This window comes from Catenulispora sp. GAS73 (assembly GCF_041262085.1).
Taxonomy (GTDB): domain Bacteria; phylum Actinomycetota; class Actinomycetes; order Streptomycetales; family Catenulisporaceae; genus Catenulispora.
In genome coordinates this window covers 1-57671 of sequence record NZ_JBGCCM010000009.1, presented here as the reverse complement: position 1 = coordinate 57671, position 57671 = coordinate 1, and the positions used below count along the sequence as shown (strand labels likewise).

General features: G+C 70.1%; 47 protein-coding genes. 24 read left to right on the top strand and 23 right to left on the bottom strand.

What is annotated here, in order from left to right; all coding sequences use genetic code 11:
* Nucleotides 1-26 precede the first annotated feature (26 nt).
* A complete protein-coding gene (locus ABH935_RS15395; RefSeq protein ID WP_370378560.1) occupies nt 27-383 on the top strand; it encodes a glyoxalase in 357 nt (118 codons plus the stop codon).
* A 6-nt stretch (nt 384-389) separates the two neighbouring features.
* On the opposite strand, the gene ABH935_RS15390 is transcribed toward ABH935_RS15395, so the two are convergent.
* Complete coding sequence (locus ABH935_RS15390) at nt 390-893, bottom strand: DUF1003 domain-containing protein (protein WP_370378559.1); 504 nt, start codon at nt 891-893, stop codon at nt 390-392.
* Complete coding sequence (locus ABH935_RS15385) at nt 894-2255, bottom strand: magnesium transporter MgtE N-terminal domain-containing protein (protein ID WP_370378558.1); 1362 nt, start codon at nt 2253-2255, stop codon at nt 894-896. It abuts the gene before it with no gap.
* A gap of 208 nt (nt 2256-2463) precedes the next feature.
* Here ABH935_RS15385 and ABH935_RS15380 point away from each other — a divergent pair, with 208 nt between their 5' ends.
* On the top strand, nt 2464-3270 hold the full coding sequence (locus ABH935_RS15380) for a hypothetical protein (protein ID WP_370378557.1): 807 nt from the start codon (nt 2464-2466) through the stop codon (nt 3268-3270).
* A gap of 11 nt (nt 3271-3281) precedes the next feature.
* On the opposite strand, the gene ABH935_RS15375 is transcribed toward ABH935_RS15380, so the two are convergent.
* Both ABH935_RS15375 and ABH935_RS15370 read right to left on the bottom strand, forming a co-directional pair.
* Complete coding sequence (locus ABH935_RS15375) at nt 3282-4121, bottom strand: alkaline phosphatase family protein (protein ID WP_370378556.1); 840 nt, start codon at nt 4119-4121, stop codon at nt 3282-3284.
* A 23-nt stretch (nt 4122-4144) separates the two neighbouring features.
* A complete protein-coding gene (locus ABH935_RS15370; protein ID WP_370378555.1) occupies nt 4145-5167 on the bottom strand; it encodes a hydroxyacid dehydrogenase in 1023 nt (340 codons plus the stop codon).
* 218 nt (nt 5168-5385) lie between these two features.
* Here ABH935_RS15370 and ABH935_RS15365 point away from each other — a divergent pair, with 218 nt between their 5' ends.
* The 6 genes from ABH935_RS15365 to ABH935_RS15340 are packed head-to-tail and all read left to right on the top strand — an operon-like array spanning nt 5386 to nt 13310.
* The gene (locus tag ABH935_RS15365) at nt 5386-6345 is read left to right on the top strand and encodes an ABC transporter permease (RefSeq protein WP_370378554.1); all 960 of its coding nucleotides are present in this window, start codon (nt 5386-5388) and stop codon (nt 6343-6345) included.
* Nucleotides 6342-7241 (top strand): carbohydrate ABC transporter permease, encoded by a 900-nt coding sequence (locus ABH935_RS15360; protein ID WP_370378553.1) that lies wholly within the window; start codon nt 6342-6344, stop codon nt 7239-7241. The genes ABH935_RS15365 and ABH935_RS15360 overlap by 4 nt, the downstream gene beginning before the upstream one ends.
* Before the next feature lie 14 nt (nt 7242-7255).
* Entirely contained in the window at nt 7256-8926 is a 1671-nt protein-coding gene (locus ABH935_RS15355) for an extracellular solute-binding protein (RefSeq protein ID WP_370378552.1), read from the top strand.
* A gap of 15 nt (nt 8927-8941) precedes the next feature.
* Nucleotides 8942-10642 carry a heparinase II/III family protein gene (locus ABH935_RS15350; protein WP_370378551.1) on the top strand — a complete coding sequence of 567 codons (1701 nt, stop codon included), beginning with the start codon at nt 8942-8944 and terminating at the stop codon, nt 10640-10642.
* Nucleotides 10642-12540: a DUF2264 domain-containing protein gene (locus tag ABH935_RS15345; protein WP_370378550.1), complete on the top strand. Its 1899-nt coding sequence runs from the start codon at nt 10642-10644 to the stop codon at nt 12538-12540. Before ABH935_RS15350 ends, ABH935_RS15345 begins: the two co-directional genes overlap by 1 nt.
* 8 nt (nt 12541-12548) lie before the next feature.
* On the top strand, nt 12549-13310 hold the full coding sequence (locus ABH935_RS15340) for a sugar phosphate isomerase/epimerase family protein (protein ID WP_370378549.1): 762 nt from the start codon (nt 12549-12551) through the stop codon (nt 13308-13310).
* A gap of 30 nt (nt 13311-13340) precedes the next feature.
* On the opposite strand, the gene ABH935_RS15335 is transcribed toward ABH935_RS15340, so the two are convergent.
* Nucleotides 13341-14423, bottom strand: a complete 1083-nt coding sequence (locus tag ABH935_RS15335; RefSeq protein ID WP_370378548.1) for a LacI family DNA-binding transcriptional regulator — start codon at nt 14421-14423, stop codon at nt 13341-13343.
* 32 nt (nt 14424-14455) lie between these two features.
* The gene (locus ABH935_RS15330; protein WP_370378547.1) at nt 14456-17956 is read right to left on the bottom strand and encodes a LuxR C-terminal-related transcriptional regulator; all 3501 of its coding nucleotides are present in this window, start codon (nt 17954-17956) and stop codon (nt 14456-14458) included.
* Between the two features lie 256 nt (nt 17957-18212).
* On the opposite strand from ABH935_RS15330, the gene ABH935_RS15325 reads away from it, so the two are divergent.
* Entirely contained in the window at nt 18213-20090 is a 1878-nt protein-coding gene (locus ABH935_RS15325; protein ID WP_370378546.1) for a putative Ig domain-containing protein, read from the top strand.
* 77 nt (nt 20091-20167) lie between these two features.
* On the opposite strand, the gene ABH935_RS15320 is transcribed toward ABH935_RS15325, so the two are convergent.
* The 3 genes from ABH935_RS15320 to ABH935_RS15310 are packed head-to-tail and all read right to left on the bottom strand — an operon-like array spanning nt 20168 to nt 23240.
* Entirely contained in the window at nt 20168-20998 is an 831-nt protein-coding gene (locus ABH935_RS15320; RefSeq protein ID WP_370378545.1) for a sugar phosphate isomerase/epimerase family protein, read from the bottom strand.
* A complete protein-coding gene (locus ABH935_RS15315; protein ID WP_370378544.1) occupies nt 20995-22071 on the bottom strand; it encodes a dihydrodipicolinate synthase family protein in 1077 nt (358 codons plus the stop codon). The genes ABH935_RS15320 and ABH935_RS15315 overlap by 4 nt, the downstream gene beginning before the upstream one ends.
* Nucleotides 22072-22079: 8 nt before the next feature.
* Nucleotides 22080-23240, bottom strand: coding sequence for a Gfo/Idh/MocA family protein (locus ABH935_RS15310; protein ID WP_370378543.1), 1161 nt, complete (start codon nt 23238-23240; stop codon nt 22080-22082).
* A gap of 93 nt (nt 23241-23333) precedes the next feature.
* Between ABH935_RS15310 and ABH935_RS15305 the strand changes: the two genes are divergently transcribed.
* The 5 genes from ABH935_RS15305 to ABH935_RS15285 all read left to right on the top strand — a co-directional run bounded on the left by ABH935_RS15305 (nt 23334) and on the right by ABH935_RS15285 (nt 28789).
* Nucleotides 23334-24407, top strand: a complete 1074-nt coding sequence (locus tag ABH935_RS15305) for a LacI family DNA-binding transcriptional regulator (RefSeq protein ID WP_370378542.1) — start codon at nt 23334-23336, stop codon at nt 24405-24407.
* 44 nt (nt 24408-24451) lie between these two features.
* Nucleotides 24452-25372: an EamA family transporter gene (locus ABH935_RS15300; protein ID WP_370378541.1), complete on the top strand. Its 921-nt coding sequence runs from the start codon at nt 24452-24454 to the stop codon at nt 25370-25372.
* 102 nt (nt 25373-25474) lie between these two features.
* On the top strand, nt 25475-27169 hold the full coding sequence (locus tag ABH935_RS15295; RefSeq protein ID WP_370378540.1) for a hypothetical protein: 1695 nt from the start codon (nt 25475-25477) through the stop codon (nt 27167-27169).
* 16 nt (nt 27170-27185) lie between these two features.
* The gene (locus ABH935_RS15290) at nt 27186-28100 is read left to right on the top strand and encodes a hypothetical protein (protein WP_370378539.1); all 915 of its coding nucleotides are present in this window, start codon (nt 27186-27188) and stop codon (nt 28098-28100) included.
* A complete protein-coding gene (locus ABH935_RS15285; RefSeq protein ID WP_370378538.1) occupies nt 28097-28789 on the top strand; it encodes a hypothetical protein in 693 nt (230 codons plus the stop codon). The genes ABH935_RS15290 and ABH935_RS15285 overlap by 4 nt, the downstream gene beginning before the upstream one ends.
* A gap of 9 nt (nt 28790-28798) precedes the next feature.
* Here the strand turns inward: ABH935_RS15285 and ABH935_RS15280 are convergent, their stop codons facing one another.
* Nucleotides 28799-29419, bottom strand: a complete 621-nt coding sequence (locus tag ABH935_RS15280; protein ID WP_370346132.1) for a two-component system response regulator — start codon at nt 29417-29419, stop codon at nt 28799-28801.
* The gene (locus ABH935_RS15275) at nt 29416-32775 is read right to left on the bottom strand and encodes a HAMP domain-containing protein (RefSeq protein ID WP_370378537.1); all 3360 of its coding nucleotides are present in this window, start codon (nt 32773-32775) and stop codon (nt 29416-29418) included. The genes ABH935_RS15280 and ABH935_RS15275 overlap by 4 nt, the downstream gene beginning before the upstream one ends.
* Nucleotides 32776-32982: 207 nt before the next feature.
* On the opposite strand from ABH935_RS15275, the gene ABH935_RS15270 reads away from it, so the two are divergent.
* Nucleotides 32983-34266 (top strand): PP2C family protein-serine/threonine phosphatase, encoded by a 1284-nt coding sequence (locus tag ABH935_RS15270; RefSeq protein WP_370378536.1) that lies wholly within the window; start codon nt 32983-32985, stop codon nt 34264-34266.
* 193 nt (nt 34267-34459) lie between these two features.
* On the opposite strand, the gene ABH935_RS15265 is transcribed toward ABH935_RS15270, so the two are convergent.
* From ABH935_RS15265 to ABH935_RS15225, 9 genes are all read right to left on the bottom strand, one after another.
* Nucleotides 34460-35578: a hypothetical protein gene (locus ABH935_RS15265; protein WP_370378535.1), complete on the bottom strand. Its 1119-nt coding sequence runs from the start codon at nt 35576-35578 to the stop codon at nt 34460-34462.
* Between the two features lie 21 nt (nt 35579-35599).
* The gene (locus ABH935_RS15260; RefSeq protein ID WP_370378534.1) at nt 35600-36112 is read right to left on the bottom strand and encodes a SigE family RNA polymerase sigma factor; all 513 of its coding nucleotides are present in this window, start codon (nt 36110-36112) and stop codon (nt 35600-35602) included.
* 69 nt (nt 36113-36181) lie between these two features.
* A complete protein-coding gene (locus tag ABH935_RS15255) occupies nt 36182-37453 on the bottom strand; it encodes a class I SAM-dependent methyltransferase (protein WP_370378533.1) in 1272 nt (423 codons plus the stop codon).
* Nucleotides 37454-37517: 64 nt separating this feature from the next.
* Entirely contained in the window at nt 37518-38282 is a 765-nt protein-coding gene (locus ABH935_RS15250; protein ID WP_370378532.1) for an alpha/beta hydrolase, read from the bottom strand.
* A 182-nt stretch (nt 38283-38464) separates the two neighbouring features.
* Nucleotides 38465-39802, bottom strand: coding sequence for an NAD(P)/FAD-dependent oxidoreductase (locus ABH935_RS15245; protein ID WP_370378531.1), 1338 nt, complete (start codon nt 39800-39802; stop codon nt 38465-38467).
* Between the two features lie 337 nt (nt 39803-40139).
* Nucleotides 40140-41141, bottom strand: a complete 1002-nt coding sequence (locus tag ABH935_RS15240; protein ID WP_370378530.1) for a hypothetical protein — start codon at nt 41139-41141, stop codon at nt 40140-40142.
* A 42-nt stretch (nt 41142-41183) separates the two neighbouring features.
* Nucleotides 41184-41684, bottom strand: coding sequence for a SigE family RNA polymerase sigma factor (locus ABH935_RS15235; protein ID WP_370378529.1), 501 nt, complete (start codon nt 41682-41684; stop codon nt 41184-41186).
* A 135-nt stretch (nt 41685-41819) separates the two neighbouring features.
* The gene (locus tag ABH935_RS15230; protein ID WP_370378528.1) at nt 41820-42776 is read right to left on the bottom strand and encodes an exopolyphosphatase; all 957 of its coding nucleotides are present in this window, start codon (nt 42774-42776) and stop codon (nt 41820-41822) included.
* A gap of 15 nt (nt 42777-42791) precedes the next feature.
* Nucleotides 42792-43334, bottom strand: a complete 543-nt coding sequence (locus ABH935_RS15225) for a DUF501 domain-containing protein (RefSeq protein ID WP_370378527.1) — start codon at nt 43332-43334, stop codon at nt 42792-42794.
* Nucleotides 43335-43482: 148 nt separating this feature from the next.
* On the opposite strand from ABH935_RS15225, the gene ABH935_RS15220 reads away from it, so the two are divergent.
* On the top strand, nt 43483-43896 hold the full coding sequence (locus ABH935_RS15220; protein WP_370378526.1) for a hypothetical protein: 414 nt from the start codon (nt 43483-43485) through the stop codon (nt 43894-43896).
* Nucleotides 43893-45479 (top strand): multicopper oxidase family protein, encoded by a 1587-nt coding sequence (locus ABH935_RS15215; protein ID WP_370378525.1) that lies wholly within the window; start codon nt 43893-43895, stop codon nt 45477-45479. The genes ABH935_RS15220 and ABH935_RS15215 overlap by 4 nt, the downstream gene beginning before the upstream one ends.
* A gap of 212 nt (nt 45480-45691) precedes the next feature.
* On the opposite strand, the gene ABH935_RS15210 is transcribed toward ABH935_RS15215, so the two are convergent.
* From ABH935_RS15210 to hisC, 3 genes are all read right to left on the bottom strand, one after another.
* Complete coding sequence (locus ABH935_RS15210; protein ID WP_370378524.1) at nt 45692-46225, bottom strand: hypothetical protein; 534 nt, start codon at nt 46223-46225, stop codon at nt 45692-45694.
* Between the two features lie 111 nt (nt 46226-46336).
* On the bottom strand, nt 46337-47542 hold the full coding sequence (locus ABH935_RS15205) for a GAF domain-containing protein (RefSeq protein ID WP_370378523.1): 1206 nt from the start codon (nt 47540-47542) through the stop codon (nt 46337-46339).
* Nucleotides 47543-47641: 99 nt separating this feature from the next.
* Nucleotides 47642-48712, bottom strand: coding sequence for a histidinol-phosphate transaminase (gene hisC, locus ABH935_RS15200; RefSeq protein WP_370378522.1), 1071 nt, complete (start codon nt 48710-48712; stop codon nt 47642-47644).
* A 42-nt stretch (nt 48713-48754) separates the two neighbouring features.
* On the opposite strand from hisC, the gene ABH935_RS15195 reads away from it, so the two are divergent.
* From ABH935_RS15195 to ABH935_RS15165, 7 genes are all read left to right on the top strand, one after another.
* Nucleotides 48755-49924, top strand: coding sequence for a hypothetical protein (locus ABH935_RS15195; RefSeq protein WP_370378521.1), 1170 nt, complete (start codon nt 48755-48757; stop codon nt 49922-49924).
* A 112-nt stretch (nt 49925-50036) separates the two neighbouring features.
* Nucleotides 50037-51059: a GlxA family transcriptional regulator gene (locus tag ABH935_RS15190; protein ID WP_370378520.1), complete on the top strand. Its 1023-nt coding sequence runs from the start codon at nt 50037-50039 to the stop codon at nt 51057-51059.
* Nucleotides 51060-51089: 30 nt separating this feature from the next.
* Entirely contained in the window at nt 51090-51734 is a 645-nt protein-coding gene (locus ABH935_RS15185) for a DJ-1/PfpI family protein (RefSeq protein WP_370378519.1), read from the top strand.
* A gap of 172 nt (nt 51735-51906) precedes the next feature.
* The gene (locus ABH935_RS15180) at nt 51907-52710 is read left to right on the top strand and encodes an SDR family NAD(P)-dependent oxidoreductase (RefSeq protein ID WP_370378518.1); all 804 of its coding nucleotides are present in this window, start codon (nt 51907-51909) and stop codon (nt 52708-52710) included.
* A gap of 79 nt (nt 52711-52789) precedes the next feature.
* Entirely contained in the window at nt 52790-54382 is a 1593-nt protein-coding gene (locus tag ABH935_RS15175) for an acyl-CoA carboxylase subunit beta (protein WP_370378517.1), read from the top strand.
* 56 nt (nt 54383-54438) lie between these two features.
* Nucleotides 54439-56427 carry a biotin carboxylase N-terminal domain-containing protein gene (locus tag ABH935_RS15170; protein WP_370378516.1) on the top strand — a complete coding sequence of 663 codons (1989 nt, stop codon included), beginning with the start codon at nt 54439-54441 and terminating at the stop codon, nt 56425-56427.
* A gap of 76 nt (nt 56428-56503) precedes the next feature.
* Nucleotides 56504-57265, top strand: coding sequence for an AMP-binding protein (locus tag ABH935_RS15165; protein ID WP_370378515.1), 762 nt, complete (start codon nt 56504-56506; stop codon nt 57263-57265).
* The last annotated feature ends 406 nt before the right edge of the window (nt 57266-57671 follow it).

The window sequence follows — 57671 nt, the reverse complement described above, 5'->3', positions numbered from 1 at the left end:
AGAGTGATTCCGAGGGGAGAACGACGATGCTCGCTGCACTCCATCACGCCCAGGTGGCCGTCCCGAAGGGCGCCGAGGACATCTCACGGGCCTACTACGTCGGCGTCCTGGGGATGACCGAGCTGCCCAAGCCGCCGGTCCTGGCGGCGCGCGGCGGCTGCTGGTTCGCGGCCGGCGGCCTGGAGATCCACACCGGGGTCGAGGAGCCGTTCGTCCCGGCTCGCAAGGCGCATCCGGCGATCCTGGTCACCGACATCGACGAGCTGGTCGCCGCGCTCACCGCGGCCGGCTACGAGTACACCTGGGACGAGACCGTCCCCGACCGGCGCCGGCTGCACACCCACGACCCGCACGGCAACCGGCTGGAGTTCATCCAGCAGTAGGGTCTCTTAGTCCCGGGGGATGTCCCGCGCCCGCTCTTCCAACTCCTTGAGCAGAGCCTGCAGTTCGCCGCGCACATAGTCGCGGGTGGCGACCTCGCCGACCGCCATCCGCAGCGAGGCGATCTCCCGGGTCAGGTACTCCATCGTCGCGATCGACATCTCCTCGCGGTTCCGGTCCTCGGCGATCTGCACCTTGTCCCGCTCGGCCTGCCGGTTCTGCGCCAGCAGGATCAGCGGCGCGGCGTAAGCGGCCTGCGTCGAGAACGCCAGGTTCAGCAGGATGAACGGATACGGGTCCCAGCGGATCGCCCTGGTGATCACCAGGATGTTCAGCCCGATCCAGACGATGACGAGCACGGTCTGGATCACCAGGTACCGCGCCGTACCGAAGAACCGTGCGATGGTCTCCGACACCCGGCCGAAGGCGTCCGGGTCGAACGACGGCTTCAACGAGACCTGACGCCGTCCCCGGGGCTGGTCCAGCCGCGGCGGGATGTACTCGCGCGCCACTTATCGCTCCCCTGCCTCGGTGCCGGCCCGGCTCCGGCCGGCTGTCGTGCCGTCCGCGCCGTCCTGTTCCTCCAGCAGCTCCACGACCTCACGGGCCTCCGGCGGCAGCTCGTCGTGCGGATGGCCGCCCGGCCGCATCCGCCAGTCGTCGGGCAGCAGGTGGTCCAGCACGTCGTCCACGGTCACCGCGCCCAGCAGCCGGTCGTCGGCGTCCACCACCGGCGCCGCGACCAGGTTGTACGTGGCCATGTACGCCGTGACCTCGTTCAGCGGCGCGTCCGGGGCCAGCGGCTCCAGCTCGACGTCCACCACCGCCGACACCAGCGCCATCGGGGGCTCGCGCAGCAGCCGCTGGATGTGCACGGCGCCCAGGTAGCGGCCGGTCGGCGTCTCCGTCGGCGCGCGGGTGACGAACACCAGCGAGGCGTTCGCCGGCGTCCGCTCCTCGTCGCGCACCAGCGCCAGTGCCTCGGCCACGGTCGCGTTCGGCAGCAGGATGATCGGATCGGAGTTCATCAACCCGCCGGCGGTGTCCTCGCGGTAGGACAGCAGCCGCCGCACCGGGTTCGCGTCCTGCGGCTCCATCAGGGCCAGCAGCCGTTCGGCCTCGTCCGTGCTCAGCTCGCCGAGCAGGTCCGCGGCGTCGTCGGGGTCCATCGCCTCCAGCACGTCGGCGGCGCGCTCCGACTCCAGCTCGCCCAGGATCTCCACCTGGTCGTCCTCGGGCAGCTCCTCCATGACGTCGGCCAGCCGGTCGTCGTCCAGCGCCGCGGCCACCTCGCCGCGCCGCTTGGGCGACAGCTCGTGCATGACCTGCGCCAGGTCCGCGGCGTGCAGCTTGTCCAGCGCCGCGACCAGTTCGGCGGCACCCTGTTCGCCGGAGACCTCCAGACCCTGGACCGCGTCCCAGTCCACGGTCAGCGTCTCGCCGCGGCGCCGCAGTCCGCCCTTGGCCGCCTTCTGCACGAACAGCTTGGTGACCGCCATCTCCTTGCCGGCGCGCTCGGGCTCCAGGGCCACGTCCCGCACGGTCGCGGTCTCGCCGGTGGCCTTCAGCGTCACCCGGCGGTCCAGCAGCTCGCCCAGCACCAGGGTCTCTCCGGGCCGCTGCTGGAAATGCCGCATGTTCACCAGGCCGCTGGAGACCACCTGCTGGTTCTCGATCGAGGTGACCCGGCCGATCGGCAGGAACACCCGCCGCCGGCCGTGCATCTCCAGCACCAGGCCGAGCACGCGCGGCGCGCTGTCGCCGGCGCCCATGCTGACCACGATGTCGCGGATCCGGCCGACCGGCTCGCCGTCGGCGTCGAACACGGAGCGTCCCGCAAGGTGGGAGACGTAAACGCGGGACAGGGCCCTCAAGTCAACCTCCGCATCCGGTCGACGTCGCCGGCGGTGGGGGCGCCGACTACCGGTGGTCATGGTGAATGTGCTGCCACACGGGCTCACTGAAACGCCGCCGACCGTGCGACCTCCCAGGTCCGATGATGTGATCAGGCTACCGGTTCCGGGACCGGCGTGGCCGACTCCGCTACTCCTTCTCCGTCGGGTCGGCCGACCGTCTAGTCTCGTGGCGACACCGATTGACTGGAGCATCGTGCGCACGTCCCGAGGAACCGCCGTCAGAGTAGGCGCCGCGCTGGTCGCGGCAGTGGCGGCGCTGGCCGGATGCGGATCCACCGGCACCAACGGCGTGGCCAAGAAGGGCGCCGGATCCATCGTCGCCACGGCCGAGGACGCGGTGCTGAACGCCAGCAGCGTGCACATCCAGGGCCAGTTCACCTCCGGCGCTCAGCAGGTCGCGCTGGACCTGCGGCTGGAGAAGGACAAGGGCGCCTCCGGCACCGTCACCATCGGCACCGAGGTGATCGAGCTGCTGCGGGTCGGGCCGGACGTCTACGTCAAGGGCGACCAGGCGTTCTACCGCTCCGTGCTGTCGCGGCTCGGCGACACCTCGCCTGCGCCGAGCGCGTCCGGGTCCCCCTCGACCTCAGCGGGCAGCCCGAGTTCGAGCTCGTCGGACAACAGCATCGCGGTGACCGCTATGCAGATCAACTACCTGCACATCGGCCCGGCCGACGCGCAGTACCAGACGTTTGCCTCGCTGACCGATCCCCGCCAGCTGCTCTCCCAGATCATGCAGGGCATCGGGTCGCTGGGCAAGGACGGGCAGAAGGACATCCGGGGCACCAAGTCGATCGTGCTGTCCGGGGCGAAGGACACCCGGGTGTACGTGGCCATCGACGGCGAGCCCTACCTGGAGCGGGTGCTGCCGCCCGGTGGCGGGACGCTGGAGTTCATGGACTACGGCACGCCGGTGACGCTGAACCCGCCGCCGCCTGGACAAGTCGTCGACATAGCGAAGATCGCGAAGTAGTAGCGATCCCCTCACACCACCGAGGCGAAAGCCTTGCCGTCCAGCACGATCTCCGGCTCGACCCCCAGCGCCGCGTACACATGCGCCGCGACGTCGACATGCCGCAGCGTCCCGTAGTCCGCGCCGCCCTCGATGCCCGGACCGCACGCCGCGATCCACGCCGTCCGCTCGGCCTCGCTGCCGCCGCCGTGGCCGCCTTCGAGCACCTGGCCGTGGTCCGTCACCAGGATGAAGGTCCAGTTCTCCGCGGCCCGCTCCGGTCGCGACGCCACCGCGGCCAGCAACCGCCCGACCCGCGCGTCGGTGCGGCGGATCGCGGCTCGGTACAGATCCCCGCAGCCCTGGTCGTGGCCGGTGGCATCGTTCACGCCGAGGTAGACGAACGCCGCCGCGACGTCCTCGGCGGCCAGCACGCGCTCGGCGTCCCCGGTGATCGCCTCGTCGCCGCGGTCGCAGCCCGGGGCCGACTGCCCGAACGTGGCGAAGCTCAGGCGCGAGGGCGCGGCGAACATCGGGCCGTGGTCGGCGGTGGTGGCCAGGGGCGGCCAGGCGCCGATCGCCAGATAGGTGTGCAGGCCGAAGTCGCGCGTCAGCACGGTCAGGAAGTCCGGGTGCTCGGTGAGCCGGTGCCCGGCGAAGTCGTTGCTCCTGATGTTGTGCCGGTCGATCGTGGTTCCGGTGACGGCGGTGGCCCAGCAGGGACCTGACACCGTCGGCGTGCCGTCCTCGATCCACACCGGGGCCAGGAAGCCCTCGCCGATGATCCGGTCGATGTTCGGCGTCGGCTCGGCCTCCAGGAAGTCCAGGCGGGTGCCGTCGATCCCGATGACCAGTACGCGTGAAGTGCTCATCTCTCCCCTGGGTTGTGAGTCGGCTAAGCGATCCGCGCGAGATCATCCTCACGGACCGCGCCGAGCAGCGGAAGCCCCGCGACGTACCGCTCGACGTCGGCCACCGCGTACGCGCCGAGCAGCGCCACCTCGGTCCCCATCGCCCCGGCCAGGTGCGGCGTCACGACCACGTTCGGCAACAGGAACAACGGATGCGTCGGCGGCAGCGGTTCGTCCGGGTCGGTGACGTCCAGGAACGCGTCGATCCGGCCGGCCGCGCAGTGCCGCACCAGCGCCTCGGTGTCGATCAGGGCGCCGCGGGCGGTGTTGACGAGCACCGATCCGTCGCGCATCAGCGCCAACCTCCGATCGTCGAGCAGATGATGCGTCTCCGGCAGGGACGGCGCGTGCAGGGTCACCACATCGCTGCGGCGCAGCAGCTCGTCGAGCTCGACGAGCTCGACCGACCACGGCGCGGGCACCAGAGCCGCAGCCTCGGCGGCGCTCAGCGTCGGATCGGCGAGCAGCACCTCGAAGCTCTCGCGCGCCAGCATCGGCAGCACCAGCCGGCCGATCCGCGACGCGCCGACCACCCCGACCGTGCGGCCGGCGTTGCCGAACCGGGGCGAGGTCGCGGACGACTTGTAGCGGCCCCGGGCGTACTGCCGGGCCATCGCGAAGGTCCGTTTGCCGGCCAGCAGAATCACGCTCAGCGTGAACTGCGCGACCGGATAGGCGTTGGCGTCCGCGGCCGAGGACGCGAGGATGCCGCGCGCCCAGAAGTCCGGGCCCAGATGGTGCTTCACCGAGCCCGCCGCGTGGATCACCGCGCGCAGGTTCGGCGCCGCGTCCAGCACGTCGGCGTCCAGCATCGGGCAGCCCCAGCCGGTGAGCAGGACCTCCGCGCCGGCCAGCGCCCGCCGGGCGCGCGGTTCGGCGAAGTCGGTCACGACCAGGTCGTGGTCGATCTCGACGACGGCGTCGAGCCGGGCGCGCAGCGCGGCGGGGAACGCCGCGTCGGCGACGTCCGGGCGCAGGGCGAAGAACGCGGCGGCGCGGTCGGCCATCGAGTCTCCTTCTCAGTTCATGTAACCGTTTTCGTAGCTCCGGACTGTAGGTCGCTGACGTGATGGGGTCAAGAAGGAGCACGTAGAGGTCATACCGGATCACGAGTCGGCCACGCTGACGTCGAAGGCTTGACGCGGGACAGTAACCGTTTTAGGTTCGCGTCCCATCGCACCAAACGCTCCACAGACCGAACGCTCCAGAGGTTGGGAGGTACCGCATGGCCGCAACGGCCGCCGCAGCCGCCGCGTCATCCGCGGCCAAGCCCCGTGACCGGACCCGCTGGGCCCGCTTCCGGCGGGACAAGGTCCTGCTGCTGATGATGCTCCCGGGCGTGCTGTACTTCGGCGTCTTCCAGTACGCGGCGCAGCTCGGCAACATCATCGCCTTCAAGGACTACGTGCCCTTCGTCGGCATCAAGGACAGCGCCTGGGTCGGCTTCCAGCAGTTCTCGACGCTGTTCGCCGACCCGGACTTCTGGCACGCGGTCCGCAACACCTTCGAGCTGGCGCTGATCCAGCTGGTCTTCTTCTTCCCGGTACCGCTGGCGCTGGCGATGTTCCTGTTCAGCCTGACCCGGAACTGGGTGCGCAAGCTGGTGGTCAGCTTCGTCTACCTGCCGCACTTCATCTCGTGGGTCGTTGTGGTCGGGCTGTTCGTGCAGGTGCTCGGACCCTCCGGGATGGTGAACAGCTTCCTTACTCACGACAGCCACCACGTCGTGGTCAACGTCTTCCGCGACCCCTCCTGGTTCAAGCCGATGATGCTGATCGAGCTGATCTGGAAGGACTGCGGCTGGGGCACGATCATCTTCCTGGCCGCGCTGTACCAAGTGGACGACTCGCTCTACGAGGCCGCCTCGCTCGACGGCGCCGGCTGGGCCCGCCGTACCTGGCACGTGACCCTGCCCTCGATCCGGCCGGTCATCGTGCTGCTGCTGATCCTGCGGGTCGGCGACATCCTGTCGGTCGGCTTCGACCAGGTGATGCAGCAACGCGACACGTTCACGCCGGCCGCGGCGGAGGTGATCGACACCTACGTCTACAACCACGGCGTCGGCAGCGGCCAGTTCTCCGTCGCGGCGGTCGCCGGCCTGCTCAAGGGGCTGGTGGCGATGGTCCTGGTGATCGGCGCCAACAAGGTCGCGCACAAGCTCGGTGAGCAGGGGGTCTACCAGTGAGCGTCGAGAGCTCGAATCTGCGCCCCGTCTGGATGGGTCGGCCCAAACCAGCCGTCAGCGCCCTGAAGGCGGCCACGGTCGTGGTGATCCTGGCGCTGATCGCCGTGCCGTTCTGGCTGGTGCTCGCCACCTCGGTGTCCTCCGACGCCAAGGTGAATGCCAACGGCGGCTGGTCGCTGTGGCCGGACGAGCTGGACTTCTCCGCCTACACCAACGTCTTCAAGGGCGGGACCATCGGCCACGCGCTGTGGGTCTCGGTCCTGGTGACCGCGCTCGGCACCGCGCTGAGCCTGGCCTCGACGACGTTCCTGGCCTACGCGCTGTCCCGGCCGAACGTGCTGGCCGGCAAGCCGGTCCTGCTGGCCGTCCTGTTCACGTTCCTGTTCCCGGCCGGAATGATCCCGAGCTTCCTGGTGGTCACCGACCTGCACCTGTTCGACCACCTGGCCGCGCTCTTCGTCCCGGTGATGATCAACGTCTTCAACCTGGTCATCATGCGCGGCTTTTTCCAGGGCATCCCGGAGGAGCTGTACGAGGCGGCGCGGCTCGACGGCGCGGGCGATCTCAGGACCCTGTTCCGGATCGTGCTGCCGCTGTCCAAGGCGATCATCGCGGTGGTCGGCCTGTACTACGCCGTCGGCTACTGGAACGACTACTTCCGGGCGATGCTCTACACCAACGGCGGCTCGCTGAACCCGCTGTCCACGGTGCTGCGCGGCTTCGTCATCGCCGGCAACAACCCCAACGCCGAGGCCGGCGTGGACATCACCGGCATCGCCCCGATGAAGGCGATCTCGGCCCTGGTGGTCATCGCGATCGTGCCGATCGCCGCCGCCTTTCCCTTCCTGCAGCGCTACTTCACCAAGGGCGTCATGACCGGCGCCGTCAAGAGCTAAGGAGCCACACTGTCATGCCGCAGCAGATCTCCCGCAGGACCGTCCTGCGCACCACCGGTGCCGCCGCCGTCGCGGCCGCCGCCGCTCCCGCCCTGGCGGCCTGCGGCGGGTCCAAGACCTCCTGGGGCGCCGCGCAGTCCAACATCGACAAGAAGCTGATGGCCTGGCCGACGTACACGCCGGTCGCCGGCCTGCACCCGGACCTGCCGGGTACCGCGGCCGGGGTGCAGGACACCTTCCTGCATTACCCGGCGAACCTGGTCCAGTCGGTGCCGACCAAGCCCGGCGACGGCTCGAAGGTGCGGGCCCTGATCGTCACCTACGGCACGCAGCCCAAGGGCCCTGACCAGAACCAGCTGTGGAAGGCCGTCAACGACGCCACCGGGGTGGACCTGGAGCTCACGATGGTCACCGACGCCGACTGGCAGACCAAGCTCGGCGCCATGATGGCGGCCTCGGACCTGCCGGACATCATCATGCTGGGCCTGTACCAGCTGCCGAACGAGGCACAGTTCCTGCAGGCCAAGTGCGAGCCGCTGGGTCAGTACCTGTCCGGGGACGCGGGGGCGAAGGCCTACCCGAACCTGGCCGCGATCCCGCCGTACAGCTGGGACTCGGTGGGCCGCGTCGGCGGCGACTTCTACGCGATCCCGATCCACCGGCCGCGGCTGGGCAACTCGTTCTTCGCCAACTCCGACCTGTTCCAGCAGGCCGGGATCTGGAACCCGACGCCGGGCGGCCTGACGAAGGCCGAGCTGACCGCAGGGCTGCGGAAGCTGAACACGCAGGGCCACTTCGCGCTCGGGACCAACAAGGTCGCCTCGTTCGGGTACCTGACGCACTCCGGTGTACACGGCACGCCGAACCTGTGGTCGCTGGCGAACGGCCAGTTCACGACCGCGTACGGCACCGACGCCATGAAGTCGTCGCTGGCGACCATGGCCGACTGGTACGGCAAGGGTTTCTACGACCCGGCGGCGCTGACGGTGTCGAGCACGCAGTGCAAGACGGACTTCCAGAACGGGACCTACGTCACGACCACCGACGGGTTCGGCGGCTTCGGCGGCTACGCGACCGCCGTCAACGAGAAGTGGAAGGTGGACTTCGTCCGGCCCTTCGACGCCGGCACCGGCGCCAAGGCGACGCCGTGGCTGACCCCGGGCTACTTCGGTTACACAGCCTTGAAGAAGGCGTCGCCGGAGCGGATCAAAATGCTGCTCGGCGTCCTGAACTTCCTCGCGGCGCCGTTCGGCTCCAAGGAGTGGGAGCTGATCAACTACGGCATCGAGGGCGTGCACTTCACCCGCGGCGCCGACGGCGGTCCGTCCAAGCCCACCGATCTGGGCAAGATCGAGAACTCGGTGAACGTGCCGTTCAAGTACGTCATGGCCGCCCCCCTGGTGAACTACCTCGCCGGCGAACCGGAGGCGGCCAAGCGCTGTTACCAGGCGCAGGTGGACATCGTGCCGCTCGGCGTGCCGGATCCGAGCCTGGGTATCCAGTCGGCGACCCGGAACAAGCAGTGGCCGACGCTGTTGCAGCAGATCCAGGACGGGATGAACCAGATCATCACCGGGAAGGCGCAGCTGTCGTCCTGGGACGACGTGATCAAGAAGTGGAAGAGCAGCGGCGGCGACCAGATCGCCGCGGAGCTCGGCGCTGAATACAGCAAGACTCATAGCTGAGGCATGATCGGGCGCATGAGCTACCTGGCCGCTTTGGAAGACGAGGTCCGCGACGTCGTGGCGAAGGCGGCCGGGTCCGCCGCGCCCGAGCTGACCTACACGCTGTACCGGCAGTTCGGCGACACCGGCCACCGCTACGGCTACGAGCATCCCTATTTCGAACGGCGTGGCCGGCTGGTCGCGGCCGGCGCGGCGGCGATGTTCGACGTGCGCGCCGACGGTGTCGTCGGCGCCGAGGTCCTGAGCGTCCTCGCCGACGAGCTGTGGCGGGTGTGCGACGAGTACACCTGGGCCCTGCCCGCGCACGCCTACCACGCCCGCGACGCGGACATGCGGCGCTGCGTCGACCTGTTCGCGGCCGAGACCGCGCACACCGTCGCCGAGCTGATCGGGCGTTTCGGGAAGCAGCTGCCCGAGGACGTGACGATGCGCTGCCGCGAGGAGTTGCTGGACCGGGTCTTCATCCCGTTCGCCGACGACCAGCGGCCGATGGCCTTCGAGAAGATGACCAACAACTGGCTCGCGGTGGTCGCGGGCGGCGTCGGGATGGCCGCGCTGGCCTTCTTCCCGGACGACGCCAAGCGGCTGGCGATGATTCTGAAGCGCTCGCAGAAGTCGTTGCGCCGCTTCATCGAGCACTATCCGGACGACGGCGGCTGCTCCGAGGGCATGGACTACTGGGTCTACGGCTTCGGGTACTTCGCCTACTTCGCCGAGGCGTGGCGCGAACGCGGCGGGCCGGATCTGTTGCTGGACAAGAAGATCCGCGAGATCGCGGCGTTCCCTTCCCGCGTAGGATTCGGCGACGGCCGGTTCCCGAGCTTCTCCGACGGCTCGGAGACCGCGGAGATCCCGACCGGGTTGATGTCGCGGCTGGTCGAACGGCTCGGGGTGCCGGTGCCGTATCTGACGGCCGTGCCGAGCTTCGCGTCGGACTTCTGTCATCGCTGGCCGCACGTCGCCAAGAACATCGAGTGGACCAGTGAGCGCGTCCTGGACCAGCCGACCGCGCCGGGCGTCGCGTATCTGCCGGATCTGGCGTGGGTCGTGGACCGCGGCGGCGAGGCGGAGTTCGCGGCCAAGGGCGGGCACAACGACGAGTTCCACAACCATCTGGACGTCGGCCAGTTCATCCTGCGCGGCCACGGCGAGACGCTGCTCACAGACCTCGGCGCCGGCGAGTACAACGCCACCTACTTCGGGCCCGACCGGTATAAGGACGTTCATACAGCGGCCGAGGGGCACTCGATCCCGCTGATCGACGGCCGCGGGCAGCTGCCGGGTGCGGAGTACGCCGCGAAGGTCGAGCGCTTCGCCGAGACCGGCCAGGGCGCGATCCTGACCCTGGACCTGACTTCGGCATACGAAGTCCCCGGGCTGCTCGCCGTCGGTCGCCGGTTCACCTGGCAGCGACACGGCAGCCTGGTCGTGGTCGACCGGGTCGAGACCGATCGCCCGATGCCTTTCGAGGAGATCTTCATCAGCCGGATCCGGCCGAGGGTCGAGGCCGACCGCGTGGTGTGGGAAGGCGAGAAGGCGCGCTGCGCCCTGACGTGGAGCGGTCCGGTCGCGATGGCTCCCGAGGTGGAGACCGTCGAGACCACCGGTCATCGCGGAGAGCTGGAAAGCGTTTTCCGGCTTCGGCTACGATGCTTCCTTGAGGCTGGTGGCAGCCGGCTGGAGTCCGTGTTCACCGTCGCGAGCAAGGAGCGTTGATGGCCGGCGCGTTGGATGTCCCCGAGGACCGGAATCTGTCCGAGTACACCGGCTGGACGCGGGCCCACTGGCTCGCGCAGGCCGACTACCTGCTCGACTCCTTGAAACCGTTCGCGTCGCCGAGTTCGGCGCGCTTCGAGCTGCCGGGCCGGCCCAGCTTCTCGGGCTTCGACTCGGACGCCTTGGAGGGCTTCGCCCGCACCTTCCTGCTCGCGGCGTGGCGGATCGTCGCCGACCGGGGCCGGGGGCCGGTCGCCGAGGACCTGATCGCCCGGTACTCCTCGGGCCTCGCCGCCGGTGCGGATGCCTCGCATCCCGAGGCCTGGCCTCGGATCCCGCAGGGCCGGCCGGGGCAGCCGATGGTGGAGGCGGCCTCGATCGCGCTGGGGCTGCACTACACGCGCGAATGGCTGTGGGACCGGCTGGACGCGCGGGCCCAGGGGCTCGTCGCCGACTGGCTCGGCGAGTTCATCGGCAATCCGACCTGGCCGAACAACTGGATGCTGTTCCAGACCGTGACCGAGGAGTTCCTGTCCTCGATCGGCGCGCGGTATGAGGAGTCTGAGATCCTTCGCGGTCTTGACGCGACCGAGGAATGGTACGTCGGCGACGGTTGGTACACCGACGGCGCCGGCCGGAACTTCGATTACTACATCGGCTGGGCGATGCACCTGTATCCGCTGGTGTGGACGCAGATGGCCGAGGGTGGGGCACGGAGTGAGAGGGCGCTCGCGGCTCGTGAGGTCTACCGGGACCGGCTGCGCCAGTTCCTGGAGCGCTACTTCGACTTCTTCGGCTCCGACGGCGCGCCGATCCACCAGGGCCGGTCGCTGACGTACCGGTTCGCGGCCGCCGCGCCGATCTGGGTCGGGGAGATGTTCGACTGTTCCCCTTACGACGCCGGGCTTTCGCGGCGCGCGGCCAGCGGCGTGCTGAAGCACTTCGCCGAGCACGGGGCGCCGGATGCGCGCGGCCTGCTGACCCTGGGGTGGCACGAGCCGTTCCTGCCGATGGTGCAGAACTATTCGGGCCCTGCTTCGCCCTACTGGGCCTCGAAGGGCTTCATGGGCTTGATGCTCCCGGCCGACCACAGGGTGTGGACGGCGCCGGAGTCTCCGCTGCCGGTGGAGGTCGGGAACTTCGACTCGGCCATCGCGCCGGTCGGCTGGGTGCTGAGCGGGACCAAGGACGACGGCGTGGTCCGGCTGCTGAACCACGGCAGCGACAAGGCCTGGCACCACACGCCGCCGTTCGCCCCGCACACCGACGTGTTCTACTCGCCGCTGGCGTTCTCGACGGTGACCGCGCCGGACACCGCGCCGGAGGCGTGGGCCAAGCGGGTCGGGAACCACGTCGCGCTGATCGCGCCGGACGGCCGGGTGTCCTCGCGGGCCGTGATCGAGCCGGGTACGGCGGCCGACGGGTACGTCTCGTCGGAGCACGTCCCCGGCTTCGAGACCGAGCCGGGCGGCGCGGTGCTGCCGATCGAGGGCGCACGGATCTCGACCAGGGTGTCGGTGAAGGACGGCGTCGAGACCCGGGAGCACTCCGTGACGGCGCCGGCCGGCTGGACGGTGCGCGAGGGCGGGTATCCGGTCGCGGGCCCCGAAGAGCCGGTGCGCGGCGAGAACGAGAAGCTGCCCGGGGCGTTCGCGGTCAACGATCTCGGGGTGATGTCGCGGATCGAGGGCCTCGGCACGTGGACCGCGGCCGGTGTGGACACCGAGCTCGGTGCCAACGCGCTGGGGGCTTTCTCGGCGACGCCGTATCTGACCGCCGAGCATCCGGGCGGCACGGTGAGCTATCTGTCGAAGGTCATGGTGTATCGGCTTCCTGATGACGGCGCCGACGACGATGTCGATGGCGGAGCTGATGGCGGAGACGGGGTCGCGGAATGAGTTGGCCGTTGGCGTTTTCCACTTTGGGCTGCTCCGGGATGCCGTTGGCGGACGTGATCGAGTTGGCGCGGTCCACAGGGTGGCTCGGGCTGGAGTTGCGCGCTGCCGATGACGAGCCTGTGCATTCCGGGTTGTCTGTGGATGAGCGGGCTGCCGCGCGGGAGTTGTTGGAGTCCGGCGGCGTCACGGTGTTGGCGGTTGCTTCATATGTCAAAGTTGCCAGCGGCGTGGTCGGCGACGATGAGTGCGTCGCGGATGCGTTGGCGCACGCGGAGCTCGCTCGGGATCTGGGGGCGCCTTTCGTGCGCGTCTTCCCTGGCGCGGAGGAGCCCGGGGCGGAGGCGGACTCGCGTGCCGTGCGTCGGTTGAACGCGATTGCAGAGCAATTGCCCGAGGGTGTCGCGATTCTGTTGGAGACTCACGACAGTCATCCACAGGGTGTGGATATCGCGCGTGTGCTGTCACAGGTTTCCGGTGATGTCGGGACGATCTGGGACGTCATGCATCCGTGGCGGACCGGCGAGCCGATCTCCGTCACGAAGGAGGTGCTGGCGCCGTATCTGCGACACGTGCAGGTGAAGGACGTGTTGTCGCCGGAGGAGCGGACGCCGTTGCCGCTCGGCGAGGGCACGATCCCGCTGCCCGAGTTCTACGCCGCGTTGCGGGAGCTGGGGTATGAGGGCTGGGTGTCGTTGGAGTGGGAGTCCAAGTGGCACCCCGAGGCGGTGGCGCTGGCCGAGGCGTTGAAGGTGAAGCCGGTCTTCGACTGAGGCCGGTCTTGGATCGAGGTCGTCGCCGGCTCAGACGTTGATCCGCGGCCGTACCGAATCCCGCAGCACGATGTGGGTGCCCAGCATGACGTGCTGGTTCGGGGCGGCCGCTTCGTCGCGGTGCAGGGCCAGGCGGACGGCTTCGCGGCCGAGTTCCATGTGCGGGATCGAGACGGTGGTCAGCGCCGGATAGAGGTCCTGTGCCTCTTGCTCGTCGTTGTATCCGATCACTGATACGTCGTCCGGAACGGAGACCCCGGCCTCCCGGAACGCGACGAGCGCGCGGGCCGCGATGTGGTCGTCCCAGGCGAAGACCGCCGTGAAGTCCGGCGGGCCCGCGGCCAGCCGCTTTTTGAGCTCGGCGTAGGCGAACGGCGGGAGCTGGTTGCCGACGATCACCAGGCTCGGGTCCTCGGCGATGCCGTAGGCGCCGATGGCGCGGCGGTAGCCGTCGAGGCGGTCGCGGGTCGTGGTGTTCTGCGGGTCGCCGCCGATGAACAGGACCCTGCGATGGCCCTGGGACAGCAGGTGGCTGGTCGCGGCGAAGGCGCCGCCGGCGTTGTCGTACTCGACCACCGTCACCGGCAGGTTCTCGCCGGGCGAGGGGCGGCCGCAGACCACGAGGCGCGAGCCCGCGCTGTCCAGCAGCCGGGCCAGGCGCGCCATGTGCTCGCGGTACTCGGGGCCGTCGATGACGCCGCCGACCAGGACCACCGCGTCGACGCTCTGCTCGCGAAGCGTCTCGACCAGTTTCACCTCGCGCTCCGGGTCGCCGCCGGTGGTGCTCACCATGCACAGCCGGTCCTCGGCCACCGCCTGTTGTTCCACGCCGGAGGCGACGCGGTTGTAGAAGGGGGAGGTGAGGTTGGAGAGCAGGACCGCGATGATCTTGGAGCGGTTGCCGGCCAGCGCGCGGGCGTGGGCGTTGACGACGTAGTCCAGCTCGCGGACCGCGCGCAGGACCCTGGTGCGGGTGGTGGCGGCGACCGGGTAGTTGCCGGTGAGGACCCGGGAGACGGTCGCGACCGAGACCCCGGCGCGGGTGGCCACGTCGCGGATGGTCGCCGGGCGGCCGTTGGGGGAACCGGCGTCGCTGTCAGGTCGTCTCGCCACGGGGAAAGAATACGTTTTCTAAAGCGTTTCCCCTAATCATCGCGCAGGAGAACAGCCAGCTGAGTGCGCGATCGGACGCCGAGCTTTCGGTAAACGCCGGTCAGGACGGATTCCACGGTCTTCACCGACAGGAACAGGTTCGCGGCGATCTCGCGGTTCGGCAGGCCCTCGGTGACCAGCGCGACGATGCGCTGTTCGGCGGCTGTCAGATACAGATCCGGAGCCGGCGCCTCGGCGGCCACCTCGGCCGGTTCCCACAACGGCGCCTGCGCGCGTCGGAAGACCGCCTCGGCCTGGTCGTGGAAGTGCCGCGCGGAGGCCGCACGCCGCCGCCGCTTGTCGAGGAACGAGCGGGTCAGCAGCACCCGGCCGCGTTCCAGCGGGAGGCCGAGCGCGCGGAAGGTGTGGTCGGCGCGGTGCAGGAGTGCTTCGGCGCGCGCGTGATCCCCTTGCGCCGCCTTGAGAACCGCGTCGGCCCGGTCCAGCGTCGCCAGCACCCCGCGCCGTTGCAGCCGCTCAGCCGCGCGCCGCGTCTCGGCGATGATCGCCGCCGCCTCGTCGGCCTGCCCGGTCGCGACCAGCACCTCGGCGAGGTCGGCGTGGAAGCGCACGGCGGCGGGATCGGCGATGCCCTGCTCGTCGACCAGGGTCCTGACCCGCTGCAGATCGTCGGCGGCACCGGCGGTGTCGCGCAGCAGCAGACGCACCTCCCCGGACAGCGCGAGGCAGCGGGTCATGAAGATCTGGTCCTGCTCCTGCGCCGACGCGGCGGTCCCCCGCTCGGCCAGCCGCAGCGCCTCCTCCAACGTGCCCCCGGCCACCTGCGCCAGCGCGGAGGTGAACAACACCGGCCCGGGCGAAGCACGCTCGGCACCCGGCAGCTCTTCGAGCCGCCGCGCACCGCGGATGGCGGCGGCCCCGTGCCCGGCGCGAGCCTCGATCTCCACGGCGCCGCGCAACAGCAGCGCCCGATCGCCGTGGCTCCCACTGCGCTCGGCGTATGAGGTGAGCTGCCGGAGGTGGTAGCGCGCCTCGTCGAGCTGGTCGGCGAAGAGGGCGAACCGCACGGACAGCCAGCGCGCGGAGTTGATCAGCGAACCGGGCGCCGGATCCGGACTGTGCACGAGCGCACGGCGCAGGACGCGCGGGTAGGAGGCCTCCCCGAGCAGCTGCTCGATCCGCGCGAGCATGACCAGCGCGGCCGCCTGCGACTCAGCATTCTGCGACAACTCGGCGGCCCGAACCGCGGCACGCGCCGCATCATGAGCCCGCCGATTGTCGCCGAGCGCCAGATGCGCGTGCCACGCGACCCGCAGGTGCACTTCGGAGAGCAGGGCCGGATCAGCCGCCGCCTCGGCATCAGCCAAGGCACGACCGAGAATGTCATCAAGCCCCCCGACCGCCTGCCCGGCCGCATCGACAACGGCAAGCCGCGCCCGAGCCCGCGCCGCATGATCGGACTCGGTGCGATCCAACCGCGCGACCGCCGTACGCGCGAGGTGCTGGCGCCCCGCCGCCGCGGCATCAGTGGCAGCGGCGAGGAGGAGGGCCGCGATGGCGGTGGGGCGGCGGGTGGGCGGCGGAGGGGATGCCGGATGCGGCGCGCGATCGGCGGCGAGGCCGGCTGAAACGGCTACGGGATCGGCGGTGTGCGGCGGTGAACCGGCGAGACGCGGCTGGTGCTCGGCCGGTTGCCAGGGCCGCGGCTCTGCGCGACGAGTGGCGGAGTCTGTGGTGTGCGGCGGCGAACCGGCGAGACGCGGCTGGTGCTGGGCCGCTTGCGAGGGCTGCGGCTCGGCGTCGCGAGTGGCGGGGTCTGTGGTGTGTGGCGGTGAACCGGCGAGACGCGGCTGGTGTTCGGCTGCTTGCGGGGGCTGCGGCTCGGCGCCGGGAGCGGCGGAGTCTGTGGTGTGCGGGGGCGAATCGGCGAGACGCGGCTGGTGCCCAGCTGCTTGCGAGGGCTGCGGCTCGGCGCGACGAGCGGCGGATTCTGTGGTGAGCGGGGGCGAACTGGCGAGATGTGGCTGGTGCTGGGCTGCTTGCGAGGGCTGCGGCTCGGCGCCGGGAGCGGCGGGGTCTGTGGTGTGCGGTGGCGAATCGGCGAGACGTGGCTGGCGCTCGGCTGTCTGCGAGGGCTGCGGCGCAGCACCGGGAGCGGCGGGGTCTGCGTCGGGCGCGGCTAATCTCGCTGTCTGGTCAGCGGTGCGCGGCGAATCGGCGAGATGTGGCTGGTGGTGGGCTGCCTGCGAGGTGTCGAAAGCGGCGGAGCCCGCGGCTGTCTCCTGGTCGTCAGCGCGATGCCCAGCCTGAGCCGTCCCACTGACCGGAGCCGGTAGCGGCGCGAGCGAGCCGTTCGCCGCTTCGTGCGCGTCCGCCTCCGCTGCCGGCACCTCCGCCTCGCGCAGCGGCATCATCTCCGCCGCCAGCAGCCACAACTCAGCCGCGCGCCCCGGATCCCCGCGCCGTCGCGCCGCTCGGGCGGCGATGGCCAGGTCCGTGGCCATCTCCAGGTCCGGGCGGTCGCGGGCGGCGGAGGCCCGGTGCCACAGGCGTGCCGTCGGGTCCGTCGTGGTTTCGGCGAGGAGCAGGTGTGCGGTGCGCAGTGTCTCCTGCGATGCGTCGGCGAGCACTGTGTCGCGGACCGCCGTGGCCGGGAAACTGACCGCCCCGTGCACGTCCACCGCGATCAGCCCGGCCTGCTCCGCGCAGGAAAGGGCCTCCAGCGTGTCCGGGCCGGCGGTGCGGCGCAGGGTCGTTATAGAGGGGTCGGCGGCTAATGCGGCGATCAGGAGAGTGCGCCAGACCCCGTCCGGAGTCGGTAGTTCGTCGATCCAGCCGCGGACGCAGCGCCGTGCCGCCGGCGGCGTCGTCACCACCTCCAGCGCGCCCGATGACGCGTCCAGCCCTCGCGCGATCTCGATCGTCAGCCGCGCGTTTCCGCCTGCCGCCGCGTGGACGCGGGCCGCGACCCGGAAGCCGATCCCGCGCTGCTGTAACAGCGTCGCGGTCTGCTCCGCCGTCAGCGGGGGGACCGTCATCTCCACCGCGTCGCGGCCCAGCAGGTCCACCGGGCCGCCGGGGCGCGTGGCCGCGACCACCGGGATGCCGTGCCGGGCGAGGTACGCCACCACGTCGAGGCTCTCCGCGTCCCACCACTGCATGTCATCGACCAGCAGCAGGATGCGTTTGTCCGGTGGTGCCGCGTTGTCTATGCAGGCCCGTGCGGCTAAGCGGATCGCCACGCGGTCGGGCGTCCCGGGTATTCGGCGCAGGGCTTGGCGTACCGCCGCGAGCCAGGGCTCGGGCATATCGGGCGCCTCGGACAGTAAGTCGGCTAATGCGGCGAAGGGGACATTGCGGTCGGCCGGTGCCGCCGTCAGCCACATCACATGATCGTCGCGGCTGATCCAGGGCTCTGCGAGCGAGTCCAGGAGGGCCGACTTGCCGCGGCCGGGCGGGGCGGCCAGGAGGGTCGGCAGGCCCTCGGCGGCGCGCGCGACCAGGGCGGCGACGAGCTCCCCATGCCCGATCATGTCAAGTCCTTGGCGGTCGCGGTGCCGGTGACGGCTGCGGGTCCCGAACCCGGTGGGGCGTGGGGGCCGCTCGGGGAAGGTTACGCCGTGCATGCCCGCGGTCACAAGAGTTCTCGCTGTGTTCCGGGCCACGACGCCCTGAGTAAAGAGCTGGTCATGCCGGAGCTGTTCAAGGGTTTCCCCCGATGCGGTCGGACCGGGCCTTCAGCAAATTCTTAGCTCGCCACCTTTCCCCTCTACCCCACAGAAGGCGGAGATGAAAAACACGTACACGCGGCGACGAGCCGCGGCGGCCGGAGCGGCTGTCGCCACCATGGCGGCCGGCTTCGGTCTCATGGCGGCCTCGGCGCAGACCGCGCAGGCCTGGGACATCAACCCGGCGTCCTGCAGGCACGCCCCGCACCACCAGCACAGCCACGGCGTGCAGCTTACGGCGACACAGACTCTGTGCGACCGTATAAACGCCGCCGGAACGCAGGCCGCGACCGGCTCCGAGACGCTGTCCTACGGCGGCGGCGTGGACGGCATCGGCGTGCTCGACGGACACGCCAAGGTGTACCTGGTGTTCTACGGAACCCAGTGGGGTACCCAGAGCACCGACTCCAACGGGCTCGCGAACTTCTCCGGCGACCCGGACGCCGCGGCTCCGGTCGTGCAGAAGATGTTCAAGGACATCGGCACCGGCGGCGAGACCTGGTCGGCCGACCTCACCCAGTGGTGCGACGGCCCCAACGTGGCCAGCGGCGCGACCAGCTGCCCGAGCAACGCCAGCTTCGTGCCCTACCAGACCGGCGGCGTGCTCTCCGGCGTCTGGTACGACAACTCGGCGGCCTCCCCCTCGGCGGCGACCGGCCACCAGCTGGGCGTGGAGGCGGTGAACGCGGCCGGGCACTTCGGCAACACCACCGCGGCGGCGAACCGCGACGCGTACTACGTGATCCTGTCCCCGCACGGCACCGACCCGGACGGCTACCAGGACCCCAACACCGGCTACTGCGCCTGGCACGACTGGAACGGCGACACCTCGCTGAACGGCGGCGCGGTCACCAGCAACTACGGCGACATCGCGTTCTCCAACCAGCCGTACAACATGGACGTGGGCCAGACCTGCGGCACCAACTTCATCAACTCCGGCGGCAACGGCGTCCTCGACGGCTACACGATGACCCTCGGCCACGAGTGGCACGAGATGATGTCGGACCAGAACCCGGCCGGCGGCTGGACCAACCACGTGTCCGGTTCGTCCTACAACGGCCAGGAGAACTCCGACGAGTGCGCGTGGCTGCAGCCGGGCACGACCGGTGGCGCCGCGAACGTGACCCTCGGCTCGGACAGCTTCGCCGAGCAGGCCAGCTGGTCGAACGACACCAACGCGTGCGCGATCTCGCACCAGATCCTGACGCACGGCAACGGCGGCTCCGACACGGTGTCCGTCACGCAGCCGGCCGCGCAGACCTCGACCGTCGGCACCGCGGTGTCGCTGCAGGTCCAGGCGTCCGACTCGGACTCGACGCAGACCCTGACCTACTCGGCCACCGGGCTGCCCGCGGGCGTCACCATCGACAGTGGCAGCGGCCTGATCTCCGGCACCCCGACCACCGCGGGCAGCTCGTCGGTGACGGTCACGGCCACTGACGGCACCGGGGCCTCGGGCTCGGCGTCCTTCGGCTGGACTGTGAACTCCACCACCGGCGGCGGCAACGTCATCGTCAACGGCGGCTTCGAGAACGGCTCGCTGTCCGGCTGGACCGCCTCCGGCGTCACCGCCGCGACCACCTCCGGACCGCACGCCGGCAGCTACGCGGCCGAGCTCGGCAACACCAACCCGAGCAGCACTTCCAGCATCGCTCAGACCTTCAAGGCGGGCTCGGGCAACAGCAAGCTGGCCTTCTGGTACAACGTGACCTGCCCGGACACCGTCACCTACGACTGGGCCACGGCCACGCTGAAGGACAACACCTCCGGCACCACCAAGACCGTCCTGGCCAAGACCTGCGTCTCCAGCTCCGGCTGGACCCAGGTGACCTCGTCGATCACCGCCGGCCACAGCTACACGCTGACGCTGACGAGCCACGACGACAACTACGCCGGCGACCCGACGTACACGCTGTACGACGACGTCACGGTGTCGTAAGTCGATCAGTTCCCTGTGAAACACCGGCGGATCCGGCCCCTCGGGGGCCGGATCCGCTCTCGTGTGCGGGGACTGACTCAGAACCCCGAAGCGGCGCTGACCGCCTCGTGGCGGGCCCGGACGGTGGCGATGGTCCGGTCGCCGTCCGTGTCCCAGATCTCCTGGTTGAAGATCTCCACCTCGGCGTGGCCCTTCCACCCCGCGGCGGTCACCAGAGCGCGCATGCGCGCGAAGTCGATGTGGCCGTCGCCGACGTGCCCGCGGCCCAACAGCATGTCGGCCGGCAGCGGCACGACCCAGTCACACTCCTGGTAGGACAGAATCCGATTCCCCGTGCCGGCGCGCGCGATCGACGCAGCCAGCTGCGGGTCCCACCACACGTGGTAGGTGTCGACGACGACGCCGACCTGCTCGGCCGGGAACGCCTCGGCGATGTCGAGGGCCTGCCCGAGCGTGGAGACTACGGCGCGGTCCGCGCAGAACATCGGGTGCAGCGGCTCGATCGCGAGCTTCACACCGTGCTCGGCGGCGAACGGCGCGAGATCGGCGATGCTTTCGGCGACAGTGGCGCGGGCGGCCGGCAGGTCTTTGGAGCCGGCGGGCAGCCCGCCGACGACGAGGACGAGCACGTCGGTGCCGACGCCGGCGGCTTCCAGGACCGCCTGCTTGTTGTCGGCGAGCGCGGCGGCGCGTTCCTCGGGGAGGGGCGCGGTCATGAAGCCGCCCCGGCACAGGCTGGTGACTTCGAGCCCTGACGCGCGCACGATTCTGGCGGCGGCCTCTATGCCGATCTCCTGGACGCGGTCGCGCCACAGGCCGATGGCCGGCACGCCGGCGCGCACGCAGCCGTCGACGGCCTCGGCGAGGGTGAGGCGCTTGACGGTGGCCTGGTTCAGGGAGAGCTTCACGCGACGACCGCCGCGAACCGGGCAGCGGCCAGCTCCGGATCGTCGATGACTCCGGCGATCTCGGCGAGCCGCAGCAGCTCGGTCAGGTGCGCGGCGCCGCGCGCCGTTTCCAGACCGCCGACCATCTTGAAGTGGTCCTGGTGGCCGTTCAGGTAGGCCAGGAAGACCAGGCCGGTCTTGTAGTTGAAGGTCGGCTTCTCGAAGATGTGCCGCGACAGCTCGACAGTCGGCCCCATCAGCCGGTCGTACGCTTCCAAGTCGCCGCGGTCCAGTGCCCGCAGCGCTTGCGAAGCGGGGCGTGCGATGCCGTCGAAGATGCCGAGCAATGCGTCCGAGTGGCCGGCGCCGTCGCCCTTGATGAGCTCCGGGTAGTTGAAGTCGTCACCGGTGTAGAGGCGGACCCCTTCCGGCAGCTTGCTGCGGAGCTCCAGTTCGTAGTCGGCGTTCAGGAGGGAGATCTTGATGCCGTCGACCTTCGCCGGGTCGGCGTTGATCAGCTCCAGGACTGTCGCCATCGCGGTCGGGATGTCCGCCGAACCCCAGTAGCCGGCCAGCGACGGGTCGAACATGTCGCCCAGCCAGTGCAGGATCACCGGGTTCGAGGCCTGATTCAGCAGCGATCCGTAGACGGTCAGGTAGTCCTCGGCCGACCGTGCGGACGCGGCCATGGCGCGGCTGGCCATCAGGATCACGCGGGCGCCGGCCGCCTCGACGACGCCGAGCTGCTCCTCGTACGCGGTTTTGATATCAGGGAGCGAATGTGCGCCCGGCGCCAGCTGGTCGGTGCCCGCGCCGCACGCGAGCAACGCAGGCACGTTGGCTGAATCAACCGCCTTCGCCGCCGCGCCACTGCGCCGGATTAGCTCCTGCGTCGCCGACCAGTCCAGCCCCATCCCGCGCTGCGCGGTGTCCATGGCGTCCGCGATGCCGAAGCCCAGCGACCACAGGTGCTCGCGGAAGCGCAGTGTCGCGTCCCAGTCCAGGACTGCGGGCTTGCCCGCGCCGTTGTCCGCGTCCGGATCTGCCACAACGTGCGCGGCGGCATACACAACGCGCGAAGTGAAGCCACTCATCGCGCCGCTCACTTCCCGGTCCGGTCGAGCTCCGGCACGGCGATCTTGCGGCCCTCGCGCCAGGACTGCGTGCCGAGCTCGGCCAGCTGCACGCCGCGCGCCCCGGCCCACAGGTCGTGGCTGTAGGGCGCGTCGGCGACCAGGTGCGCGAGGAACATCTCCCACTGCACCTTGAAACCGTTGTCCAGGACGGCGTTGTCCGGCACCTCCTGCCACTGCGCGAGGAAGTCCTCGGTCGCCGGGATGTCCGGGTTCCAGACCGGCTTGGGCGTCGCGGCGCGGTGCTGCGCCTTGCAGGTGCGCAGTCCGGCGACGGCGCTGCCGTGCGTGCCGTCGATCTGGAACTCGACCAGCTCCTCGCGGTTCACGCGCGTGGTCCACGAGGAGTTCAGCGAGGCGACGATCCCGCCTTCGAGCTCGAAGATGGCGTACGCGGCGTCGTCGGCCGTGGCCTTGTACTCCCGGCCCCGCTCGTCCCAGCGGGTCGGGATGTCCGTGCGGGCCTCGGCGTAGACGCTCCGGACCGGCGCGATCACGTGGTCCAGCACGTACCGCCAGTGCGGGAACATGTCCAGGATGATGCCGCCGCCGTCCTCGCTGCGGTAGTTCCACGACGGCCGCTGCGCCGGCTGCCAGTCGCCCTCGAAGACCCAGTAGCCGAACTCGCCGCGTACCGACAGGATGCGGCCGAAGAAGCCGGAGTCCACGAGCCGCTTCAGCTTCAGCAGGCCCGGCAGGAACAGCTTGTCCTGCACCACGCCGTGCTTGATCCCGGCGGCGTCGGCGATGCGTGCGAGCCGGACCGCCTCCTCCAGCGTCTCGGCGGTCGGCTTCTCGGTGTAGATGTGCTTGCCGGCCTCGATCGCCTTGGTCAGCGCCGGAACGCGGGCCTGCGTGACCTGCGCGTCGAAGTAGACGGTGACCGAGGGGTCGGCCAGGGCCTCGTCCAGGGAAGTGGTCCACTTGTCCAGGCCGTGCCGCGCGGCCAGCGCCTCGATCTTCTCGGCGTTGCGGCCGACCAGGATCGGCTCGGGCCAGACGGTGCGGCCGTCGGGCAGCGCCAGGCCGCCCTGCTCGCGGATCGCCAGGATCGACCGGAGCAGGTGCTGCCGGTAGCCCATGCGTCCGGTGACGCCGTTCATCGCTATGCCGACCACTTCGCGTGTCATCGCCGCTCCCGAGATCTAGTTGTGATCACCGAAAGGCCCGATCGGCACTGGAAAGCGCTTTCCGAACCCGTCCTGAGGCGATAGGTTACGAGCGTGTCCACGCAGAGGTCAACACCCTCGCCGGCCCCGCGCCGCAGCAGCGCCACGCTGCAGCAGGTCGCCGACGCCGCGGGCGTCTCGCTGGCCACCGCCTCGCGCGTGCTGAACGGCAGCGCCCGGATCGTGAACGCGGAGCTGAGCGAGCACGTGCGCGAGGTCGCCACCCGGCTGCGCTACGTCTCGCACGGCCCGGCGCAGGCCCTCGCGCGCGCGACGACGTCGCTGGTCGGGCTGCTCGTGCACGACGTCAACGACCCGTACTTCTCCGCCATCGCGGCCGGCGCGATGCGCGTGGCGCGGGAGCGGGACCTGCTGGTGATGGTCGCGAACACCTACCGCGAACCGGTCCTGGAACTGGACTACATCACCCGGCTGGGCGCTCAGCGCGCCCGCGCGATCCTGGTCGCCGGCTCGCCGCCGGTGGACCCGGCGCTGGCCGAGCCGCTGCGCGAGCGGCTGCTGGACTACCAGCAGGGCGGCGGACGCGTGGTGACCATCGGCGACCAGGGTCCGGAGATCGACGCGGTGCTGCCGGCGAACGTGCAGGGCGCGCGGGAAGCGGCGCTGCATCTGACCGGGCTGGGACACCGTGAGATCGGGATGGTCGTCGGGCCGCGCGGACTCGTGACGATCGCCGACCGGTCTGAGGGGTTTCGCAGGGGGCTGACGGAGAGCGCCGGTGACCCAGTCGTCGTGCACGAGATCGAGGGCGCCTTCACTCGCGACGGCGGGTACGACGCCACCCGGCGGCTGCTGGCCGAGCACCCCGGGGTGACGGCGGTGTTCGCGATGGCGGACGTGATGGCCATCGGCGCGCTGGCCGCGTTGCGCGAGGCCGGGCGGCGGGTGCCGGCGGACGTGAGCCTGGTCGGCTTCGACGACCTGCCGATCTGCGCCGATCTGATGCCCGCGCTGACGACGGTGCGCGTCGACACCGAGGGCATGGGTGAGCAGGCGATGCGGATGGTGGTGGAGTCGCCGGCAGAAGATGCCGAGGGCGAAGGGCGCACCGTCGTGCACAGTGCTACTGAACTGATCGTGCGGGGGAGCACGGCACCGGCCGCCTGAGCCGGTTCGCAGGACACGTATATATAGTATATAGGGGTGGGGAATTGAGTCTGCTCAGCGCTGAGGCTTCGGCTGCCGGTGCGCCCGGAATCCTGGTCCCCGTAGTACTTTCCGCGGCCTTTCTGCACGCGAGCTGGAACGCGATCCTCAAGTTCATCCCCGACAAACTGACCGCCTCGCTGCTGATGACGGTGTCCGCCGGCGCGTTGGCCGCACTCGGTCTGTTCTTCGTGCCGGCGCCGGCCCAGGCCTCGTGGGTGCTGCTGCTGGTGTCGGCGGCACTGCACGTCGGGTACTTCCTGATGCTGATCAAGACCTTCGAGATCGGCGACTTCAACCAGGTCTATCCGCTGGCGCGCGGACTGTCGCCGGTGGTGGTGGCGGGCTTCGCGACACTGCTGGGCGATCCCATGTCGCGGCACCAGACCCTGGGCATCGCAGTAGTCTGCGGCGGTCTGACGGTACTGGTGTTCTCCGCCGGCCGGCCCAAGCGCACGCAGGGCAAAGCCCTGTTCTGGGCGGCGATGACCGGGCTGTCGATCGCGACGTACACGGTCACGGACGGTGTCGCGGTGCGGCATTCGGGCACGGCGGCCGGCTACACGGTGTGGATGATGCTCGCCGAGAGCACGCTGATGACGGCGGCCTGCGTGACGATCATGATGCGGCGGGGCGCGACCGGCGCGGCCGGCGCGACCGCAGGCTTCCGAGTGACGCTGCGCAAGCTGAGCCGCGGCGATGTGATGCGCGGCGTGATCGCGGGACCATTGTCGTTCCTGGCCTACGGACTGGTGCTGTGGGCACAGACCCGGGGCGCGCTCGCCGCGGTGTCGGCACTGCGCGAGACGAGCGTGATCTTCGGCGCGGCGCTGGGTTCGGTGTTCCTGCGCGAGCCCTTCGGGCGGTATCGGATCTTCGCCGCGGTGACGATCGCGAGCGGAATCCTGATCCTTGAGGCCGCGTGACGTCGTGTAGTCGCTCGGCGACGTGAGGGCTTGTATAAGGGCTCTGTTTCGAGTAAACCGACAAGTCGGAGCATGACGCCGACGACTCGGGGTGGGAACGCGGTGGATGCCGGCAAGAAGCGCGGCAAGGATTGGCATGACCGCACGGCTGATCGACGGATCTGTGCGGGGGTCTATCTCGACCGGGGTTTTCGGGACACCGCTTTGCGGCGGGTCTACGGTGCGAACGGTCGCATCGTGGCGCCTTCGCACGGGTTCGACCTGGTGCCGGTGCTGGTTCACGCCCGCCGTGCCTTGCGGTGGGCTGCCCTGTGGGATCTTTTGACGATCCTCGTATTCGGCGCCGCGCTATTTGTCTCGTGGGTCGGGCCGGTGCTGCTGGCCGTCCTCGTCTTCGAAGCGCTGGTGTGCCTCCGAGCGGTGAAGCTGGGCTGGGCATATCTGTTCCCCGCAGGGAAGACGACTTCGCAGGATCGTGAAATCCTTCGAATCCGCCGCGATCGTTGGCGCACGGTGGCGTTTCTCGGGGTGTTCGTTCCCGGAATCGTCGCGACGGGGCTGGTCTATTTCGGGCGTCGGCACGGGGTCGGCTGGCCCTCGGCGAAGGCGGATGTCATCTCCGCGGCGATCGCGGTGTGCGGGACTGCGGTCGTCCGGGCCTCGGCCGCGATGCATCTGCGAGCACAGGTCGGTGCTCTTCATGATCGGAAGGCCTTCGACGTTTCCGCTCGTGGCAGACGGATGGAAGTTATCGACCGACAGCAGAGATACTTGTGCTCGCTTCACAACGGCCGTAATCCGTTTGTCGGAAACGGACCCCAGATGTACGCATGGTCCTTCGCTCAACGGCTTGTTCGCCCGAAGTCCGGGTTCGATATCCCCCAGGATCTGGACACGGAGTTCGACAAGCCGCCGTTCGAGACCGTTCGTCTGATAGACCGTCTGCGCGAGGACATCACGAAGCTCGCTGCGGAGCAGAATGCGGAGACGAGGATCCCCGGCCTCCGGGTCCGAGATCACATTCTTGTCGAATCAGATCATGCTGCTGAGTTTCCTGGAGCACTCACCTCGGTATTCGACCGACAACTGATCAGCGACGTAGTCAGTGATCCCAGAGAAGTGGTGCGGCATCATCTCGCGTGCAGTGTCGCTTCATGGGGCGGTGACGTCGTGACCACGGTCTTCGTTCACGTCTCCCTTCAAGGGCGCACTCTCTATGTGGAGTTGTCGGCGCATACCCTAATGCCGGTTCGCGACGCGTTCCGGCAGGTAGATGTCGAGGGTAAGACCGGCTTCAAGGCCGTGCTGCGCGATGGGTTCGGTGCGTTGGGACGGTTGCCAGCCGAGGCGAGCGGAGCGCCGGGCCGCCTCGCCAAAGCCGTGAAGACTGGACATGCGATGCTGCGGGCACGGAAGGACAAGACACGTCGGCCTCGCCCCGGCTTCGAGATCGGGCCCTGGTTGAGTCTGCGGGAACTCGCGGCGGCGGGATCGGGGAGCCATTTCCAACGGAAAGACGTCATTAAACACTGGCGGATCATCGAACGACGACTGCTGGCCACCGTCGAGGACTTCCTGCGGCTGCACGGCGTCGATGTTTCTGAGTTCATGGAACGTGCGATGGCGATACTCAACAACGGAATCATCAATACCGGTAGCGGTGACGTCTCGGCCGACAACGCCACGATGGGAAGTCAGAACCAGGTGAGCCAGACCCCTCAGTCTGCGGCATCCCCGGCGGCACCGCAGGGACAAAGCCAGGCGGGCAGTTCCAATCAGGCATCGGCTTCACGATGAAGGGAACAAGAAGATCGTGATCAACAACGGGGTCGTGAACACTGGCAGCGGCGATGTGACCGTCTCGGGGACGGTCATGGGTTCCAACAACACAGTCGGCTCTCCGCCACCAATGCCATCCGTAGATGTACCGGTGCTGCACGATCTGCCTGCCAGTCGTCCGATCGGTGTCATCACCGTCCTGCCGGAGGAGACGAAGGCGGTGCTCGACCTCTTCGACGTCGGACGGCCCGATCCGACGATCGACGCCAAGACCGGAGTCCGCTACTACGAGTGGACGGTGCGCGATGTTCCTGTCGTCGTGACCCGGACGGCGGAGCGGGCGAACCGCTCCGCCGTCGTGGCGGCGCAAAACCTGCGCGCACACTGTGATCCGGCGACGGTCGTCCTTGTGGGGATCGCTGCCGGGCTTCGTGTCGATGAACCTGGATATTCGCTCGGAGACGTCGTCGTCGCAACGGAGATCCTTTACTACGACGATCGAAAGCTGGAACTGGACGGCGACCACTACCGCCCGCATGAACTGCGCACGCACGTAGCGGTGCGCAATGCCGTCAACGCCTTTTTCACGGAGTACGGCGAGCCGTTCCGCCTGAGCGCCGCCACTCCCGATGGCCGCGGACGACGATCTCGCGTGCACTTCGGAAAGATCGCATCTGGCGAGGCTGTATTCGCGCGGGGCTACGACGGCGCCCTTGAGTACATTCGGCGATTCGACCCGAAGGTGCTCGGAGTCGAAACCGAAGCCGGCGGTGTCGGCCAGGAATTCATGGAACATCCGGCTGCCGAGGGTGGGCCGTCCGGCTGGCTGGTCGTTCGAGGCTTCAGCGATGACGGAATGGGGCGCAGCGAGGCCGATCGGGCGACCGCGTGCAAGAACGCGGCAGCGGTGCTGGAGTTGCTGCTCCCGTATCTCCAAGGTCAGCGATGAGCGGTTTCGTCTTCGGCGTACTCAGTTCCCTGGTTGCCACAGCGCTCACCGTCCTTCTTGGGTGGATCGGTGCTCGTCATGCGCAGCACTGGCCGGTAGCCGTGCTTTCCCGTGTGAGCGGCGTGGGTATCGCTCGGAAGTACACCAGCCAGCGTTCCGCCAGTGCCGACCTGGCCGCCGACCTTGCCAAGGCTTCAGAAGTGTCGATCATGACCGGGCGCGGCAACGAACTGGCCCGAGAGAACTTCAAGGATATTTGGCAGAGATCGAACACACAGGTCAAAAGGATCCGGGTGTTGCTTCCGGATCCCGACGGCGGGCCGGACTCCTGGCTGGCGCGACGTGAGACCGAACTGGCGGATTTCGACCCCGGGTTCACTCCCGGGCTGCTCCCAGAGCAGATCCGCGCGAACATTGCTTACATAGGCGCGTTGGCCAACAAGGATTCGAAACGGATCGAGTTGCGGTTGGTGGATCTTCCTCAGGTAAGCCGGGTGATCATCACCGATCAATTGGCCTACGTGACGACCGTGACGGAGGCCCGGCACGGCCACGACTCGCCATGCCTGGTCTTCCGAAAGCCTGGACCGCTCTACGATTTCGCAGTGCGGCTGTTCGAAACCGCGTGGCAGGGCGCCTCGGCGCCGCGAACCCCTACGTCACAGGCCACGGGCCAAACCGGCCCGTAACCGCAGCCCCTAAACCCGCACCGCGTCCAAAGCCGCCCGCATCCGCACCACCCGCCGCTCCAACCGCCCGACCGTCCCCTCGCGTCCGTCCTGGTCGACCAGCAGCGCGAGCGTCCCCTCGATGGCGCCGAGCCGGTTCGACAGCTCGTCCAGCATCCGCGGGGTCACCCCCGCCGCCTCGCGCAGCATCTCCGCCTGCTCCTTCAGCTGGCGGTTCTTGCGGTGCAGTTCGGCGAAGACGCCGACCTTCGCGCGTAGGACCCAGGGGTCGAAGGGCTTGGTCAGGTAGTCCGCGGCGCCGGCCGCGTAGCCGCGGAGGGTCTGGTGCGGGCCGTCGCCGGCGGCTGTGAGGAAGATGATCGGGGTGTCGCGGGAGCGTTCGCGGAGGCGGACGTGCGCCGCTACCTCGAAGCCGTCCATGCCGGGCATGCGGACGTCCAGGAGGATCACCGCGAAGTCCTCGCGCAGGACCGCGCGGAGCGCTTGCTCGCCGGAGGACGCGGTGATCAGTTCGTGGCCCAGGGAGCCCAGGATGGACTCCAGGGCCAGCAGGTTCTCCGGGCGGTCGTCGACCAGCAGGATCTTGATGTCGGCGTCGGCCGGCGTCGAGGCGCGGTGGGCGTCGGTCACGGGGTCTGGCCTCCTGCGGCGGGCTGGGCGCCGGTATCGGCGTCGAGCCAGCCTCGCATGACGGACAGCAGGTGGGGGGTGTCCACCGGTTTCGTCACGTAGTCCGAGGCGCCGGCCTCGATCGACTTCTCCCGGTCGCCGCGCATGGCCTTGGCGGTCAGCGCGATGATCGGCAGGTTCTTGTAGCGGTCGATCTCGCGGATCGCGGCCATCGTGGCGTAGCCGTCCATCTCCGGCATCATCACGTCCATCAGGACCAGCGCCACGTCGTCGGCGCGTTCCAGGGCCTCCAGGCCCGCGCGGCCGTTCTCGGCGTTCATGACCGTGCAGCCCTGCTGCTCCAGGACCGAGGTCAGCGCGAAGACGTTGCGGATGTCGTCGTCGACGATGAGGATCTTCTCCCCGTCGAAGGTGATGTCCGAGCCGGCCGCGTAGAGCTCCGTGGACGGCAGATACAGGTCCGGATGCGGGGACTGCTCGGGGATCAGCGGCAGCGTCGGCGCCGGTTCGGCGGTCCCGCCGGCCGGCAGCGGGCTGGTGCCGTAGCCGAGGCTGCCGGTGCTGCCGAACACCGCGGCGCCGTCCGGCCCGACCGCGTGCGGCAGGAACAGAGTGAACGTCGAGCCGCGGCCGCGTTGGCTCTCGGCGCGGATGCCGCCGCCGAGCAGCTTGGCGATCTCCCGGCTGATGGACAGCCCGAGCCCGGTGCCGCCGTAGCGGCGCGACGTGGTGCCGTCCTCCTGCTGGAAGGCCTCGAAGACGGTCTGGATCTTGTCGTCCACGATGCCGATGCCGGTGTCGGACACCGCGAAGGACACCGCCGGCTCCAGCGCGACCTCGTTGCTGTCCTCCGGGCCGCCGAGGACGACGTCGTCGACCGTGTCCACGATCAGCTCCACGTGCCCGGACTCGGTGAACTTCACCGAGTTCGACAGCAGGTTGCGCAGCACCTGCTGCAGCCGCTGCTCGTCGGTGAACAGGTGCGCCGGCACCGCGGGCGTGACGCTCACCCGCAGCTCCAGGCCCTTCTGTTCGGTCTGGGGACGGAACGTGGCCTCCACGTAGTCCACCAGCTGGCTGACCGCTATCCGGGCGGGCTGCACGTCCATGCGCCCGGCCTCGATCTTGCTCAGGTCCAGGATGTCGTTGATCAGCTGGAGCAGGTCGCTGCCCGCGCCGTGGATGGTCTCGGCGTACTCCACCTGGCGCTCGGTCAGATTGCCCTCGGCGTTGTCGGACATCAGCCGGGCCAGGATCAGCAGGCTGTTGAGCGGGGTGCGCAGCTCGTGCGACATGTTCGCCAGGAACTCGGACTTGTAGCGCGAGGACATCGTGAGCTGGTTCGCGCGCTCCTCCAGCTCCTGCCGCGCCTGCTCGATCTCGGAGTTCTTGACCTCGATGTCCTGGTTCTGCCGGGCCAGCAGCTCGGCCTTCTCCTCCAGCTCGGCGTTCGAGCGGCGCAGCTCCTTCTGCTGCATCTGCAGCTCGTCGGTGCGGGCCTTGAGCTCGTCGGCCAGCCGGCGGGACTCGCCGAGCAGCTCCTCGGTGCGGGTGTTGGCGGTGATGGTGTTGACCGTGACGCCGACCATCTCCATCAGCGACTCCATCAGGGCCCGGTGCACCTCGTCGAAGCTGTGGAAGCTGGCCAGCTCGATGACCGCCATGACCTCGTTCTCGAACAGGACCGGCAGCACGGCGACCGAGGACGGCGACGCCGAGCCCAGGCCGGAGGAGATGCGGATGTAGTCCACCGGGGCGTGCTGGATCATGATCGGCTTGCGCTCCACCGCGGCCTGGCCGACCAGGCCCTGGCCCAGGCGGAAGCGCGAGGTGACGTCCGGGGACTCGCGGTCCACGCCGTAGGACGCGATGAGGTTCAGCACCTTCGTGCCGGACTCCCGGCGGGCCAGGTAGAAGGCCCCGTACTGGGCGTTCACCAGCGGGGTCAGCTCGCTCATGATCAGCGCGGAGACCGCGTCCAGGTCGCGCTGGCCCTGCATCAGGCCGCTCATCCGGGCCAGGTTGGTGTTCAGCCAGTCCTGCTGGTCGTTCCGGCGCGTGGTCTCGCGCAGGTTGCCGATCATCTGGTTGATGTTGTTCTTCAGGTCGGCGACCTCGCCCTTGGCCTCGACCGTGATCAGCCGGGTCAGGTCGCCGGCGGTGACCGCGGTGGCCACCTCGGCGATCGCTCGGACCTGCGTGGTCAGGTTCGACGCGAGTTCGTTCACGGACTCGGTCAGCCGCTGCCAGGTCCCTGAGACGTCCTCGACCGTGGCCTGGCCGCCGAGCTTGCCCTCGGTGCCGACCTCGCGGGCCACGCGCGTGACCTCGGAGGCGAACGCGGAGAGCCGGTCGACCATGGTGTTCAACGTGGTCTTCAGTTCCAGGATCTCGCCGCGCGCCTCGACGTCGATGCGCTTGGACAGGTCGCCGTTCGCGACCGCGGTGGTCACCTGCGCGATGTTCCGCACCTGGCTGGTCAGGTTGTTCGCCATCGCGTTGACGTTGTCGGTGAGGTCCTTCCAGGTGCCGGCCACGCCGCGCACCGTGGCCTGGCCGCCGAGCTTGCCCTCGGTGCCGACCTCGCGGGCCACGCGGGTGACCTCGTCGGCGAAGGTGCCGAGCCGGTCCACCATCTTGTTCAGCGTGGTCTTCAGTTCCAGGATCTCGCCGCGGGCGTCGACGGTGATGGTCTGGGTCAGGTCCCCGGAGGCCACGGCCGTCGCCACCTGGGCGATGTTGCGCACCTGGGTGGTCAGGTTGTCGGCCATGGAGTTCACCGAGTCGGTGAGGTCCTTCCAGGTGCCGGCGACGCCGGGCACCCGGGCCTGGCCGCCGAGCCGGCCCTCGGTGCCCACCTCCAGGGACACGCGGGTGACCTCGTCGGCGAACCCTGAGAGCTGGTCCACCATCGTGTTGATGGTGTCCTTCAGCTCCAGCATCTCGCCGGCCACCTCGACCGTGATCTTCTGGGTCAGGTCGCCCTGCGCGACCGCGGTGGTGACTCCCGCTATGTCGCGGACCTGCGCGGTGAGGTTGCGGGCCGCGGAGTTCACCGAGTCGGTGATGTCGCGCCAGATGCCCTCGGCGTGCGGGACAGTGGCCTGACCTCCGAGGCGCCCCTCGGTGCCCAGCTCGCGGGCCACCCGGATGACCTCGGAGGCGAAGCCGGACAGCTGTCCGACCATCGCGTCGATGGTCTGGGCGAGTTCCGCGACCGGTCCGTCGACGATGTCCCCGGACAGCGCGATCTTGCGCGACAGGTCGCCTCGGGCCACCGCCTGGGCCACTTCCAGGATGGCTCCGAGCTGGCGATCGAGCTCGGCGTCCGCCAGGCGTTCCGATTGCAGCGTCATCGCCGCGCCTCCTTGACATGGGCGGCCGGCCCGCGTCTGGTGTGCGACGCCAGATGACTCTCAGTTCTCGCGGAGTCACCCGACGTGCGGCAGCGGCCGCCCGGTGTTCTCTCGGTCTGTCACAGTCTCGCAGATCGTTCGGGCGGAAACGGATGAACCATACGATTAGCCCGCGCGGATGCCCGGCCCGGGCTAGGCTCGAACGTGATGGCCCCTCGCACCCCCCGTACGTCTCTTCCCCGAGACCGCCCCGAAGAAGCGGTCCGGCTCACCCTGCTTTCCCAGGCCGGCGAACTCCTGTCCGGCACGCTGGACCGGCGCCGCCTGGCGGCCCTGGCCGCCCAGCTCATCGTGCCGAGGCTGGCCGACTGGGTGGCACTCTATCCGGCTGCGGATCACCCGAACGTGTCGTCTTCGTGGACGCCGGAACACATTTGGCACCGAGAAGAGCGCAGGTTGGACGCCCTGCGCTCGGCGCTGGACGGCTGGCAGCCGCCGCTGCCCGAGGAAAGTGGCAGGGCTCACACGGCCGGTGCGGCGTACGGCGAGTGGCCGGTCCCGGTGGCCTCGCCGTACGGCCAGGCGCTGCCGATCCCGCTCACCGCGCGCGGCGTGTCGCTGGGCACCCTGGTCCTCGGCGGCCCCGGCAAGGGCGGCTTCGCCGGTCCCACGGTGCCGCTGGCGATGGAGCTGGCGGCCCGGATCGCCGCGGCGCTGGACAACGCGCGGCAGTACGCCGAACAGGTGGAGATCGTCAGGGGCCTACAACGCTCACTGCTGCCGCCCTCGCTGCCGACGGTCCCGGGCCTGGACATCGGCGTGGTCTACGAGGCCGCGTCCAACAGCGACGGCGTGCACGTCGGCGGCGACTTCTACGACGTGTTCCCGATCAGCCGGAAGGTCTGGGGCTTCGCGGTCGGCGACGTCTGCGGCACCGGCCCGGAGGCCGCCGCGCTGACCGGCCTGGCCCGGCACTCGCTGCGGCTGCTGGCCCGCGAGGGGCGCTCGCCGGTCACGGTGGTCGAGCGGCTGAACCAGGCGGTGCTGGAGGAGGGCGAGCTGGCCGGCGACGCCGGCCGTTTCATCACCCTGCTGTACGGCGAGGTCGAACCCCGTCCCGACGGCTCGGCGCAGCTGGTGCTGGTCTGCGCCGGGCATCCGTTGCCGCTGATCCTGCGCCAGGACGGCAGCGTCCGCGCCGCCGCGAACCCGCAGCCGCTGCTCGGCGTGCTGCCCGAGCCGACGTTGTACGCCGAGGACGTGGAGCTCGGCGCCGGCGAGGTGCTGCTGGTCTACACCGACGGCGCGAGCGAGCGCCGCAACGGCCGGCTGATGCTCGGCGACGAGGGCGTCGCCGCGGCGCTGTCCGGCTGTTCGGGCATGACCGCGCCGGGGGTGGTGGCGCGGGTGCGGCAGGCGGTCGTGGACTTCGGGTCCTCAGGGACGCGGGACGACCTGGCTCTGCTGGCTCTGCGCGCCTACAAGGGCTGAGGCGTTCACGCGTCCGAGTTTCCAGGCGTCCGAGTAACCAGGAATCCATGCATTCTGACGTTGAGACTTTGAGGCAGCGAGGCATCGAGGTCTTGAGACAAGGATGCGGTCCCGAACCGGGGGGACCGCTCGGGACCGCTGCCGGCGTGTGCCGGTATCTGTATAGACGTCTGATGGCCGTCTTGAGGTTGTGTTAGGGCAGGCCCTTGACACCTGGTGCGCTCAGCGCCGCCGCGAGGCTGTCGTCGGTCCACGGGACCGAGTCCATCTTCGGGCCGGCGACGTAGTCCGGAGCCTGGGTGGTCCAGGTGACCGACGGCGACAAGCCGCCGGGCCCGCGGTAGTAGACGAGGTAGGACGCGGCGGTGATCATCACCTTGGCCCCGCTGGGGAACTCACGGACGGCGATGGTCGAGGTGCCTTCGGCGAGGTTCTGCGCGTGGGTGGTGACGATGACCGAGCCGTCGCTCTGCGGGCGGGTGTCGCACGGCGACCACGCGGTGGGGATCCCGAACAGGCTTCTGCCGAACACCTGGTCGGGGATGCCGCACGGGCCGTTCGGCTTTCCGTCGTTCGACGCGATCGGGCTCGTGGAAGAGATGGTGACGTAGCCGAACGGCGTGGTGGGATGCTGGGTCGGGCGCGTCATGGGCGTGATGTCGCCGTTCGGCGTCCAGTAGCCCGCCCCGTAGATCTCCAGTTGCCGCTCGCCCGAGGACAGGCCGAGGGGGAGCGGGACCGGATTCGCGATGAGCGCACGGACGTGGCCCAGGGTGGGATCCATGCCCTGCCACACGGTGCCGATCGTGGCCATGCCGTCGGTGGACCACCGCATGCCCTTCGACGCGCCGCCGAAGCCCGATCCGCCCATCGATCCTCCGGTGAACTGGAAGTACTCGCCGAGGCTCGCGTCGTCGACCGTCGGCTTCGCGGTCGTGGTGCCCGTGGTGGTCGGACTCCCCGTCGGGGGGGAGGTGGAGGGCGTTGTGGACGGCGTCGACGCGGACGGCGACGTGGCGGACGCCGATGACGAGGGCACCGATGACGAGGGCGACGTGGTCGCCGCCGGCGGTGTGACCTGCCGGTTGTCGCCGCCGTTGCGGCCGAGGGTGGCGTAGGCGGTGGCCGAAACGCCGATCACGGCCGCCATGGTGACGGCGCCGGCGACGCGGGTCCGCCGCTGCCGATGGCGGGTGCTCAGCCGGGACGCGCCTTCGGCGTCGGGGATCCACCGTGGTTCGTCCTGACCGGTCCGCACGCGGTCGAAGACGCCGCGGGCCCAGTCGTCCTCTCGGGTGTCGAGATCTGGCATGGGTTCGTCCCTCTATCGAGTTCAGCAGTCGGCGTTGGTGGGTTCGAAGACCGTGCCCGCCAACAGCGGACGCAGTGCGGCGAGCCCCTTCGAGGCCTGGCTCTTGACGGTGCCCGCGGCGCACCCGAGAAGCCCGGCCGTCTCCTCCACACTCAGGTCCTCCCAGTACCGCAGGACCAGTACCGCGCGCTGCCGGGGCGGGATCCGGCGCAGCGCCGCGACCAGGACGTCGCGGTCGTCGTTGGGCTCGGTGCCCGGCGCTTCGAGGTCCGGCAGGTACTCCGCCGGGGTCTCCCGCCGCCACTTGGCGCGACGCGTGTCGAGGTACGCGTGGAAGAGCGTCGTGCGCAGGTAGGCGTCGAAGGAGTCCTGGCGCCTGATGCGGCGCCAGTGCAGATGGATCTTGACGAACACGCCCTGGACGAGGTCCTCGGCCAGGTGCCAGTCTCCGCACATCAGGTAGGCGGTGCGCCGAAGCGCCGCCCCCTTGGCGGCGACGAGTTCGGCGAACTCCGCCTCGTACGACCTGTCCATCCCCCACCTCTCACTGCTCCTGCGCCGGCAGGAGTTATACGGAAGTAGAGGGCTCCGGGGTTGCCCGGATCATCGCCTCGTGTACGCGAGTTGTGACACGCCGAGGTAGCCGGAGGCGAATCCGGCCTCGCAGTAGGCCAGGTAGAAGCGCCAGGTGCGGCGGAAGACCTCGTCGAAGCCGTGCGCGGCGACCCGCGGCCAGTTCTCCTCGAAGCGGTGGCGCCAGGCCCGCAGCGTGCGGGCGTAGTCCAGGCCGAAGTCGCGGCGGGCCGCCAGCCGCAGGTCGGCGGTGCCGGCGGCGAAGTCGAGCTCGGCGATCGAGGGGATGAGGCCGCCGGGGAAGATGTACTTGTGGATCCAGGAGTACGAGTCCTGGGTGGCGAGCATGCGGTGGTGGGCCATGGTGATGGCCTGGATGGCGACGCGGCCGCCGCGGGCCAGGTTGCGTTCGATGGCCTGGAAGTAGTCCGGCAGGTAGCGGCGGCCGACCGCCTCGATCATCTCCACCGAGACCACGGCGTCGAACGGCTGCTCCTCGGCCACCTCGCGGTAGTCGGCCAGGCGCACCTCGACCCGGTCGGCCAGGCCGGCCGCGGCCACGCGCTCGCGGGCCAGGTCCTGCTGCTCCTCGGACAGGGTCACGGTGAGCACCGTGGCGCCGCGCTCGCCGGCCGCCTTGATCGCCAGCGCGCCCCAGCCGGAGCCGATCTCCAGCAGCCGCGTGCCCTTGCGGACGCCGGCCGCGTCGAGCATCGCGTCGATCTTGCGGATCTGCGCGGCGTGTAGGTCGCCGGGGCCGTCGGCGTCGGCGACCGGGTCGAACAGCGCCGAGGAGTAGGTCATCGACGGGTCGAGGAAGGCCTCGAACATGTCGTTGGACAGGTCGTAGTGCGCGTGTGCGTTGTGCCGCGCCCCGTGCCGGTCGCCGTCCTGCTCGCGCGGCGAGTGCTGGGCCGCCAGGCTGCGCATCCGATGCAGCGGCCGGGGGATCAGGTCCTCCAGCCGGGAGGCCAGCTCGGTGAGCAGCGCCACCAACTCGTCGCCGGTCTCGGTGTCCCAGGCGCCGGTCTGGTAGGCCTCGCCGAAGCCGATCAGGCCGTCGGTGCCGAGCCGGTTCAGGAACTCCTGGGGCCGCCGCACCCGCAGCACGGGCCCGCCGCCGCCGGGGACGCCGGCTCCGGCCAGCGCCAGGCCGTTGGGGGCGACCACGGTCACCGGGATGTTCTTCAGCGCGTGGGTGAACAAACGTCGTGCGACGCGCGCACGGACCGGGCGGTCCGGGATGCGCGCGAGGTCCGGCCAGCGATCGGTGTCGATCAGCGGGATGGACTGGTGAGTCATCTTTCCGCTCCGAGATCGGGGTCAGTCTCTGAACGCCTTCAGTAACGTAACACGCTCTTGATCGTTAAGCGCGGACTCGCCCGGCGGGGCTCAGGACTCGTTGTAAGCCCTCGGGGGCGTCCGCCTGGAAGGCCTCGACGATCAGGTCGGCATAGCGCGGCGGCCGGGTCGCGGGCGCCTGCGCCGAGCCGGGCTGATCGAGGAGACACGTATGGCTGAACGCCAGCACGAGCCGATTCCAATCTCGCGCCCGGGACAGAAGCGTGTGGCCAGAGCCCGGCAGCACGATCCGCGCCACGTCGTGCCCCTCGGCCCGGGCCCGCGCGGCGTACTCATAGGAGGAACGCGGCGAGGTGACGCGATCGCGCGTCCCGTGCGCCAGCAACAGGCGCCGCCCGGCCAACTGCGCGGTCGGCTCGGTCTCCGGCAGCCACGGCGCGAGGCCCAGGACCCCGACCACCTGCGGCGCGTCGGCGGCGTTCACCACGGCACGGCCGCCGAGCGAGTGCCCGCCGAGCACGATCGGCACCTCGCCGTACCGCTCGGCCAGCCGCGCGGCGGCCCACCGCACATCCGGCACGGGAGCCCGCTCGTCCCCGTTCCACCCCTGATACCGGAAGCGCATGGTGTGCACGACGACCCCGCGCCCGGCCAACCGCGGCGCCACGGCCCGCGCGATCATGCGCATCCGAGTCACCGGCCCGCCCCGCCGGTGCGGCGCCTGGTGCGAGCGCTCCTTGCCGCCGTGCGCCAGCAGCACGACGCCGACCACGCCGTCACGCACCGGGCGGATCGGCGGGTCGAGGCGGGGTTCGGATTCCCTGCTCACGGGAGCGAGGGTACCGCTGGGAGGTTCGCGGTGCGAAGCATCGTCTCAAGGCCTGGGCGCGTGCGGCTCAGGTCGGAGGCGCGGCGCACAGCACAGGAAAAGGCCGAAGCCCGCCGAAGCAAAGCTCCGACGGGCCCCGGCCCGAGACCCGACCGCTCTGACAGCTCAGACCGGCCTCGACCTCACGCAGCCTTGCGCTGGTCCCCCGCGGCCTCGGCGAACTCGTCGCGCGGGCGCTCGATGGAGCCCAGGCCGACGGCTTCGCGGCGGAAGAAGAGGGCCAGCGTCCAGTCGGCGATGACGCGGATCTTGCGGTTGAAGGTGGGGACCCGGCTCATGTGGTACGTGCGGTGCATGAACCAGGCCGGCCAGCCGCGCAGGCGGATGTTGTAGACGTCGGCGACGCCCTTGTGCAGGCCCAGGGAGGCCACCGAGCCGACGTGCTTGTGCTTGTACTCGCGGGGCTCGAAGCCGCGGACGGCCGCCACCACGTTGTCCGCCAGCTGCTTGGCCTGGCGCACCGCGTGCTGAGCCGACGGGGAGCACCACTTGCCGGGGTTGGCCAGGTCCGGGACCTGCGCGCCGTCGCCGGCGGACCAGACGTTGGCGAAGCCCTCGACGCGCAGCGTGGCGTCGGCCTTGACGTGGCCGCGCTCGCCCAGCGGGACGCCGAACTTCTGCACCACCGGGTTCGGCTTCACGCCGGCGGTCCAGACGATGGTGGAGGCCACCATCTTGGTGCCGTCCGAGAGCTGCACGCGGCGGTTGACGCAGGATTCCAGGAAGGTGTTCAGCTTGACCTGGATGCCGCGCTTCTCCAGCTCGTGGACCGTGTACTCGCCCAGCGCCGGCCGCACCTCGGGCAGGATGCGCCCGGAGCCCTCGACCATCACCCAGCGCATGTCCTCGGGGCGGATGTTCGGGTAGATCTTGCAGGCGTCGCGCGCCATGTCCTCAAGCTCGGCGATCGCCTCGATGCCGGCGAAGCCGCCGCCGATGAAGACGAAGGTGAGCGCGCGGCGGCGGATCTTCTCGTCCTTGGTGGTGGCCGCGATGTCCATCTGGCCCAGGACGTGGTTGCGCAGCGCTATGGCCTCTTCGATCTGCTTGAAGCCGATGCCGTTCTCGGCCAGGCCCGGGATCGGCAGGGTGCGCGCGATGGAGCCGACCGCGATGACCACCTGGTCGAACTCGATCTCGTACGGCTCGCCGGCGATCGGCTCGATCGAGGCGACCTTGCGCTCGTGGTCGATGTCGGTGACCCGCGCGGTGAGCACTTCGGCGCGCTTGAGTACCGAGCGCAGCGGCACCACGACGTGCCGCGGGGACAGGGAGCCGGCCGCCGCTTCGGGCAGGAACGGCTGGTAGGTCATGTACGAGCGCGGGTCGACGACAGTGACCAGCGCTTCGTCCTTGCCGAGCTTCTTCAGGATGCGGTGCGCCGTGTACATCCCGACGTAGCCGCCGCCAACGATCAGAATCCGAGGGATCGCCTTGCCGTTCCCGCTCGCCTTGCCCACTTGATGCTCGCCTCCGCCGCCTAGTCCAAGGCCGCCGTCTCGACGCTCGATCTTCTTACTTTTCAAGCGTAGAGAGGTTCAGGCAGTGCCCCGTGCGGTGCGAGTTAACAGCTGATGTCGGCGGGAAGATTTGGGCGCGTTTGGCATCAGATGCGCTGGTGACGCTGGTCACACTGTGAGCAACATTACAGCTATTCCGACACAGTGTCAGGTAGTGAGACACATTCGACGTCGCGTAGAAGAATAGCGCCGCCCGGCTGTCTGGCCAGACGCTGCGCGGCCGGATAAACAGACGAGCGACGCCACGGGAGAGTTCCCGGCTTCCTGGGCGGGCCGGTCAGCCTCCCGCACCGTCGTCGGTGAAGGGCCGGACGACGGCGTCCGCGTGACCGACGAAGGAGCCGGCCATCCGCAGGCCCCAGTGCGGGTCGGACACGATCTGGTAGAGCTGGTCGTCGGTCAGCGGACCGTCGCTCCACTCCACGACGTTGATCGCGGCGTGGTCGGGCCGCGTGATCGACACCATGTTGTTGTGCGTCGGAGCGCTGGTGCCGGAGGGATAGCCGATGCCGTGCTGGACCATGACCACCGAACCGTCGGAGAGCGTCGCCGCCGCGCAGTAGTCCTCCTCGAAGGCCGGCATGCACTGCGACTGCGGGGTCTTGCCGTCCAGGGCGCCGTCGCTCACCGAGGCCGAGATCCGGATCGCGCCGTGCTGCGTGGTCCAGGTCAGGGTGGCGTTCGCGTTGACGCCGCTGATCGAGCTGCCGCTGAAGCTCGATCCCGTCCCCGGCCCGAACCGTTGCAGCGCTTCGATGACGAGTTCGGCGACGGACGGCCCGTCGGCGGCCGTCGGATCGGCCGGCGACACCGGTACCGGCGGCTTCCAGGACGCCGGGACCGTTCCGATCACCGTGTTCGGTGACGACTGTGTGGACTCGGACAAGACCTGGGACGGCGGCGAACCCGGGGACGAGAGCGCCGAGGTCGGCGAGGACGTCGGTGACGTGCGCGACGTCCCCGACGTCGGTGTCGGCGTCGCAACCGGCGCGCGAGTCGTCGTCTCCATCGCCACGCCCGGGCCGATACCCGGCCCCAGCCCGCCACCCGACGCCGCGGTCCCCGCCCCTCCGGAGCCGAACCCGCCGCCCAGCGCGACCGCCCCGGCGGTGACCCCGGCCACCGCCGCCACTCCGCCGACCACGCCGACCACCCGTTCCCGCCGCCGGATCCGGCGGCCGTGCGCCAGCGCCTCGCCGGCGATGCCGCCGATCGCCGGCGCGCGCAACGCCGCCAACTCGGTCTCCAGCCGTTCGCGGAAACTGTCTTCAGACGTCATGAGGAAACTCCAATCGCGTCCATGGGAAAGGCCGCAGGGTGTTCAGACCCGCAGGTCCTCGTCGAGCAGGACCCGTAGATCGGCCAGGGCGCGCAGGCTCGCGGACTTCACCGCGGACCGGCTCATCCGAAGCACGGACGCCGTCTCCTCGACACTGCGGTCCTCCCAGTACCGCAGGACGACGACGGCCCGCCGCTTCGGCGCCAGCCGCGCCAGCGCCGCCAGCAGCGACAAGCGCAGCTCGGCCCGCTCCTGCCCGCCGTCCAGCGCCTGCTCCGGCAGTGCGTCGGACGGCTGTTCGTGCCAGGACCGGCGGCGTTGCTGGCTCAGGAACTCGCGCACGATGATCTGCCGCACATAGGCCTCGACGGCCCCGTCACCGTGGATCCGGTGCCACGCCGCGTACGCCTTCGCCAGGCCGATCTGCGTGAGGTCCTGCGCGCGGTGCCAGTCCCCGCACAACAGGAACGCCGTCCGGCGGAGCTTTTCGGCGCGTGCCATCGCGAACTCCGTGAACTCCTGCTCCCTGATCGCCTGGTCCACCCCGACCCGCTTCCCTCGTGTGAAAGCCCGAAGGCCGATGTCACCGGTGATACGCGGTGGCAGCGCCCTCAGGGTGCACTTCGCAGGTCAGACGGTCGGGCCCCCAGACGGCCGAGCCCTCAGACGGTCGAGCTCTCAGGCGATGCTGGCCGCGATCCCGTCGAGGATGTCGCGCTCGCTGATCACGACCTCCGGCACCGTCAGGCTCGGCGCCACCCGCTCCATGATCGCCAGCAGGATCAGCGCTCCGGCCCCGATCACGTCGGCGCGCCCGGGGTGGATCGCCGGGACCGCCTTGCGCTCCTCGGCCGTCATCCCGAGCAGCCGGGTGGTGATGTCCCGGATCCGGCCCAGCGAGAGGCGGGAGAGGTGGACGCGCGAGGAGTCGTACTCCTCCAGGTCCAGCGCGACCGCGCCGAGCGTGGTCACGGTGCCGGCCAGGCCGACCAGGGTGCGCGCCTCGTCCAGCGGCACCGCGTCGGCGGCGCGGTCGATCAGCTTCTCGATGTCCGCGCGGGCCGCCTTGACCTGGGCCTCGGTCGCGATCGCGGCACCCTTGAGATGCCGCTCGTACATCCGCACGCTGCCCATGTCGACGCTGCGCGCCGCGATCACTCCGCGCTCGCCGTCGCCGAGCACGAACTCCGTCGACCCGCCGCCGATGTCGATGACCAGGTAGGGCGCCTGGTGCCGGTCGTGCGGCAGCTCGGAGGTGGCGCCGGCGAAGGAGAACCGCGCCTCCTCGTCGCCGGTGGCCACGTACGGCTCCACGCCCAGGATGCCCTTCACGCCCTCGACGAACTCCCGCCGGTTCTCGGCGTCGCGGGTGGCGCTGGTGGCGACGAAGCGCAGCGGGATCGGCGTGCCGCCGCTGTTCCGCTCGATCAGGTCCTGGTACTCCAGGCAGGCCGCGAAGGTGCGCTCCAGCGCGGCCGGCGCCAGCCGGCCGGTGGCGTCCACGCCCTCGCCGAGCCGGACGATGCGCATCTCGCGCACCACATCCTCGGTCCCGCCGGTCTTCGGGTGGACGTCGGCGATCAGCAGCCTGATGGAGTTGGTGCCGCAGTCGATCGCGGCGACGCGCTTGGTCATGTCGTTCATGTTCCGCTATGCACCCGGTTCCATGCCCGGTGTGACACATGGCCCGGCCTTCCACCACTCCGGCAGCAGCGCCAGCGCTTCGTCGCCCAGCGGGTTCACCCCGGGGCCGGCGGCCAGCGCGTGGCCGACCAGGACGTGCAGACACTTCACCCGGTCCGGCATGCCGCCGGCGGTCGGGAAGCCCTCCAGCACCTCGATCTCGTCGCGCCGGGCGCGGTACTCCTCGTCCGCGGCGCGGTAGGCCTCGGCCAGCTCCGGATCGGTCGTCAGCCGCTCGGTCATCTCCTTCATCAGGCCGGAGGCCTCCAGGGTGCCGATCGCCGAGGCCGCCTTGGGGCAGGTCAGGTAGAACAGCGTCGGGAACGGCGTGCCGTCGGGCAGCCGCGGCGCGGTCTCCACCACGTCCGGGTTGCCGCACGGGCAGCGGTGCGCGACCCGGCGTACGCCGCGCGGCGTACGGTTCAGCTGCGCCTCGACGGCGGCCAGGTCGAGCTGGTCGACCGGGGGCGCGGTCCGGGCGTGGTCGGGGGTGGGGGCGTCGTTCGTCATGGCCCGTCCAGCCTACGTCCTGGCAGGTACTTCCAGCGGAGTATGACCGGTGCCTTCCGCTGTGGGACGCGTAGATCAACTCCTGTGTGCCAGGGTCGTGAGGTCATCGCGAACCGTAAGAGACGAATACGTCGAGGGGGACGTACCGATGCTTCCTGCCCTGCGCGTGGTCGCTGTGCTCCACGCGCTTTCCTTCCTGCTGCAACCGATCCTGGCCGGACTGTTCCTTTCGGGGCAGGACTCGGCCATCGACTCGCACGCCACCAACGCCACGATCGTGGTGGCGCTGTGCCTGGTCATGACCGTCCTGGCGTTCCCGGCCTGGCGCCGGGGCCTGGTCCCGCGCGCGGCGTTCACCACGTCGGCCGCCCTGTTCGTCGTCGAGATCCTGCAGATGGGGGCCGGGTACGGCCACGTCATGTGGATCCACATCCCGCTGGGCGTCATCATGATGGGCGGCGTCGCCCAGCTCATGCCGCTGATCATGCGGCCCTACCGGCCGGCCGCAGCCGAGTCCGGTGCCGCCGTGGTGGCCTTCCCCGCCGCGGAGGCCGGCGAATGAGTGGCCTGCGCCTGTCCCGCCGAGGCGTGCTGCGGCTGTTCGGCGGCGCCGGCGCCGCCGCGGTGCTGGCGCCGACGCTCGCCGGATGTGCCAAGCCCGGCGACGACGGCATCAACCCCGGGACCCTGACGAGCAAAGCGAAGCTGCCGCAGCCTTACACCGTGCCGCTGCCGATCCTGAAGCCCCTGGCCCCGGATTCGACCGACGCGCAGGGCGTCCACTACTCGATGACGCTGAAGCAGGCCGAGGTCGAGATCCTGCCCGGGTACCGGACGAAGATCTTCGGCTACAACGGGACCTTCCCGGGCCCGTACCTGGACGTGCACGCTGGCACGCCGATGGTCGTGCACCAGACCAACCAGCTGCCGGTGCCGATCGCCACCCACTTGCACGGCGGCCTGACCCCGCCCAGCGACGACGGATTCCCGACCGACCTGGTCTTCCCGCAGGTGCTCGCGGACATGGCGAACCCGGGCATGGCCGCCTCCATGCCCGGGATGGACGGCATGCCGTCGATGGCGGACCCGCAGGCGCACCTGGCCGCTGTGCAGCGGGACTACGTCTTCCCGCTCAACCAGCGCGCCGCCACGCTCTGGTACCACGACCACCGCATGGACTTCAGCGGCGTGCAGATCTGGCGCGGCCTGTTCGGGCTCTGCGTGGTACGCGACGCCGAGGACGACAAACTGCCGCTGCCCAAGGGCGAGCGCGAGATCCCGCTGATGATCGCCGACCGCGCCTTCGACGCCGACGGCCAGCTGATCTATCCGGAGAAGGACCCGACGCTGCTCGGCAAGCCGAGCATGGACAAGTCGATCGCCGCCGGCGCGCAGGGCGACGTGATCCTGGTGAACGGCGCGCCCTGGCCGTACCTGGAGGTCGCGGCGGTCAAGTACCGGCTGCGGATCGTCAACGCCTCCAACGCCCGCCGCTACGAGCTGAAGCTGGACGGCCCCGGCGGCGGGACCTTCATCCAGGTCGGCTCCGACGGCGGCCTGCTGGCCTCGCCGATGACGCACTCCACCCTGCACCTGTCCCCCGCCGAGCGCTTCGACGTGGTCGTGGACTTCTCCAAGTACCCGGTCGGCTCGACGGTGACCTTGAAGAACTCCGCCGACAGCGGCGGCGCCGGCCAGGTGATGCAGTTCAAGGTGACGTCCCAGGCCTCCGACGACTCCTCGGTCCCGAGCACGCTGTCCACCATCGAGAAGCTGACGGTGGACGGGGCCAAACGGCGCCTGGTCTTCGCGCTGGACGGCAGCCAGTGGCACGTGAACGGCAAGGCCTTCGACCCGGCGCGTCCGTTGCTGAAGCCGGAGTTCGGCAAGACCGAGCAGTGGACGGTGACCTCGGTCGAGCGGCATCCCGTCCACCTGCACGGCGCGCACTTCCAGGTCACCGGCCGGGGCTCCGGCGGCCTCGGGGAGTACGACCACGGCTGGAAGGACACCGTCGAGCTGTCCCCGGGTTCTGACATCACCTTCGCGGTGCGGTTCGACTCCTACCGGGGGCGGTACGTCGCGCACTGCCACAACCTGGAACACGAGGACATGGGGATGATGGCCACCTTCCAGGTGGTCTGATCCGCCGACAGATCCGCTTTCTGACCTGTCTGAATCGGGGGAGGGCCCGGCTGCGGTGTGTGTGGTCGCCGCAGCCGGGCCCTTTTGGTGTGCCTGGGTTGATGCGCGCTATCCGGCCAGGTCTCGTACGAGATCCAGCGCGTACGGAAGCTCATCACCCGCTGCGTGTCAGGACTCTGCAAGGGCTGATGGCCGAGGCTCAGCTGGACCCGTCACTTCGCACCGGTCTTCCAGGAGTGGACCGGACGACGGCGTGAGGTGCTGAAGGCCATGTTCGCGCGGGCCGTCTCGCGAGGGGAGCTGGACGCGGACGCGGCCGAGCACGTGGACGCGCTCCTGTGCGCGCTCGGCTTCTCCGCGCACTGAGGTCTGTGGGTCCTGCCCGCCACGCTTTGGCGACGCGTCCGCAGGTGCCGAGCACCGCCGAAGACGTGGTGGGCCAACAGCTCATGGCCACCGTCGACGCCGCCGGTGACACCTTCCTCCAGCAATTTCGCGACCTCGCCGCCGGGCTCTCCTCGCCCGAGCTCACCGCCCTCGATCGCGTCGTCGAGCGCCAGCTCTACGACCTCGACCGCGAGGAAGTCCACGACGTCACCGACGGCTCCGACGACGGCTTCCTCTACGCCCGCGGCTTCATCCTCGCTGTCGGTCGCGAGTTCCACGCCGCCGTCGACGCCGATCCGCGGCTGGCCGTGCTGGACGCCGACTTCGAGGCCGTGTGCTACCTGTTCGCGCACGTCCACGAGCAGAAGTTGAGATCACCGATAGCCGGAAGAGATGCGGACTCTGCTCGTGGGTCTGCGGATCCCCACACGCGGAAAGCCTTGCCGGACAGCGAGGATCCGCGGCCACAGCTACAGCGGCACGCGCCACGTCACGCGAGTGCCCTGGTCCCCGTCGCCGGGCCCGGCGTGGAAGCTGCCGCCGAGTTCGCGGGCCCGGGCGGCCAGGTTCGACAGGCCCTGGCGGGCGGTGCGGGGGTTGGGGCGCCAGCGCGGCATCGGGCGGCCGCCGTCGTCGAGGACGTCGAGGGTCAGCGTGGTCGCCGGTCCCGGCTCCACCGTCACCACCACCTCGACCCGGGTCGCGCCGGCGTGTTTGGCCGCGTTGGCCAGGGTTTCGCGGACCGCGGCCACCAGGTGCGCGCCGGTGTCGCCGCCGACCAGGGAGTCCAGCGGGCCGGTGAAGCGGACCGAGGGCTCGAAGCCGAGGACGCGGGCCGCGCGGGAGGCCTCGCGCAGCACCCGGGCGCGGGTCGAGGTGGCCTCCTGGTCGGCGGTGAGTTGCAGGTCGAAGATCGTGGTGCGGATCTCGGCGATCGCGGCGTCCAGTTCGTCGATGACGCCGTCCAGGCGCTCGGCGGCGGCCGGCAGGTCCGGGCCGGGGGTGCTCAGGCGGCGGCTCAGGGTCTGCAGCGACAGGCCGGCCGCGAAGATCCGTTGGATGGTGAGGTCGTGCAGGTCGCGCGCGATGCGCTCGCGGTCGGCGTAGACGGCCAGCCGGTCCTCGGCGGCGCGTGCCTCCGTCAGGGCCAGCGCGAGGCCCGCCTGGTGCGCGAAGGCGGTGGCCAGGCGGGCGTCCTCGTCGTCGAAGGTGCGGCTGCCCGGCGCGTTGGCCAGGACCAGCGTGCCGATCGGCCGGTCGTCGCGCTGGGCCAGGGCGGCGTAGACGATGGCGCCGAAGGCGCGGTAGGGCGGCGCCAGCTCTTCGCGGTGCGCGTCGTTCGCCTCCATCGCGAACGCCCGGCCGGTGATCGCCACCTTCACCGACCGCCGATGCGGCTCCACCGACGCGCCGCGCACCTTGTCGGCGGCCAGCCCGGTGGCCACGTCGACGCGCCAGCTGCCGTCCTCGTGCTGGAGCAGCAGCGAGCAGTGGTCGGCGCCGGACGCTTCGCGGGCACGCTCGGCGACCAGGGTGAGGACCTCGTGCGGGTCCTCGGCGATCAGCATCAGGGTGATGACGTCCGAGGCCGCCGACAGCCAGGACTCGCGGCGGCGGGAGGCGGCCAGCGCGTCCTGCAGGTCGGCTATTCCGGGCGATTCACGTGATTCGGACATCGATCCGAGTCTAGGCCGAAGGCTGCGGGACGGCGCTTTGTGCAAAAGGAGGCGGCGCCGGTGCCGGCGCCGCCTCCTTTCCGTTCCGTCTACGTCCGGCTAGTCCCGGAACTCGGCCGCGACCCGCAGCAGGATGTCGTTCGCCTCGACCTCGCCGATGGTGATCCGCGCGCCCTCGCCGGCGAACGGCCGCACCACGATGCCGGAGACCTCGGCCTTCGCGGCGAACTCCGTGGTGCGCTCGCCCAGCCGGAGCCAGATGAAGTTTGCCTGGCTCTCCGGCACGGTCCAGCCCTGCTCGCGCAGCGCCTGGGTGACCCGCGTGCGCTCCTGGACCAGCGCCTCGCAGCGCTCCAGCAGCTGCTTCTCGGCCCGCAGCGACTCGATCGCGGCCACCTGCGCCAGGCTGTTCACGCCGAAGGGCACGGCGGTCTGGCGCAGCGCGGCGGCCACCGGCTCGTGCGCGATCGCGAAGCCGACACGCAGACCGGCCAGGCCGTAGGCCTTGGAGAAGGTGCGCAGGACCGCGACGTTCGGGCGGTCGCGGTAGATCTCCACGCCGTCCGGGACGCTGTCGTCCCGCACGAACTCCCGGTACGCCTCGTCGATCACCACCAGGATGTCGCTCGGCACCCGGTCCAGGAACCGCACCAGGTCGTCCTCGGAGATGGCGACGCCGGTCGGGTTGTTGGGGTTGCACACGAAGATCAGGCGCGTGCGGTCGGTCACCGCGGCGGCCATCGCGTCCAGGTCGTGGTGCTCGCCGGGGGTCAGTGGCACCCGCACCGAGGTGGCGCCGGAGATCTGCGTGATGATCGGGTACGCCTCGAAGGAGCGCCAGGCGTAGATCACCTCGTCCCCCGGACCCGAGGTGGCCTGCAGCAGCTGCTGCGCCACGCCGACCGAGCCGGTCCCGGTGGCCACGTGCTCCACCGGCACGCCGAAGCGCTCCGCGATCTCCGCGCTCAGCGCCGACACGGCCATGTCCGGGTAGCGGTTGAAGCTCTCCGCGGACTTCTGCACCGCTTCCAGCACGCCGGGCAGCGGCGGGTAAGGATTCTCATTCGAGGACAGCTTGAAGGCGGAGGTGTCGGGAATCTTTCCCGCCTTGTACACAGGGATGCCGCGCAATGCTTCACGGAGCTTCGGGGTCTGGACGTCGTCGGCCACGGCTGGAATCTCCTTCTCGGGTGTGATCTCAGATTAACCGCCGTGAGACTTTTCGCCGACCGCCCGGAGCGGGACATATCAGGTGTGACCCTCAACGGATTCGCCTACGGAGAGTTGTCATTCGGAGCGGACGGTCAAGTGGCCGATCCCCAACAGCGAGGAGTCGCCCCGGAGGTGGCCCTCGGCGCGGACGTGACGGACCTGCTCGTGCTCTCGCACGGCTGGTTGGACGACCCGTTGCGCGCGCAGGACCTCTACACCGGGCTCACCGCGGCCATGGCGCAGGTCGGCGGGGCGCCGCCGGGACTGGCCGTGCTCGGGATCCTGTGGCCGTCCAAGCGATTCGACGCGGCGCCGGACGCTGAGGCGGCCGAGGCGGCCGCGGCCGTGAACGATCCGACCGGCCGGACCGCGGCGTCGTTCGTCACCCGGGTCCGGGACCGGGTGAGCGCCAGCATCGTGGGCCTGCCGGACGCGGCGGAGTACGCCAACCCCGGCGAGCACCAGGCCACCTTCTTCGGGCTGGACCCCGGGGCGCTGCTGGAGAAGTTCGGGCCGCTGGAGGACGGGATCTCGGCGGTGATGAACCTGTCGACGTACTACGAGATGAAGGCACGGTCCGGTGCGGTCGGCAGGGGGCTGGTGCCGGTGCTGGGAGCGGTGCGCGCGGCGCGGCCGCAGGTGCGGCTGCACTTGGCGGGGCACAGCTTCGGGGCGCGGGTGATGGCCTCGGCGCTGGCGAACTGCGAGCCGTTCCCGGTGTCGTCGGCGATGCTGATCCAGGGCGCGTTCTCGCAGTTCGGGTTCGCCAAGCAGTGGGACGGGGTGCACGACGGGCTGTTCCGGCCGGGGTTGTCCGGCGGGCGGTTGCAGGGGCCGGTGGTCGTGACGTACTCGCACCACGACGACATGGTCGGGATCGCGTACGAGCTGGCGTCGCGGATGGCCGGGGACCAGCCGGACACCACCGGGATGGTGCCCGACAGCGATGTGCGTGACGAGTTCGGCGCGATCGGGCGGCACGGTGCGCTTTCGACGCCGGAGTCGTGCTGGAGCGCGATGCTGCCGGTCGAGGGGCCGGGGTACGCGTTCCCGGCGGGGGCGATCAGCAACTTGGATTCGAGTGCGTACGTTTCGAGTCACTACCGGGTGCTGGGGCCTGAGGTGGGGAAGGCCATGGTCGCGGCGATCACCGCGTGTGAGCCGGGCTGAGTGAGGACTGCTGACGGATCCGGCCGGCCCTCATGGCCGGATTCGTCACTCATGTGTCGTTGCGGACTTCGCCGGCGGCGGCGAGGCTCTTACTGTGTTGGACAGAAGAGCTGTGAGCCGCCGCGTGGTGTTCCTGGTCTTTCCGCGGTTCCAGCTGCTCGATCTCAGCGGGCCGCTGGAGGTCTTCTCGCAGGCCGATCGGTTGTTTCCGTTGGACGGTGGACGCCGTCGGTACGCGACCGAGGTCGTGGCCGCGTCGGCTGATCCGGTGGTGGCGTCCGACGGTTTGGCCGTCGTGCCGCATCGCACGGTGGCCTCCGCGGTCTCGTCGCCGATCGACACCTTGGTCGTAGTCGGTGGGATGGGCGTCCGCGATGCCTGCGATTCTCCCGAGTACGTCGACTGGGTTCAGGCCATGGCGGGTCGGGCTCGGCGGGTGACCTCGGTGTGCTCCGGGGCTTTTCTGCTGGCCGCGGCGGGGTTGTTGGACGGCCGGCGCGCCGTGACGCACTGGCAGTCGTGCGACGAGCTGGCCGCCCGGTTCCCGGAGGTCCGGGTCGAGGCGGACCCGATTTTCGTGCGGGACGACCCGATCTGGACGTCCGCCGGGGTCACGGCCGGTGTGGATCTCGCGCTGGCACTCGTCGAGGACGACCACGGGGCGGAGCTGGCGCGGGCCATCGCCAAGCAGCTGGTGGTGTTCGTGCAGCGGCCCGGCGGCCAGGCGCAGTTCAGCACGCAGCTGGCGGCGCAGCGTCCGGGGCGTGACGCGCTGCGCGAGGCGCAGACGTGGATCGCCGACCACCTCGACGAGGACCTGAGCCTGCCGGCGCTGGCGCGGCGTGCGGCGTTGAGCGAGCGGCACTTCTCGCGGGTGTTCCGGGCCGAGACCGGGATGACGGTGGCGGCGTACGTCGAGGCCGCGCGGATCGAGGCGGCGCGGCGGCTGCTGGAGAGCACGCACGACGGGCTCGACCGCATCGCGCGGACCTGCGGCTTCGGCACGGTCGAGACCATGCACCGCACCTTCAACCGGACGGTCCGGGTGACACCCGGGGAGTACCGGCGGCACTTCAGTTCCCGCAAGCAGACCAGGCAGACCAAGCAGAGCGAGCAGACCGAGCAGACCGAGTAATCCCAGGCCAGAAGCACCCAGGAGTCGACCATGACCCGTCTCGCCATCCCCCTGTTCCCCGGCTTCATGCCTCTGGACTTCGTCGGCCCGTACGACGTCCTCCGCTTCCTACCGGACACCGAGGTCGTGTTCGTCGCGACCGAACCGGGCCCGGTCCGCGGCGCCGACGGCGGCTTCGCCCTCGAAGCCCAAGCCACCCCCGAAGACATCACCACCTGCGACATCCTCCTGGTCCCCGGCGGCCGAGGCACCCGCGACTACGCAGCCCGCAAGCCCCTGACCGACTGGATCGCCCGCATACACGAAACCACCACCTGGACCACCTCGGTCTGCACCGGCAGCCTCCTGCTCGGAGCAGCAGGCATCCTCACCGGCCTGGACGCCACCACGCACTGGAACGCCATCCCCGAACTGGAAGCCTTCGGCGCCCACTACACCCCCGACCGCGTGGTCCGCCGCGGCAAGGTGGTCACAGCGGCAGGCGTCTCCTCCGGCATCGACATGGCCCTGACCCTCGCCGGCCTGATCGAGGGCGACGAATTCGCGAAGGCGGTCCAACTCTGGATCGAGTACGACCCCCAGCCCCCGTACGACACCGGCTCGGTGGCGAAGGCCGGCGCGGAGCTGGTGGCGCGTACGCCGGGGCTGATCGCGGGCGGCGCTCGGCGGGGGTAGGGGCGCCGGTCGGTCGGCGGTGGGCAGATTTTGAGGCGCGCCCTTTGTCCGGCGCGGCGCGGGTGCCTGCCAAGAAGACCGGTCCGAAGCCCGCCAGCGCGCACTCCCCCGGCGACGCAAGATCGATGAGTGGTTGCGATTTCAACCACTTCATCGAGCTCAAGGAGTCCTCATGGACCTCGCGTTGCGTGGCCGCGTCGCTGTCGTCACCGGCGGCAGTAAGGGCATCGGCCTCGCCGTTGTTCGTACTCTGCTGGAGGAGGGTGCGTTCGTTGTGGCTGCCTCTCGGTCCGGGTCGCCGGGGCTGGCGGATCTGGCCGGGCCGAATCTGCTGCATGCGGCTGGCGACCTTATGGATCCGGCGTTTCCGGCAGAGCTTGTGGAGCGCGCCGTCGGGGCCTTCGGCGGCCTCGACATCCTCGTCAACAACGCCGGTGGGCCGCCGCCGGGGGTTGTGTTGCCGCGTGGGCCCTTTCTGGATGGGACCGACACCGATTGGCAGGCCGTCTTCGAGTTCAACCTGTTCGCGGTCATGCGGCTGACGCGGGTGGCGCTGCCGCACCTGGTCGAGCGCGGGGGCACGATCGTCAACGTCTCGTCGAGCCTGGCGCGCCAGCCCGGGACCAACAACTACGAGTACGCCGCCGCCAAGGCCGCGGTCAGCCACGTCTCCAAGGGCCTGTCCGAGGAGTTCGGGCCGCAGGGGGTGCGGGTCAACACCGTGTCGCCGGGGATCACGCGCACCAACTGGTGGACCGACGAGGGTGGTGTCGCGGACATGTTCGCCGGGGCGATGGGGGTTGATCGGGACACGCTGCTCGACAAGACGCTGCCGGAGATGATGCGGCTGAGCACCGGGCGGTTCGTGGAGCCGCAGGAGGTGGCGGATGCGATCGTGCTGCTGTCCTCGCCGCGGTCGGGGAGTACCAACGGTTCGGAGTTCGTCGTGGACGGGGGCATGCTCAAAGAGATCTGATCGATTGCGTGCCTGCCCGGGCCGGTTTAGGTTACCGACGAGTAGTGCCCGCACCCCGCACCGCAACCCGGAGGCCGCCATGCCAGTGCTCCGCTCCCAGCTGGACCCCGCCTCGGAGACGGCTCTGGCCGATCGCGAAGCGGTGCTGGCGGCGCTGGCGCGCATCAGGGAACTGCAACAGAAGGTGCTGGCCGGCGGTGGTGAGAAGTACGCCGAGCGCCACCGCTCGCGCGGCAAGCTGCTCGTGCGCGAGCGCCTGGACCTGCTGCTCGACGAGGACGCGCCGTTCCTCGAACTGGCCGCGCTCGCCGGGACGCACGACCCGTCCGAGACCGTCGGCGGGGTCTCCGGCATCGGCACCGTGGCCGGGGTGGAGTGCATGATCGGCGCCAACGATCCGACGGTGAAGGGCGGCGCGGTCGGCCCCTCGGGCGTCGCCAAGCAGCTGCGGATGCTGGAGATCGCCGAGCGCAATCGGCTGCCGCTCATCTCGCTGACCGAGTCCGCGGGCGCCGATCTGCCGCGGCAGGCGGACATCTTCGTGCCCGGCGGCGCCTCGTTCAAGGGCATCTCACGCCTGTCGGCCGCCGGGATCCCGACGCTGTCCATCGTGTTCGGGTCCTCGACGGCCGGCGGCGCCTACGTGCCCGGCATGAGCGAGTTCACGGTCATGGTGAAGAACCAGGCCGCCGTCTACCTCGGCGGACCGCCGCTGGTGAAGATGGCGATCAACGAGGACACCGACGACGAGACCCTCGGCGGCGCCGACATGCACGCCCGCGTCTCGGGGCTGGCCGACTACCTCGCCCGCGACGAGCGCGACGCGATCCGCATCGGCCGCCAGATCGTCGCCGATCTGCGGTGGCGCAAGGCGGGCCCGGGGCCGACCGAGAGTCCCGACGAGCCGCTGTACGCCGCCGAGGACCTACTGGCGCTCGCCCCGATGGACCTGCGCCGCCCCGTCGAGGTGCGGGAGATCCTGGCCCGGGTGCTCGACGGCTCGCGCTTCTCCGAGTTCAAGCCGCTCTACGGCACCACGCTCGTCTGCGGCTGGGGCTCCATCCACGGCTACCCCGTCGGCATCCTGGCCAACAACGGCATCCTGTTCTCCGAGGAGGCCAACAAGGGCGCGCACTTCATCCAGCTCGCCAACGCCCGCGAGGTCCCGCTGCTGTTCGTGCAGAACATCACCGGCTTCATGGTCGGCTCGCGCTACGAGCGCGGCGGCATCATCAAGGACGGCAGCAAGCTGATCAACGCCGTCTCCAACTCCGCCGTACCGCACGTGACCCTGATGGTCGGCGCTTCCTACGGCGCCGGCAACTACGGCATGTCCGGTCGCGCCTACGACCCCCGCTTCGTCTTCACCTGGCCGAACCACCGCATCGCGGTGATGGGCGGCCGGGAGCTGGCCGGGGTGATGTCGATCGTGCAGCGGCAAAAGGCTGAAAAAGCAGGGCAGCCGTACGACGAGGCCGCCGACGCGCAGACCCGCGAGTTCGTCGAGGCCATGGTCGACGGCCAGTCCGACGCCGTTTACGCCAGCGGCCGGCTGTGGGACGACGGCGTCATCGACCCGCGCCAGAGCCGGACCGTGCTGGGCCTCGCGCTGTCCGCGATCGACTCCGGGCCGGTGGTCGGGACCCGCCAGTTCGCGCCCTTCCGGATGTAGGGTGACGCGGCTCACAGCTCCATGAACGACTGTCCGACCTGTGAGACAGTGACGCCATGCCGACGTATCCGACGTTCTCGACAGTGCTGGTGGCCAACCGGGGCGAGATCGCCCGGCGGGTCTTCCGCACCGCCAAGGCGATGGGCCTGCGCACCGTCGCCGTGTACTCCGATCCGGACGCCGACGCGCCGCATGTGCGCGAAGCCGATGTCGCGGTGGCCCTCGGCGGCAGCACCAGCGCCGAGTCCTACCTGGACGTCGCCAAGATCCTGGAAGCCGCGCGCAAGACCGGCGCGGACGCCGTCCACCCCGGCTACGGCTTCCTGTCGGAGAACGCCGCCTTCGCCGAGGCCTGCGCCGAGGCGGGGATCGTTTTCGTCGGCCCCTCGCCGGACGCGATCCGGAAGATGGGCATCAAGCACGAGGCGAAGGCCATCGCTCAGGCCGCCGGCGTACCGGTGCTGCCCGACGCGCTGCTGACCACCGACGAGCCCGAGGACTGGCGCAAGGCCGGCGAAGGCGTCGGATTCCCGTTGCTGGTCAAGGCTTCCGCGGGCGGCGGCGGCAAGGGCATGCGCCTGGTCTCCGGCGTGGACGAGCTGGAGAACGCGGTCTCCGGGGCCCGGCGCGAGGCGGCGGCGGCGTTCGGAGACGGCACCGTCTTCCTGGAGCGCTACCTGACCGCCTCCCGGCACATCGAGATCCAGGTCTTCGGCGACAGCCACGGCAACGCCGTGTTCTACGGCGAGCGCGAGTGCTCCGTGCAGCGGCGCCACCAGAAGGTCGTCGAGGAGGCGCCGTCCCCGGTGGTCGGCGCGGTGGTCCGGGCCCGGATGGGCGAGGTCGCGTGCGCGCTGGTGCGTGAACTCGGCTACGTCGGCGCCGGAACCGTGGAGTTCCTCTTCGACGACACCGACGACTCCTACTACTTCCTGGAGATGAACACGCGGCTCCAGGTCGAGCACCCGGTCACCGAAGAGGTCTGGGGTCAGGACCTGGTTCGCAAACAGTTCGAGGTGGCCTCCGGCGCGGAGCTCACCGCGCCCGACCCCGAGGGCCTGCACGGCCACGCGATCGAGGTCCGCCTCTACGCCGAGGACCCGGCACGCAAGTACATCCCCTCGCCCGGGACCCTGGCCCTGTATGAGCACGCTGACGTACCCGGGATCCGTTACGAGGACGGCGTCCGAAGCGGCAGCGTCGTCTCGCACTACTACGACCCGATGCTGGCCAAGGTGGTCGCCACCGGCGCGACCCGCGGCGAGGCGGCGCTGAAGCTGGCCTCGGCGCTGGCCGGCATGCGGATCCAGGGCCTGAAGACCAACCGCGACCAGCTGGTCGCGATCCTGCGCGACCCCAACTTCCTGGCCGGGGCCACGCGGACCGACTTCCTGGACCTGCACCCCGCGCTGGCCGCGCCCGAGGACCGGACCGACGTCACCGCGCACCTCGCGGCGGCCATCGCGGTGTCCGTCCACCGGCGCCGTGCGGCCGGCGGCGCGACCGCCTTCGCCCCGGCCGGCTGGCGGCTGCTCCCCTACGCCGGCGCCAACGCGGCGTGGACCCGGCAGGACATCCGCCGGGCACCGGAGACACCGGTGACCTACCGTCTCGACGGCTCGACGCTGTATCTGATCCACGGCGGAGCCGAGTACGAGGTATCACTTAGGGATCTGGGTCCTGAGTCGGTCCGGGTCGCGGTGGACGGCGTCGACCGGCTGTGCCGCGTGCGGGTCGCGGACGACACCGTCGTGTGGATCGACGACAGCGACGGCGGGCACTCGGCCTGGAAGCCGACGCCGCGCTTCCCGGCGGACGCTGACGCCTCCGCCGCAGATGACGGCGCCGCTGAGGTGCCCGGGACGGTGGTCGCGATCGCCGTGGCGGCGGGCGATGCGGTGAAGGCTGGGCAGGTCCTGGTGACCATGGAGGCCATGAAGATGGAACATCACGTGAAGGCTGGGCGTGACGGCGTGGTCGCCTCCGTGGACTGCGGCGTGGGTCAGTTCGTGGACGCGCACCAGATTTTGGTGACTTTGGCCTGATAGGGCGTGTGGGGAATGTAAGTCCTGCGCGCGCATACTGCTGGCGCGCAGGACTGATTCAGCCCAGAATCGGGGCATGCCTGCCACGCAAAGTGCTGAGACGCGCGACCCGGTGGAGTTCCACTGGCTCGGCGACATCGTGCGTGTGAACCTCGACGAGAACGCGCGCGGGTCCGTCCTCGCTTATGGGGACGAGGAGTGGGACTGGACGGGCTTCGACGCCCGGATCCGCAAGTGCGTGACCGGGATCCGCAGCGACCGGCTGCAGCGCGGCCAGCGGGTCGCCGTGCTCGCCCGCAACCACCCGGTCCATTTCGAGACCCTGTTCGCGGCCAGCAACATGGGCCTGGTCTGCACCTGGCTCGACTGGCGCCTGGACCGCGCGCACCTGGTCCACGCCCTGAACGAGGCCGAGGCCCGCATCCTGTTCGTCGGCGACGAGTTCGTGGACCTCATCGAGGACTCCATGATGGAGATCTCGTCGGTGGTCAGCACGATCACCGTCGGAGGCCGCGAGGACGAGTACGAGGCGTGGCTGGAGACCCACGAGACCCACGAGGCGCTGCTGCGCGCCGCCCGCGAGGTCGCGGCCAGCTCGGGCCGCGGCGATGAACCGGTGCTGCGCCTGTATTCCTCCACGGGGAAGAAGGGGCCCACGCGCGGCGAGTACACGCACCGCGCCCTGCTGGCATCCGCATCGGAGACGCTGCGTCGCAAGGCCCTGAGCCGCGGCGACGTCGAGGCCGTGGACGCACCGGTGACGGTGCACGAGGCCGCGGTGCGGGTGCTGGCGAACATGTCGGCGGGGGCTGAGACGGTGCTGGTGCGCGAAGAATAGGCCGCAGGAGGGGGTTCGGCGCGGTGTGCGGGTGCGGTTTGCTGGTGGGTTTTAGGAGCTTTTTACGGCTTCGCACTAGTTTAAGAAGGATCCGCTGGGTGGCGCAGTTCGGTGGCGTGCCGCAGGTTGCGTTGGCGGCCGGCGGTGTTCGTGTGCACGACCGCGCACAGGTCCGAGTCACTGCGCACGCGTTAAGTCGGCGGCTGGCGGCCGCGTTTGGTGGGTGCCTAAGGCCAAAAGCAGGGCCTCCGGCGGCGCCTGCGCGGCGAGCGGCACTCGCTCCGGGGAGGGGGGGCCGCGTAGTCGGCTGCCGGTCGTTGCTTGTGGTCGCCTTGTCCCGGGTTCCCCGTCGCGTCGTCGCCTGACGGAAGCAGACCGGTCCGGTGGTATCAAGTCGGATCGCTGC

What these genes read in the sequence shown, in the direction of transcription:
- ABH935_RS15330 (WP_370378547.1), bottom strand. Translation starts at nt 17,956, where the DNA reads ATGATCGGGCATGGGGAGCTCGTCGCCGCCCTGGTCGCGCGCGCCGCC.
- ABH935_RS15345 (WP_370378550.1), top strand. Translation starts at nt 10,642, where the DNA reads ATGGCCGGCGCGTTGGATGTCCCCGAGGACCGGAATCTGTCCGAGTAC.
- ABH935_RS15275 (WP_370378537.1), bottom strand. Translation starts at nt 32,775, where the DNA reads ATGACGCTGCAATCGGAACGCCTGGCGGACGCCGAGCTCGATCGCCAG.
- ABH935_RS15215 (WP_370378525.1), top strand. Translation starts at nt 43,893, where the DNA reads ATGAGTGGCCTGCGCCTGTCCCGCCGAGGCGTGCTGCGGCTGTTCGGC.
- ABH935_RS15205 (WP_370378523.1), bottom strand. Translation starts at nt 47,542, where the DNA reads ATGTCCGAATCACGTGAATCGCCCGGAATAGCCGACCTGCAGGACGCG.
- ABH935_RS15175 (WP_370378517.1), top strand. Translation starts at nt 52,790, where the DNA reads ATGCCAGTGCTCCGCTCCCAGCTGGACCCCGCCTCGGAGACGGCTCTG.
- ABH935_RS15230 (WP_370378528.1), bottom strand. Translation starts at nt 42,776, where the DNA reads ATGACCAAGCGCGTCGCCGCGATCGACTGCGGCACCAACTCCATCAGG.
- ABH935_RS15165 (WP_370378515.1), top strand. Translation starts at nt 56,504, where the DNA reads ATGCCTGCCACGCAAAGTGCTGAGACGCGCGACCCGGTGGAGTTCCAC.
- ABH935_RS15315 (WP_370378544.1), bottom strand. Translation starts at nt 22,071, where the DNA reads ATGAGTGGCTTCACTTCGCGCGTTGTGTATGCCGCCGCGCACGTTGTG.
- ABH935_RS15375 (WP_370378556.1), bottom strand. Translation starts at nt 4,121, where the DNA reads ATGAGCACTTCACGCGTACTGGTCATCGGGATCGACGGCACCCGCCTG.
- ABH935_RS15180 (WP_370378518.1), top strand. Translation starts at nt 51,907, where the DNA reads ATGGACCTCGCGTTGCGTGGCCGCGTCGCTGTCGTCACCGGCGGCAGT.
- ABH935_RS15285 (WP_370378538.1), top strand. Translation starts at nt 28,097, where the DNA reads ATGAGCGGTTTCGTCTTCGGCGTACTCAGTTCCCTGGTTGCCACAGCG.
- ABH935_RS15260 (WP_370378534.1), bottom strand. Translation starts at nt 36,112, where the DNA reads ATGGACAGGTCGTACGAGGCGGAGTTCGCCGAACTCGTCGCCGCCAAG.
- ABH935_RS15270 (WP_370378536.1), top strand. Translation starts at nt 32,983, where the DNA reads ATGGCCCCTCGCACCCCCCGTACGTCTCTTCCCCGAGACCGCCCCGAA.
- ABH935_RS15350 (WP_370378551.1), top strand. Translation starts at nt 8,942, where the DNA reads ATGAGCTACCTGGCCGCTTTGGAAGACGAGGTCCGCGACGTCGTGGCG.
- ABH935_RS15240 (WP_370378530.1), bottom strand. Translation starts at nt 41,141, where the DNA reads ATGACGTCTGAAGACAGTTTCCGCGAACGGCTGGAGACCGAGTTGGCG.
- ABH935_RS15310 (WP_370378543.1), bottom strand. Translation starts at nt 23,240, where the DNA reads ATGACACGCGAAGTGGTCGGCATAGCGATGAACGGCGTCACCGGACGC.
- ABH935_RS15185 (WP_370378519.1), top strand. Translation starts at nt 51,090, where the DNA reads ATGACCCGTCTCGCCATCCCCCTGTTCCCCGGCTTCATGCCTCTGGAC.
- ABH935_RS15220 (WP_370378526.1), top strand. Translation starts at nt 43,483, where the DNA reads ATGCTTCCTGCCCTGCGCGTGGTCGCTGTGCTCCACGCGCTTTCCTTC.
- ABH935_RS15325 (WP_370378546.1), top strand. Translation starts at nt 18,213, where the DNA reads ATGAAAAACACGTACACGCGGCGACGAGCCGCGGCGGCCGGAGCGGCT.
- ABH935_RS15170 (WP_370378516.1), top strand. Translation starts at nt 54,439, where the DNA reads ATGCCGACGTATCCGACGTTCTCGACAGTGCTGGTGGCCAACCGGGGC.
- ABH935_RS15365 (WP_370378554.1), top strand. Translation starts at nt 5,386, where the DNA reads ATGGCCGCAACGGCCGCCGCAGCCGCCGCGTCATCCGCGGCCAAGCCC.
- ABH935_RS15265 (WP_370378535.1), bottom strand. Translation starts at nt 35,578, where the DNA reads ATGCCAGATCTCGACACCCGAGAGGACGACTGGGCCCGCGGCGTCTTC.
- ABH935_RS15395 (WP_370378560.1), top strand. Translation starts at nt 27, where the DNA reads ATGCTCGCTGCACTCCATCACGCCCAGGTGGCCGTCCCGAAGGGCGCC.
- ABH935_RS15255 (WP_370378533.1), bottom strand. Translation starts at nt 37,453, where the DNA reads ATGACTCACCAGTCCATCCCGCTGATCGACACCGATCGCTGGCCGGAC.
- ABH935_RS15225 (WP_370378527.1), bottom strand. Translation starts at nt 43,334, where the DNA reads ATGACGAACGACGCCCCCACCCCCGACCACGCCCGGACCGCGCCCCCG.
- ABH935_RS15370 (WP_370378555.1), bottom strand. Translation starts at nt 5,167, where the DNA reads ATGGCCGACCGCGCCGCCGCGTTCTTCGCCCTGCGCCCGGACGTCGCC.
- ABH935_RS15355 (WP_370378552.1), top strand. Translation starts at nt 7,256, where the DNA reads ATGCCGCAGCAGATCTCCCGCAGGACCGTCCTGCGCACCACCGGTGCC.